Origin of the sequence: Mesorhizobium sp. M0408 (assembly GCF_040321495.1) — a bacterium.
Classification (GTDB): Bacteria; Pseudomonadota; Alphaproteobacteria; order Rhizobiales; family Rhizobiaceae; genus Mesorhizobium.
In genome coordinates this window covers 109,357-165,245 of sequence record NZ_JAMYRO010000007.1, presented here as the reverse complement: position 1 = coordinate 165,245, position 55,889 = coordinate 109,357, and the positions used below count along the sequence as shown (strand labels likewise).

The 55,889-nt window shown below is 62.5% G+C and carries 55 protein-coding genes, 1 tRNA gene and 1 pseudogene (2 of these 57 only partly in view); 36 read left to right on the top strand and 21 right to left on the bottom strand.

Annotated elements, in window-relative coordinates:
* From hslV to NKI67_RS10895, 5 genes are all read left to right on the top strand, one after another.
* Window positions 1-521, top strand: the 3' portion of a protein-coding gene (hslV, locus tag NKI67_RS10915) for an ATP-dependent protease subunit HslV (protein ID WP_023677530.1). Its footprint begins 31 nt before the window's first position; the window shows 521 of its 552 coding nt (coding positions 32-552); its start codon lies beyond the left edge, outside the window; its stop codon occupies window positions 519-521.
* Window positions 511-1,053: a GNAT family N-acetyltransferase gene (locus NKI67_RS10910; protein WP_023677529.1), complete on the top strand. Its 543-nt coding sequence runs from the start codon at window positions 511-513 to the stop codon at window positions 1,051-1,053. Before hslV ends, NKI67_RS10910 begins: the two co-directional genes overlap by 11 nt.
* A gap of 4 nt (window positions 1,054-1,057) precedes the next feature.
* Window positions 1,058-1,654 (top strand): DUF2585 domain-containing protein, encoded by a 597-nt coding sequence (locus NKI67_RS10905; protein WP_023677528.1) that lies wholly within the window; start codon window positions 1,058-1,060, stop codon window positions 1,652-1,654.
* Between the two features lie 4 nt (window positions 1,655-1,658).
* Window positions 1,659-2,972 (top strand): ATP-dependent protease ATPase subunit HslU, encoded by a 1,314-nt coding sequence (gene hslU / locus NKI67_RS10900; RefSeq protein ID WP_023677527.1) that lies wholly within the window; start codon window positions 1,659-1,661, stop codon window positions 2,970-2,972.
* A gap of 182 nt (window positions 2,973-3,154) precedes the next feature.
* Complete coding sequence (locus tag NKI67_RS10895) at window positions 3,155-4,114, top strand: DUF1402 family protein (protein WP_023677526.1); 960 nt, start codon at window positions 3,155-3,157, stop codon at window positions 4,112-4,114.
* Between the two features lie 34 nt (window positions 4,115-4,148).
* On the opposite strand, the gene NKI67_RS10890 is transcribed toward NKI67_RS10895, so the two are convergent.
* Genes NKI67_RS10890 through NKI67_RS10880 form a run of 3 tightly spaced genes read right to left on the bottom strand, consistent with a single transcriptional unit; the run spans window position 4,149 to window position 6,885 of the window.
* Window positions 4,149-5,378, bottom strand: coding sequence for an NAD(P)/FAD-dependent oxidoreductase (locus NKI67_RS10890; RefSeq protein WP_023677525.1), 1,230 nt, complete (start codon window positions 5,376-5,378; stop codon window positions 4,149-4,151).
* Window positions 5,379-5,380: 2 nt separating this feature from the next.
* The gene (locus NKI67_RS10885; protein ID WP_023677524.1) at window positions 5,381-5,695 is read right to left on the bottom strand and encodes a MocE family 2Fe-2S type ferredoxin; all 315 of its coding nucleotides are present in this window, start codon (window positions 5,693-5,695) and stop codon (window positions 5,381-5,383) included.
* 41 nt (window positions 5,696-5,736) lie between these two features.
* On the bottom strand, window positions 5,737-6,885 hold the full coding sequence (locus tag NKI67_RS10880) for a fatty acid desaturase family protein (RefSeq protein WP_023677523.1): 1,149 nt from the start codon (window positions 6,883-6,885) through the stop codon (window positions 5,737-5,739).
* Between the two features lie 116 nt (window positions 6,886-7,001).
* Between NKI67_RS10880 and NKI67_RS10875 the strand changes: the two genes are divergently transcribed.
* The 7 genes from NKI67_RS10875 to NKI67_RS10845 all read left to right on the top strand — a co-directional run bounded on the left by NKI67_RS10875 (window position 7,002) and on the right by NKI67_RS10845 (window position 14,699).
* Entirely contained in the window at window positions 7,002-8,033 is a 1,032-nt protein-coding gene (locus tag NKI67_RS10875; RefSeq protein WP_023677522.1) for a LacI family DNA-binding transcriptional regulator, read from the top strand.
* Between the two features lie 309 nt (window positions 8,034-8,342).
* Entirely contained in the window at window positions 8,343-9,284 is a 942-nt protein-coding gene (locus NKI67_RS10870; RefSeq protein ID WP_023677521.1) for a sugar ABC transporter substrate-binding protein, read from the top strand.
* 114 nt (window positions 9,285-9,398) lie between these two features.
* The gene (locus tag NKI67_RS10865) at window positions 9,399-10,475 is read left to right on the top strand and encodes an ABC transporter permease (RefSeq protein WP_023677520.1); all 1,077 of its coding nucleotides are present in this window, start codon (window positions 9,399-9,401) and stop codon (window positions 10,473-10,475) included.
* Between the two features lie 2 nt (window positions 10,476-10,477).
* On the top strand, window positions 10,478-11,245 hold the full coding sequence (locus NKI67_RS10860; protein WP_023677519.1) for an ATP-binding cassette domain-containing protein: 768 nt from the start codon (window positions 10,478-10,480) through the stop codon (window positions 11,243-11,245).
* Window positions 11,246-11,313: 68 nt separating this feature from the next.
* Window positions 11,314-12,315 carry an inositol 2-dehydrogenase gene (gene iolG / locus NKI67_RS10855; protein WP_023677518.1) on the top strand — a complete coding sequence of 334 codons (1,002 nt, stop codon included), beginning with the start codon at window positions 11,314-11,316 and terminating at the stop codon, window positions 12,313-12,315.
* Between the two features lie 23 nt (window positions 12,316-12,338).
* Window positions 12,339-13,133 carry an SDR family oxidoreductase gene (locus NKI67_RS10850; protein ID WP_023677517.1) on the top strand — a complete coding sequence of 265 codons (795 nt, stop codon included), beginning with the start codon at window positions 12,339-12,341 and terminating at the stop codon, window positions 13,131-13,133.
* A gap of 474 nt (window positions 13,134-13,607) precedes the next feature.
* Window positions 13,608-14,699: a 3-deoxy-7-phosphoheptulonate synthase gene (locus tag NKI67_RS10845; protein ID WP_023677516.1), complete on the top strand. Its 1,092-nt coding sequence runs from the start codon at window positions 13,608-13,610 to the stop codon at window positions 14,697-14,699.
* A 213-nt stretch (window positions 14,700-14,912) separates the two neighbouring features.
* On the opposite strand, the gene NKI67_RS10840 is transcribed toward NKI67_RS10845, so the two are convergent.
* The gene (locus NKI67_RS10840) at window positions 14,913-16,022 is read right to left on the bottom strand and encodes a Gfo/Idh/MocA family protein (protein ID WP_023677515.1); all 1,110 of its coding nucleotides are present in this window, start codon (window positions 16,020-16,022) and stop codon (window positions 14,913-14,915) included.
* A gap of 153 nt (window positions 16,023-16,175) precedes the next feature.
* Between NKI67_RS10840 and NKI67_RS10835 the strand changes: the two genes are divergently transcribed.
* Window positions 16,176-17,021, top strand: coding sequence for a MurR/RpiR family transcriptional regulator (locus NKI67_RS10835; protein WP_023677514.1), 846 nt, complete (start codon window positions 16,176-16,178; stop codon window positions 17,019-17,021).
* Here the strand turns inward: NKI67_RS10835 and NKI67_RS10830 are convergent.
* The gene (locus NKI67_RS10830) at window positions 17,018-17,908 is read right to left on the bottom strand and encodes an AraC family transcriptional regulator (protein ID WP_352645291.1); all 891 of its coding nucleotides are present in this window, start codon (window positions 17,906-17,908) and stop codon (window positions 17,018-17,020) included. The two genes, NKI67_RS10835 and NKI67_RS10830, sit on opposite strands and share 4 nt — an antisense overlap.
* 138 nt (window positions 17,909-18,046) lie before the next feature.
* Here NKI67_RS10830 and NKI67_RS10825 point away from each other — a divergent pair, with 138 nt between their 5' ends.
* From NKI67_RS10825 to phnN, 9 genes are all read left to right on the top strand, one after another.
* On the top strand, window positions 18,047-18,775 hold the full coding sequence (locus NKI67_RS10825; RefSeq protein ID WP_023677512.1) for an SDR family oxidoreductase: 729 nt from the start codon (window positions 18,047-18,049) through the stop codon (window positions 18,773-18,775).
* Between the two features lie 200 nt (window positions 18,776-18,975).
* Window positions 18,976-20,910, top strand: a complete 1,935-nt coding sequence (locus NKI67_RS10820) for a bifunctional 5-dehydro-2-deoxygluconokinase/5-dehydro-2-deoxyphosphogluconate aldolase (protein WP_023677511.1) — start codon at window positions 18,976-18,978, stop codon at window positions 20,908-20,910.
* A gap of 34 nt (window positions 20,911-20,944) precedes the next feature.
* A complete protein-coding gene (gene iolD, locus NKI67_RS10815; RefSeq protein ID WP_352568504.1) occupies window positions 20,945-22,789 on the top strand; it encodes a 3D-(3,5/4)-trihydroxycyclohexane-1,2-dione acylhydrolase (decyclizing) in 1,845 nt (614 codons plus the stop codon).
* 44 nt (window positions 22,790-22,833) lie between these two features.
* Window positions 22,834-23,751 carry a myo-inosose-2 dehydratase gene (gene iolE, locus NKI67_RS10810; RefSeq protein ID WP_023677509.1) on the top strand — a complete coding sequence of 306 codons (918 nt, stop codon included), beginning with the start codon at window positions 22,834-22,836 and terminating at the stop codon, window positions 23,749-23,751.
* 27 nt (window positions 23,752-23,778) lie between these two features.
* The gene (locus NKI67_RS10805; protein WP_023677508.1) at window positions 23,779-23,997 is read left to right on the top strand and encodes a hypothetical protein; all 219 of its coding nucleotides are present in this window, start codon (window positions 23,779-23,781) and stop codon (window positions 23,995-23,997) included.
* A 2-nt stretch (window positions 23,998-23,999) separates the two neighbouring features.
* Window positions 24,000-24,812, top strand: a complete 813-nt coding sequence (gene iolB / locus NKI67_RS10800) for a 5-deoxy-glucuronate isomerase (RefSeq protein ID WP_023677507.1) — start codon at window positions 24,000-24,002, stop codon at window positions 24,810-24,812.
* A gap of 154 nt (window positions 24,813-24,966) precedes the next feature.
* On the top strand, window positions 24,967-25,674 hold the full coding sequence (locus NKI67_RS10795; RefSeq protein WP_023677506.1) for a DUF1045 domain-containing protein: 708 nt from the start codon (window positions 24,967-24,969) through the stop codon (window positions 25,672-25,674).
* Between the two features lie 96 nt (window positions 25,675-25,770).
* Window positions 25,771-26,910, top strand: coding sequence for an alpha-D-ribose 1-methylphosphonate 5-triphosphate diphosphatase (locus NKI67_RS10790; protein WP_023677505.1), 1,140 nt, complete (start codon window positions 25,771-25,773; stop codon window positions 26,908-26,910).
* On the top strand, window positions 26,907-27,536 hold the full coding sequence (phnN, locus tag NKI67_RS10785) for a phosphonate metabolism protein/1,5-bisphosphokinase (PRPP-forming) PhnN (RefSeq protein WP_023677504.1): 630 nt from the start codon (window positions 26,907-26,909) through the stop codon (window positions 27,534-27,536). Before NKI67_RS10790 ends, phnN begins: the two co-directional genes overlap by 4 nt.
* Before the next feature lie 91 nt (window positions 27,537-27,627).
* Here the strand turns inward: phnN and NKI67_RS10780 are convergent, their stop codons facing one another.
* The 4 genes from NKI67_RS10780 to NKI67_RS10765 form a co-directional block, all read right to left on the bottom strand.
* Window positions 27,628-28,158 (bottom strand): DUF2231 domain-containing protein, encoded by a 531-nt coding sequence (locus NKI67_RS10780; RefSeq protein ID WP_023677503.1) that lies wholly within the window; start codon window positions 28,156-28,158, stop codon window positions 27,628-27,630.
* A gap of 154 nt (window positions 28,159-28,312) precedes the next feature.
* Window positions 28,313-29,308 (bottom strand): ABC transporter permease, encoded by a 996-nt coding sequence (locus tag NKI67_RS10775; RefSeq protein ID WP_023677502.1) that lies wholly within the window; start codon window positions 29,306-29,308, stop codon window positions 28,313-28,315.
* A gap of 23 nt (window positions 29,309-29,331) precedes the next feature.
* Window positions 29,332-30,876, bottom strand: a complete 1,545-nt coding sequence (locus NKI67_RS10770; RefSeq protein WP_023677501.1) for a sugar ABC transporter ATP-binding protein — start codon at window positions 30,874-30,876, stop codon at window positions 29,332-29,334.
* 114 nt (window positions 30,877-30,990) lie between these two features.
* Entirely contained in the window at window positions 30,991-31,953 is a 963-nt protein-coding gene (locus tag NKI67_RS10765; RefSeq protein WP_023677500.1) for a sugar-binding protein, read from the bottom strand.
* A 539-nt stretch (window positions 31,954-32,492) separates the two neighbouring features.
* On the opposite strand from NKI67_RS10765, the gene NKI67_RS10760 reads away from it, so the two are divergent.
* Together NKI67_RS10760 and NKI67_RS10755 are read left to right on the top strand one after the other, a co-directional pair.
* Window positions 32,493-33,515: a LacI family DNA-binding transcriptional regulator gene (locus tag NKI67_RS10760; RefSeq protein ID WP_023677499.1), complete on the top strand. Its 1,023-nt coding sequence runs from the start codon at window positions 32,493-32,495 to the stop codon at window positions 33,513-33,515.
* A 69-nt stretch (window positions 33,516-33,584) separates the two neighbouring features.
* Window positions 33,585-34,727 carry an alpha-hydroxy acid oxidase gene (locus NKI67_RS10755; RefSeq protein WP_023677498.1) on the top strand — a complete coding sequence of 381 codons (1,143 nt, stop codon included), beginning with the start codon at window positions 33,585-33,587 and terminating at the stop codon, window positions 34,725-34,727.
* A gap of 46 nt (window positions 34,728-34,773) precedes the next feature.
* Here the strand turns inward: NKI67_RS10755 and NKI67_RS10750 are convergent, their stop codons facing one another.
* From NKI67_RS10750 to NKI67_RS10740, 3 genes are all read right to left on the bottom strand, one after another.
* Window positions 34,774-35,088, bottom strand: a complete 315-nt coding sequence (locus NKI67_RS10750) for an antibiotic biosynthesis monooxygenase (RefSeq protein ID WP_023677497.1) — start codon at window positions 35,086-35,088, stop codon at window positions 34,774-34,776.
* A 638-nt stretch (window positions 35,089-35,726) separates the two neighbouring features.
* Window positions 35,727-35,803 (bottom strand) — tRNA-Arg (locus NKI67_RS10745).
* Window positions 35,804-36,128: 325 nt separating this feature from the next.
* Window positions 36,129-37,616 carry an ATP-binding protein gene (locus NKI67_RS10740; RefSeq protein ID WP_023677495.1) on the bottom strand — a complete coding sequence of 496 codons (1,488 nt, stop codon included), beginning with the start codon at window positions 37,614-37,616 and terminating at the stop codon, window positions 36,129-36,131.
* Between the two features lie 334 nt (window positions 37,617-37,950).
* On the opposite strand from NKI67_RS10740, the gene rpmH reads away from it, so the two are divergent.
* From rpmH to yihA, 5 genes are all read left to right on the top strand, one after another.
* Window positions 37,951-38,085, top strand: a complete 135-nt coding sequence (rpmH, locus tag NKI67_RS10735) for a 50S ribosomal protein L34 (RefSeq protein WP_008833937.1) — start codon at window positions 37,951-37,953, stop codon at window positions 38,083-38,085.
* Between the two features lie 23 nt (window positions 38,086-38,108).
* The gene (gene rnpA, locus NKI67_RS10730) at window positions 38,109-38,462 is read left to right on the top strand and encodes a ribonuclease P protein component (RefSeq protein ID WP_023677494.1); all 354 of its coding nucleotides are present in this window, start codon (window positions 38,109-38,111) and stop codon (window positions 38,460-38,462) included.
* 13 nt (window positions 38,463-38,475) lie between these two features.
* Window positions 38,476-40,299, top strand: a complete 1,824-nt coding sequence (yidC, locus tag NKI67_RS10725) for a membrane protein insertase YidC (RefSeq protein ID WP_023677493.1) — start codon at window positions 38,476-38,478, stop codon at window positions 40,297-40,299.
* Window positions 40,300-40,442: 143 nt separating this feature from the next.
* Window positions 40,443-41,081, top strand: a complete 639-nt coding sequence (locus NKI67_RS10720; RefSeq protein ID WP_352645287.1) for a CatB-related O-acetyltransferase — start codon at window positions 40,443-40,445, stop codon at window positions 41,079-41,081.
* Window positions 41,078-41,737: a ribosome biogenesis GTP-binding protein YihA/YsxC gene (yihA, locus tag NKI67_RS10715; protein WP_031211985.1), complete on the top strand. Its 660-nt coding sequence runs from the start codon at window positions 41,078-41,080 to the stop codon at window positions 41,735-41,737. Before NKI67_RS10720 ends, yihA begins: the two co-directional genes overlap by 4 nt.
* 21 nt (window positions 41,738-41,758) lie before the next feature.
* On the opposite strand, the gene NKI67_RS10710 is transcribed toward yihA, so the two are convergent.
* Window positions 41,759-42,508, bottom strand: coding sequence for a TetR/AcrR family transcriptional regulator (locus NKI67_RS10710; protein WP_023677490.1), 750 nt, complete (start codon window positions 42,506-42,508; stop codon window positions 41,759-41,761).
* 143 nt (window positions 42,509-42,651) lie between these two features.
* On the opposite strand from NKI67_RS10710, the gene NKI67_RS10705 reads away from it, so the two are divergent.
* Window positions 42,652-43,830 carry an HlyD family secretion protein gene (locus NKI67_RS10705; RefSeq protein WP_023677489.1) on the top strand — a complete coding sequence of 393 codons (1,179 nt, stop codon included), beginning with the start codon at window positions 42,652-42,654 and terminating at the stop codon, window positions 43,828-43,830.
* Between the two features lie 68 nt (window positions 43,831-43,898).
* A complete protein-coding gene (locus tag NKI67_RS10700) occupies window positions 43,899-45,452 on the top strand; it encodes a DHA2 family efflux MFS transporter permease subunit (protein ID WP_245274730.1) in 1,554 nt (517 codons plus the stop codon).
* A gap of 126 nt (window positions 45,453-45,578) precedes the next feature.
* Here the strand turns inward: NKI67_RS10700 and msrB are convergent, their stop codons facing one another.
* The 4 genes from msrB to NKI67_RS10680 form a co-directional block, all read right to left on the bottom strand.
* Window positions 45,579-46,079 carry a peptide-methionine (R)-S-oxide reductase MsrB gene (msrB, locus tag NKI67_RS10695; RefSeq protein WP_352645285.1) on the bottom strand — a complete coding sequence of 167 codons (501 nt, stop codon included), beginning with the start codon at window positions 46,077-46,079 and terminating at the stop codon, window positions 45,579-45,581.
* Window positions 46,080-46,253: 174 nt separating this feature from the next.
* A complete protein-coding gene (locus NKI67_RS10690; protein ID WP_023677486.1) occupies window positions 46,254-46,811 on the bottom strand; it encodes a fasciclin domain-containing protein in 558 nt (185 codons plus the stop codon).
* Window positions 46,812-47,015: 204 nt separating this feature from the next.
* The gene (locus NKI67_RS10685) at window positions 47,016-47,720 is read right to left on the bottom strand and encodes an anti-sigma factor (RefSeq protein WP_023677485.1); all 705 of its coding nucleotides are present in this window, start codon (window positions 47,718-47,720) and stop codon (window positions 47,016-47,018) included.
* Window positions 47,717-48,256, bottom strand: coding sequence for a sigma-70 family RNA polymerase sigma factor (locus NKI67_RS10680; RefSeq protein ID WP_023677484.1), 540 nt, complete (start codon window positions 48,254-48,256; stop codon window positions 47,717-47,719). The genes NKI67_RS10685 and NKI67_RS10680 overlap by 4 nt, the downstream gene beginning before the upstream one ends.
* Window positions 48,257-48,382: 126 nt before the next feature.
* On the opposite strand from NKI67_RS10680, the gene NKI67_RS10675 reads away from it, so the two are divergent.
* On the top strand, window positions 48,383-49,879 hold the full coding sequence (locus tag NKI67_RS10675) for an amidase (RefSeq protein WP_023677483.1): 1,497 nt from the start codon (window positions 48,383-48,385) through the stop codon (window positions 49,877-49,879).
* A 96-nt stretch (window positions 49,880-49,975) separates the two neighbouring features.
* Window positions 49,976-50,869 (top strand): acetylglutamate kinase, encoded by an 894-nt coding sequence (gene argB / locus NKI67_RS10670; protein ID WP_023677482.1) that lies wholly within the window; start codon window positions 49,976-49,978, stop codon window positions 50,867-50,869.
* Window positions 50,870-50,888: 19 nt separating this feature from the next.
* On the opposite strand, the pseudogene bchE reads toward argB, so the two are convergent.
* Window positions 50,889-52,426 (bottom strand): annotated as a pseudogene (bchE, locus tag NKI67_RS10665) (magnesium-protoporphyrin IX monomethyl ester anaerobic oxidative cyclase).
* A gap of 102 nt (window positions 52,427-52,528) precedes the next feature.
* A complete protein-coding gene (locus NKI67_RS10660) occupies window positions 52,529-53,005 on the bottom strand; it encodes an Lrp/AsnC family transcriptional regulator (protein WP_023677481.1) in 477 nt (158 codons plus the stop codon).
* Between the two features lie 140 nt (window positions 53,006-53,145).
* On the opposite strand from NKI67_RS10660, the gene phhA reads away from it, so the two are divergent.
* Window positions 53,146-53,979: a phenylalanine 4-monooxygenase gene (gene phhA, locus NKI67_RS10655; RefSeq protein WP_023677480.1), complete on the top strand. Its 834-nt coding sequence runs from the start codon at window positions 53,146-53,148 to the stop codon at window positions 53,977-53,979.
* Here phhA and NKI67_RS10650 read toward each other — a convergent pair.
* Window positions 53,974-54,474, bottom strand: coding sequence for a MarR family winged helix-turn-helix transcriptional regulator (locus tag NKI67_RS10650; RefSeq protein WP_023677479.1), 501 nt, complete (start codon window positions 54,472-54,474; stop codon window positions 53,974-53,976). The genes phhA and NKI67_RS10650 overlap by 6 nt on opposite strands.
* A 93-nt stretch (window positions 54,475-54,567) precedes the next feature.
* On the opposite strand from NKI67_RS10650, the gene NKI67_RS10645 reads away from it, so the two are divergent.
* The gene (locus tag NKI67_RS10645) at window positions 54,568-54,735 is read left to right on the top strand and encodes a hypothetical protein (protein WP_023677478.1); all 168 of its coding nucleotides are present in this window, start codon (window positions 54,568-54,570) and stop codon (window positions 54,733-54,735) included.
* Between the two features lie 49 nt (window positions 54,736-54,784).
* Here the strand turns inward: NKI67_RS10645 and NKI67_RS10640 are convergent, their stop codons facing one another.
* Window positions 54,785-55,546 (bottom strand): GGDEF domain-containing protein, encoded by a 762-nt coding sequence (locus NKI67_RS10640; RefSeq protein ID WP_023677477.1) that lies wholly within the window; start codon window positions 55,544-55,546, stop codon window positions 54,785-54,787.
* Between the two features lie 161 nt (window positions 55,547-55,707).
* On the opposite strand from NKI67_RS10640, the gene NKI67_RS10635 reads away from it, so the two are divergent.
* On the top strand, window positions 55,708-55,889 hold the start of the coding sequence (locus NKI67_RS10635; protein ID WP_023677476.1) for a pyrimidine 5'-nucleotidase. Its footprint extends 526 nt past the window's final position; the window shows 182 of its 708 coding nt (coding positions 1-182); its start codon is at window positions 55,708-55,710; its stop codon lies beyond the right edge, outside the window.

Sequence of the window (55,889 nt, the reverse complement as noted above, 5' to 3'; positions counted from 1 at the left end):
CCATCCTGACCGTGCGCAAGGGCGGCAAGGTGGTGATCGCCGGCGACGGCCAGGTCAGCCTCGGCCAGACGATCATGAAAGGCAACGCCAAGAAGGTGCGCCGCATCGGCAAGGGCGGCAACGTCATTGCCGGTTTCGCCGGCGCCACCGCCGATGCCTTCACTCTGCTCGAGCGGCTTGAAGCCAAGCTCGAACAATATCCCGACCAGCTGACACGCGCCTGCGTCGAGCTTGCCAAGGACTGGCGCACCGACCGCTATTTGCGGCGGCTGGAAGCGATGATGCTGGTGGCCGACAAGTCGGTGTCGCTGGCGCTGACCGGCACCGGCGACGTGCTGGAGCCCGAATTTGGCGTCATGGCCATCGGCTCGGGCGGCAATTACGCGCTGGCAGCGGCACGCGCGCTGGTGGACAGCGACAAGGGCGCAGAGGAGATCGCCCGCAAGGCGATGCAGATCGCGTCAGACATTTGCGTCTACACCAACAACAACTTCGTCGTCGAAACCCTCGATGCCGCCTGAGCGGAGCCTCCGCTATGGTTTTCGGCCGGTGACCCAGAGGGACCTGCCGATGATCGCCGGCTGGCTTGCCGAGCCGCATGTCGCCAAATGGTGGAACGACCCAGAGACCGAGATTGCGGAGATCCGCGAGCATATCGACAGCATTTCGGTCGAGCCGCTGATTATCGAGCTCGACGGAAAGCCCATCGGCTATTTGCAGGGCTACGATCCGCATCTGGAGGACGGCCATCCCTATAGCGACCAGCCGTTCGGCACGCTCGGCATCGATCTGTCGATCGGCGTGCCGGAGCTTGTCGGGGTCGGCCACGGCTCGGCGATCGTCCGGCAGTTCGTCGAGCAGCTTTTCGAGGAAGGTACGCCGCGCGTCATCATCGACCCGGACCCCGCCAATGCACGGGCTATCCGTGCCTATGAAAAGGCCGGTTTCACGGCTATCGATCGCAGGAAGTCGGAATATGGCGATGCCGTGCTGATGGCGATTGATGCCCCAGAGGGTGATGCCGGACAGGGTGACGCAGAAGAGGGGCAATAGCAGCATGAGCGTATCCAGCGACAAAACCGTCTCGGCCTACTACGACAGTTGGCGAATGGGGCTTCTGCTGGTTCTCGGCCTGGTCATCTTCCAGGCCGGGGTTCTTTACGGCATGGGGCGGACGCCGATCTGTACCTGCGGCTATGTCAAGCTGTGGCACGGCATCGTGCAAAGCTCGGAGAATTCCCAGCATATTTCCGACTGGTACAGCTTCTCGCACATCATTCACGGTTTCCTGTTCTATGCGCTGGCGTGGTTCCTTTTCCCGCGCTCGCCGATCGGGCTCAGGCTGGCCTTTGCGGTGGTTATAGAGGGCGGCTGGGAGCTGCTCGAGAACAGCCCTTTCATCATCGATCGCTATCGCGCCGGCACGATCTCGCTCGACTATTATGGCGACAGCATCATCAATTCGGTGTCGGACACGCTGGCCATGGTGCTGGGGTTTGTCATGGCGCGAAGGCTTCCTATATGGGTGGTCGTAACCCTCGCCCTCATCTTCGAATTCGGTGTCGGCTATCTCATCCGGGACAATCTGACACTCAACGTGATCATGCTGCTGCATCCGTTCGAGTCCATTCGGCAGTGGCAAAGTGGAATTTAGTGACATGAGCACCTTCTCTCCTCGCGAAATCGTTTCGGAACTCGACCGCTTCATCATCGGCCAGAAAGACGCCAAGCGTGCCGTGGCGATTGCCTTGCGCAACCGCTGGCGCCGCCAGCAGCTCGAGGGCCAGATGCGCGAAGAGGTGATGCCGAAGAATATCCTGATGATCGGCCCGACCGGCGTCGGCAAGACCGAGATTTCGCGCCGCCTGGCACGCCTTGCCGGTGCGCCTTTCGTTAAGGTCGAAGCCACCAAGTTCACCGAGGTCGGTTATGTCGGCCGCGATGTCGAGCAGATCATCCGCGACCTGGTCGAGATCGCCATCGGGCTGGTTCGCGAGAAGATGCGCGAGGACGTCAAGGCGCGTGCCCACATCAACGCCGAGGAACGGGTGCTCGAAGCGCTTGTCGGCAAGACGGCGAGCCCGGCCACCCGTGACAGTTTCCGCAAGAAGCTGCGCGACGGCGAGCTCGACGACAAGGAGATTGAGATCGAAGTGGCCGATACCGGCAATGGCGGCATGCCCGGCTTCGAGATCCCCGGCATGCCGGGCGCCAATATCGGCGTGCTCAACATCAACGACATGCTGTCGAAGGCAATGGGCGGCCAGAAGACCAAGATGCGCAAGACGACCGTCAAGGAGTCCTACGGGCTGTTGATCAGCGACGAGTCCGACAAGCTGCTCGACCAGGACGAGGTGGTGCGCAGGGCACTCGAATCGACCGAGAACGACGGCATTGTCTTCCTTGACGAGATCGACAAGATCGCCTCGCGCGAAGGCGGCATCGGTGCCGGTGTTTCGCGTGAAGGTGTGCAGCGCGACCTGCTGCCGCTGGTCGAAGGCACCACGGTTGCGACCAAATACGGACCGGTGAAGACCGACCACATCCTGTTCATCGCCTCGGGTGCGTTCCACGTCGCCAAGCCCTCCGATCTGCTGCCGGAATTGCAGGGCCGCCTGCCGATCCGCGTCGAGCTGCGGGCGCTGGAGAAGGGCGATTTCGTCCGCATCCTCACCGAGACCGAAGCCAGCCTGATCAAGCAGTATATTGCGCTGATGAAGACCGAAGGCGTCGATCTGGTCTTCACCGACGACGCCATCGATTCGTTGGCCGGCATCGCCGTGGACCTCAACGCCAGCGTCGAGAATATTGGCGCCAGGCGGCTGCAGACGGTGATGGAACGGGTGCTGGACGATATCTCCTATGACGCGCCGGACCGCAACGGCACCTCGGTGACCATCGATGCCGCCTATGTCGAGAAGCATGTCGGCGACCTCTCCAGAAACACGGACTTGTCGCGTTTCATCCTGTAGGAGACGCTTCATTCTCGCAGAGGGTCGGGGAATTGCTCCCGGCCTCCCCAATTTGGCCCAGCATTCCCGATGTGTGGCCAAATGGAAGCATCCGGCAAGCTTTCGTCCCGTCGGGTGCAGGCGTCTCTCGACTCCCGGTGGAGCATTACCTAGTTTGCCGGCGACTATTTGGGCGGCGGCGCATGAAAAAACTGATCCTCGTCATTTTGGGGCTGACGCTGGCGGCAGCCATGTTCGCCGCGCAAGCGGCAACGATGGTGCCGCCGGGCAACCGCAACACCGAGCAGCCCGACATACCGGGCGCTTCGAGCCGGCGCACCCAGGCGACCAACACTACCTTCCAGGCGAAATACCGCAAAGTCTTTGCGCTGCTCCAGAACGATGCCGAGCTGCGCGGCAAGATCAAGCAGGCAGCCGCGGCCTATGGCATCGACCCAATGCATATCGTCGGCGCCATCGTCGGCGAGCACACCTACAATGTCGATGCCTACGACCGGCTGCAGACCTACTACGTCAAGGCGATTTCGTATCTGTCGAGCAAGCTCTCCTTTGCCTATGATGGCGAGGACATCTCCGATTTCGTGCAGCGGCCGCAATTTGCGAAATGCGCAGGGAAGTCCGACAGCTACGATCTGTGGGAGTGCCGCGAACAGGTGTGGAACCGGTCGTTCCGCGGCAAGACCGTCGACGGCGAGAGCTTTCCCAACGACCGCTTAGGCGCCACTTTCTTCCAGCCTTATTATGCCGGCCAGACTTTTGGCCTTGGCCAGCTCAATCCGCTGACGGCGCTGCAAATGAGCGACCTCGTGCACAAGGTTTCCGGCCTGCCGGAACTCGACGTCGGCGATCCCAACGCGGTCTACAAGACCATCATGGATCCTGACCTGACACTGCCTTATGTCGCAGCAACAATCCGGAAATCGATCGACGCCTATAGAAGCATTGCCGGCTTCGACATCTCAGGCAATCCCGGCATCACGTCGACGCTCTACAATGTCGGCAACCCCGAACAGCGCGCCTATGCGCTGAAGGCCGAGAACGACAAGCGCCGCGCTGCGGGCGAGCCGGAAAAACTGCCCGAGGAAAATTACTATGGCTGGCTGGTCAACGACAAGCTGCCGGAGCTGAAGGCGCTGTTCTAGCCGAACGCGCTCGGCCAATTATCCACGCGGCGGATCAAGCCGCCAGCAGCGACTTTAACTTGATGGTCTGCGAGCCTAGCGCTTCCGGCGCCGGCCTTGCCTGCTTCGCAATCAGCATCTCGGCCAGCCTTATGTCGCGGGCGACCGCGTTGCCGGGGCCGATGCCGCTTGCCGCAACCAGCCTGCCGTCCTCGGCGAGGTGGAACAGGATGAAGGCGCCGTCGCCGAGGTCGCGGCGCACGATGCTGCGGCCTTCGTCCGACAGGCCGGCGATCTGCAAGGTCAGGCCGTACTGATCCGACCAGAACCACGGCACCGCCGCATGGGACTCGCCGGCGCCAAGCATATTCCTGGCGGCAAGCGCGCCCTGCTCCTGTGCATTGCGCCAGGCTTCCAGCCGCACGCGCCGGCCGCCATAGACGGCGAGCGGAAACGAACAGCAATCGCCGGCGGCAAAGATATCCCGGTCGCTGGTGCGAAGCTCGGCGTCGACGGCGATACCATTGTCGACGGTCAGCCCCGCCTCCGCGGCAAGTCCGGTCACCGGCACGGCGCCGATGCCGATCACGGCAAGATCGGCGACAATGTCGTGTCCACCGGCGAGCGCGATGCGCACTTCGGCGCCATCATCGGCAATGGCGGCGATGCCCTCGCCGCACAGGATTTTCACGCCTTCGGCTTCATGCGCCTGATGGATGACCTCAGCGATCTCGGCCGGCACGCCGCGCATCAAGATGCGCGGCTGCGCCTCGATAACTGTGACCGCCGCACCCAGTCTGCGTGCCGCCGCGGCAAGCTCAAGCCCGATGAAGCCGCCGCCAATGATGGCGATGCGATTTCCGGCGCTGAGATGGGCGCGAATGGCCAGCGCGTCGTTGAAGGTCCGGAGGTAGACGCAGCGCCCGCCAAGGCCCGGCATCGGCAGCTTGCGCGGCACCGAACCGGTCGCCAGCAGGAGCTTGTCGTAGGCCAGGACGGAACCGTCCGAGAGGCGCACGACATGCGCCTCTCGGACGATCGCCACCGCCTGGACCGAATGGATATGCCTGATCGATCTTTCGGCCAGGACCGCCTCACTGGCGATCGCCTTGAGCAGGGGCGCGTCGGCGACCATCGCGTCTTTCGACAGCGGCGGCCGCTCATAGGGAAGATGCGGCTCGTCGCCGACCAGCGTCACCGGGCCATCATAGCCGAGCTCGCGCAGCGCAAGGGCGGCGCGCCCGCCGCATTCGCCGGCGCCAATGATGACCATTCCCTTCGTCATCATCAACCAATCCGGACAAGGACTTTGCCGGCGTCGACTTTGACCGGATAAGTTCTTAGATCGACGCAGACCGGCGCGCCCCTGGCAGCCCCTGTCTTGTAGTTGAAGCGGCCATTGTGCTTCGGGCACTCGATGATGTCGTCCATGACCAGCCCGTCGGCCAGATGCACCTTCTCATGCGTGCAAAGCCCGTCGGTGGCGAAATACTCGTCGTCGGGGCTGCGATAGATGGCAAAGGTGCGGCCGCCATGGTCGAAGCGCATCACGTCCTCTTCGTCGATGTCCTCGGCGTCACAGGCCTCGACCCAGTCGCTCATCTACGGCTCCCCCAATACTTGGCACCCTCGGCATGGGCTTGTCATTCGGCAGCCACCGCAGCGGTAGCGTTGTCGTTGTGGAAGTCCTCGCGATAGGGCCTCGCCGTCGGCGGCAGTTCGCGCTTGATGAAATAATCCTCATTGCGCAGCTGGCGCAGGAAAGCCGGTATCATCTCGCGGTAGCCCGCCAGGATGGACGATGTCGGCGCCGGCAGATCGTGCTTGATCAGTTCGTGCAGCCTGGGCAGCGCGTGATAGGGCACCATGGGAAACATGTGATGCTCGACATGGTAGTTCATGTTCCAGTAGATGAAGCGGCTTATCGGGTTCATGTAAACGGTGCGGCTGTTGAGCCGGTGATCGGTGACGTTTTCAGCCAGGCCGCCATGCTGCAGCAGGCCGACCATGACATGGTGCCACGCGCCGTAAAGCCTGGGCAGCCCGACAAGCATCAGCGGCAGGAACGAGCCGGTATAGAGCGCCAGCGCAATGGTCGCGGCATAGATTGTCGTCCAGATGCGGGCAATGCGAATTGCCTTCGGCTGCTCCTGGTCGGGAATGAAGGTTCTTTCGGCCGGACTGACGATACCGGCTGCATTGCGCAGCATGTCGCTCATCGCGTGCCAGGCGTCGAGAATGCCGACGAAGTTGAGCACCACGCGCAGCAGATCGGGCGGACGCATCACCGATATCTCCGGATCGCGGCCGACCATGATGGTATCGGTATGGTGGCGCGTATGGCTCCAGCGCCAGGTCACGGGATTGCGCATGATCATGAAGCAGGCGATCTGATAGACCACATCGTTCATCCACTGCGTCCTGAAGGCGGTGCCGTGGCCGCATTCGTGCCAGCGTGAATCGGTGGAGGAACCGTAGAGGACGCCATAGACGAAGAAGAACGGCACGCACCACCAGCTGCCCCAGAACCAGGCGGCGCCGGCGCCGCTGAGGATCATGGTGCCGAGCCAGATGATGGTATCGCGGATCGCCGGGCCGTCGGAGCGCTGCATCAGCTCCTTCATCTCCTTGCGCGGCACGTCGGTGTGATACCACTCGGCCGCCGCCAGCCCGCTCTCGACGGCAAGCTTCGCGTCGCGGCCGATCAGGCTGTAGTCGCGTCGGGACGCCGCTGCGGAGCTCGTATTCCCGGTTCGGAGTCCAATATCCACCATGGCGGAGGCCTCGATCATATTCGGTCAGCGTTCAAAATAACGCCGAGCCCTGATAGGCTCAATATCACAAAGATAGTTTCTATCATTTTCCATCAGAATGGTGTAAAAGGGCCAAACAGTGGAATGAGGCAGCGATGGCGAAACGGCCGACGATCACCGACCTGGCGCGCATTTCGGGGGTCAGCGTTGCCACCGTCGACCGGGTGCTGAACAACCGCTTGCCGGTGCGCGAAGAAACCGCGCGCCGCGTCTATGAGGCCGCGACCAGCATCGGCTATCACGCAGCCGGATTGATCAAGCAGCGGATGCGCCATGAATTGCCCGAATACCGGCTCGGGTTCCTGCTGTTGAGACGGGAGGACGTCTTCTACAGTGAATTTGCCCGCGAGCTTGAACTGGCGGTATCGCAGTCGCCGCGCTTTCGCGGCGTGGCCACCATCGACTTCGCCGCTTCGCTGGCGCCGGACGAGATCGTCGAGCGGATGCGCAAGCTGGCCGCCAAATCCAGGGCCGTCGCCCTGGTCGGGCCTGATCACCCGACGCTGACGGTCGCCGTCGAGGCTCTCAAAGCCAATGGCGTACCGGTGTTCTCCCTGCTTTCCGACTTTGCGTCCGGTATTCGCGAGGGCTATGTTGGCCTGGACAATCGCAAGGTCGGCCGCACCGCTGCCTGGATGATCTCGAAGGCCGCGAAGAGACCTGGCAAGGTTGCCCTCTTCGTCGGCAGCCATCGCTTCCATGGCCATGAGCTTCGCGAGATCGGTTTTCGCTCCTTCTTTCGCGAGCAGGCGCCGGAATTCACTCTCCTCGAGACGTTGGTCAATCTGGAAGCGAACCAGATCACGCATGATGCAATGATCGAGCTTCTGGCCCGCCACCCTGATCTCGCCGGTTGCTATGTCGCCGGTGGCGGCATGGAAGGCGCGATCTCGGCGCTGAGGGAGGCAAAGCCGGCTGAGATGCCGGCGGTCGTCTGCAACGAGATCACGCCCGACTCCCGCGCGGCGCTGGCAGATAATTTCCTGACCATGGTGATCTCGACGCCACTGGCGGCGCTTTGCCGCGAGCTTGTCGGGCTGATGGCGCATGCCATCGAGACCGGCGCTGCGAATGCGCCGGGCCAGACCTTTCTGCCCTTCGACATTTATCTGCCGGAAAACATCTGACGTCGCGGTCATCGGCGGCAGACATGATGTAATCTATCAGAACGCTTTCAGGCCTGGCTTGCGTTAGCGTCCGTCTAAAAGCGCTCGAAATGCCGAAAATCCATTCCTCATGGCGAAATCTCGCTTGACGCCCAAGCGAAATGGAATAAATATTTCACCAACTGAGAATTTTGGTTCTTTCGTTCCGGAAGATCTGTTTCAGGCAAATGCCTCCGGAACTAAAAATGGCAATCGGGAGAGAATTCCCTGCGAGATCGGGGATTCCGGGTAGATCGGTGCAGCCGGACACCAATGTGGAGGAGAAATAAAATGAAAAAACTGCTTTTGGGCGTCGCGTTCACGGCGCTGATGAGTTCGTCCGCCTTTGCTGCCAAGATCGGCGTGTCGATGGCGTTGTTCGACGACAATTTTCTCACCGTGCTGCGCAACGGCATGATTGAACAGGCCAAGGGCATGGACGGCGTCGAGCTGCAGGTGGAGGATGCGCAGAACGACGTCGCCAAGCAACTCGACCAGATCAAGAACTTCGCCGCCTCAGGCGTCGACGCCATCATCGTCAACCCGGTCGACACCTCGGCGACTCAGGCGATGTCGGACGCAGCCGCCGCTGCCAAGATTCCACTGGTCTATGTCAATCGCGAGCCGGTCAACGTCGACACGCTGCCCGAAAACCAGGCCTTCGTCGCCTCGAACGAAGCCGATTCCGGCACGCTCGAGACCAAGGAGGTCTGCCGCCTGTTCAAGGAGGCCGGCAAGACTGAAGCCAACGTCTATGTGATCATGGGCGAGCTGTCGAATCAGGCAGCGGTGCAGCGCACCAAGGACATTGACGACGTGATCGCCACGCCGGAGTGCAGCTTCATCAAGATCATCGACAAGCAGACGTCGAACTGGAAGCGCGAAGAAGCGCAGAACCTGATGACCAACTGGCTGTCGACCGGCAAGCCGTTCGACGGCGTCATCGCCAATAATGACGAAAGCGCCATCGGCGCCATCCAGGCGATGAAGGCCGCCAACATCGACATGAAGTCGGTTGTCGTCGGCGGGGTCGACGCTACCCAGGATGCGCTTGCCGCGATGCAGGCGGGCGACCTCGATGCGACGGTGTTCCAGGACGCGGCCGGCCAGGGTGCCGGCGCGCTTGACGCAGCGCTCAAGCTGGCGAAGGGCGAGAAGGTCGAGCACAAGGTCTACATCCCGTTCCAGCTGGTCACGCCGGCAAATATCGACAAGTTCCTGAAGAAGAACTGAGGCGGACCTGTCCGATACGGAGCGGCGCGCCAAAGTAAGACAGCGCCGCTCCGCTTTTTCCCTCTCGGCCTGAACAGCGCCGAGTGGAGACCGTGGCTGACGGAGGAAGCACGATTGGCACAGACATCTCACGGCGTCGGCGGGCTCAGCTATGATGCGAAACGGCGCGCATGGCCGGCCGAATTCAACGTCTTCCTGGCGCTCGTCATCCTGGTCGGCGCTTTCGAGCTGATCGGCCGGGTTTTCCTGGGCGACAGCTTCCTGTTCAACACCCGCGACAATATCGATGCGATCTTCAACGAAGCGCGCCTGCAGATCATCATCCTGCAGGTGTCGATAGTCGGCATCATTGCCATCGGCGTGACGCAGGTGATCATTACCGGCGGCATCGACCTGTCCTCAGGTTCGATCGTCGGCGCCACGGCGATGATAGCCATGAGCTTCGCCCAGGTGGCGACCGTCAATGGCAACCCGAACCCGAAGGCGATGTTCATCGCCCAGGGCTGGACCGACCTGCCGGTGATCGTGCCCGTGCTGGTCGCGATCGGCTGCGGCCTGCTTGCCGGCCTGGTCAACGGCGCTTTGATCGCCTACACGCGCATCCCGCCGTTCATCGCCACGCTCGGCATGATGGTCACCGCGCGCGGCATCGCCAAATGGTGGTCAAAGGGGCAGCCGATCTCGTTTCCGACCGAGAGTTTCGCCGTCATCGGCAAGGGGCTGATGCCGGTCATCATTTTCATATCGCTCGCAGTGCTGTTCCAGCTGATCCTGAGTTACACCAAATATGGCAAGCACTGCTATGCAATCGGCTCCAATGAGGACGCCGCGCGCATGTCCGGCATCAACATCGCCAACCACAAGATCCTCGTCTACGTCATTGCCGGCGTCCTCGCCGCGCTCGCCGCCGTGGTGCTGAGCTCCAAGAATCTCACCGCCCAGGCCGGCATGGGTGTAATGTACGAGCTCGACGCGATCGCCATGGCGGTTATCGGCGGCGTCTCGCTGTCGGGCGGCCGCGGTTCGATTATCGGGACAGTGATCGGCTCGCTGATCTTCGGCGTCATCATCTCCGGCTTCACCTTTCTGCGCCTCGACGCCTATTATCAGGAGATGGTCAAAGGCGTGATCATCGTCGGCGCAGTCGTTCTCGACCAGTGGCGCCAACGCCTGCGGGCAATGAGGGCTTGATCATGTCGGACATCGTCCTGAAAACCGAAAACCTGACCAAGTATTATGGCGGCGTCCATGCGCTGGAGGGTGCCGACTTCGAGCTGCGCAAGGGCGAGCATGTCGCCATCATGGGCGACAATGGCGCCGGCAAATCGACCTTCGTACGCCAGATCACCGGCGTCGAGCAGCGCACCAGCGGCAGGATGTGGTTCGACGGCAAGGAAGTGAATTTTGCCGGCCCCATCGAAGCCCGCGAGGCGGGCATCGAGACGGTGTTCCAGAACCTGGCGCTCGCCGACGACCTCGACGTGCCGTCGAACCTGTTCCTCGGCCGCGAGCGGGTGCTTTTCAATCTCGGGCCCTTCTCGATCCTCGATCGCAAGTTCATGCGCAAGGCGACCGAGGCAGCCTTGGTCCGGACAGCGGTCAAGATCCCCAATCTTTCCAACACCATCCGTCATATGTCGGGCGGCCAGCGCCAGTGCGTAGCAATTGCCAGAACCGCGACCTTTGCTTCCAAGCTCATCATCATGGATGAGCCGACGGCGGCACTCGGCGTGCAGGAGACGATGCAGGTCGAAAACATCATCCGCACGCTGAAGGAGAATGGCGAACCGCTGATCCTGATCTCTCACAACATGCGCCAGGTGTTCGACCTGGTCGACCGCATCGTCGTTTTCCGGCGCGGCCGCATCGTCGCCAATTTGCGCAAGCAGGACACCGACGGCAACGATATCGTCTCCTACATCACCGGCGCCAAGACCGGGCAGGCGGAACTTGCGGCGTAACGGCCAACGCCGAGCCACAGGCGCTAACACGCCCTCCCTTCCGAACCATTCTCAAAGGAAAACTCTTCATGCCTCTTCGCTTTGCTCTTCTCGGTGCCGGCCGTATCGGCAAGGTCCATGCTCGCGCCGTCGGTTCCAATCCTGAGGCCAGGCTGGTCGCAGTTGCCGACGCCTTCGAGAAGGCGGCGACCGATCTGGCCTCTGCCTATGGCGCCGAAGTGCGCAGCATCGATGCCATCGAGAAGGCCGGCGATATCGATGCGGTCGTCATCTGCACGCCGACCGATACCCATGCCGATCTGATCGAACGCTTCGCCAAAGCGGGTAAAGCGATTTTCTGCGAAAAGCCGATCGACCTCGACGCCGCCCGGGTGGAACGTTGCCTGGCCGTCGTCGACAAGGCCGGCGCCACCCTGATGGTCGGCTTCAACCGCCGCTTCGATCCGCATTTTGCCGCCGTGCGCAAGGCGATCGACGACGGCGCCATCGGCACTGTCGAAATGGTGACAATCACCTCGCGCGATCCCGGCCCGCCGCCGCTCGACTATATCGGCCGCTCGGGCGGCATCTTCCGCGACATGACCATTCATGATTTCGACATGGCGCGCTTCCTGCTCGGCGAGGAGCCGGTGGCGGTCAGCGCGCATGCTTCGGTGCTGGTCGACAAGAAGATCGGCGAGGCCGGCGACTTCGACAGCGTCAGCGTCATCCTCGAAACTGCCTCCGGCAAGCAATGCGTTATCTCCAACTCACGCCGCGCCACCTACGGCTACGACCAGCGCATCGAGGTGCATGGCTCGAAAGGCATGATTGCGGCCGAGAACCAGCGGCCGGTGTCGATCGAACTGGCCAATGAGAAAGGCTATACGCGGCCGCCGCTGCACGATTTCTTCATGACCCGTTATCTCGACGCCTATGCTAACGAGATCGCTGCCTTCATTGCGGCAGCGACGTCAGGCAAGAAGGCGACGCCGAGCGGCAAGGACGGGCTGGTGGCGCTCAGGCTGGCGGATGCGGCGCTGAAATCGGCCAAGGAAGGCAAGACCATCCGCCTCGACAAAACAATCTGACTATCAAGCACAGGAGCAAGGCGATGAACGGTTCAGCCGGTCGCAATTCCGAAACACGCGCCATCGTCACCGGCGGCGCACAAGGCATCGGCTTTGCCGTCGCCGAAGCGCTGGCCGATGAGGGCTGCCGGGCGCTGGCGCTGATCGGCCGCTCGCAGGAGAAGGGCGACAAGGCTGTCGCCATCCTCAAGGGGGCAGGCGTCGATGCCATCTTCATCAGCGCCGACGTCTCAAAAGTGGCCGACTGCAAGCGTGCGGTCGAAACGGCGATTGGCCATTTTGGTACCGTCAACGCGCTGGTCAACGCCGCTGCCACCTCGGCTCGCGGCTCGCTGGTCGAGACCTCCGAGGATCTGTTCGACCAGATATTCCAGACCAATGTGCGCGGCCCGTTTTTCCTGATGCAGGGCGTGGTGGCGCATTTGCTGGCGCGCCAGGTACCGGGCTCGATCGTCAACGTGCTGTCGATGTCGGCGCATTGCGGCCAGTCGTTCCTGGCGCCCTATTCGTCGAGCAAGGGAGCGCTGGCGACACTCACCAAGAATGTCGCCAATGCCTATCGCGGCAATCGCATCCGCTGCAATGCGGTGCTGCCCGGCTGGATGGACACCGAGGGCGAGGCGATCGTGCAGAAGAAATGGCACGACGCGCCGGAGGACTGGTTGGAGAAGGCCGAAGCCGCGCAGCCGATGGGCCAATTGGTGAAGCCGGCGCAGCTTGCCCGGTTGATCAGCTATATGATCAGCCCGCAGTCCGGCGTCATGACCGGGTCGCTGGTCGACTACGATCAGAGCATCGCCGGGGCGTCACCGGAATAACGCCGGCAAGTCTAGCGGAACGCCGCCCATCACTTCGTCATCCACGGGCAGAGCAAGGAGCGCAGCGACGCGGCGCAGACCCGAGGATCCATGCCGTGACATCTAGGCGTCGCTACAATGCAGAATTTAGTTCCGCAGCACTCCTTGGCCAAGGCAACGGCATGGATCCCAGGGTCTCCGCGACGGAGCTCCGCTCCTGCTTCGCCCTGGGATGACGAAGTTCGGGGGGCTTCAGCCAATCGCGAATGGGCTGGAGTAAACCTCCTCCTCACCAGGCACGTGACAAGCGCATCCGCATCGACTATATCAGCCCTCATGATCAACCTGACCGCCACATATTGGTACTTTATGAGCTCGCTGGCGGCGGGAGGATTGCGCTCGATCTGAAGATTGCAGCAATAACATCCGAACAGCCGCCAGACCTGGCGGCTTTTTTGTTTCAGCCGGCAGGTCTCCCAATCAGGAGCAGAAGCCGTGTTGACGACCACAGACGATCTTCGGGTCAAGGAAATCAGAGAACTGAGCACACCCGACGAGGTGATGCGGGAAATACCGCGCACGCTGACGGCGACGCGCACCGTTGCCGCATCACGCAATGCCATCCACGCCGTGCTGACCGGCGCCGACGATCGGCTGGTGGTCGTCGTCGGCCCCTGTTCGATCCACGACCCGGCCGCCGCCGTAGACTATGCCAGCCGTTTGGCATCGCTGCGTGAAAGCCTGTCGGACCGGCTGGAGATCGTGATGCGGGTTTATTTCGAGAAACCGCGCACGACGGTCGGCTGGAAGGGCCTGATCAACGATCCCGACCTCGACGGCAGCTTCAACATCGACAAGGGGTTGCGGATGGCCCGCAACGTGCTCTCCGCCGTCAACAATCTCGGCCTTCCGGCGGCCACCGAATTCCTCGACATGGCCACCCCGCAATATATTGCCGACCTCGTCGCCTGGGGCGCGATCGGCGCACGCACGACAGAGAGCCAGATCCATCGCGAGCTGGCGTCAGGCCTGTCCTGCCCGGTCGGCTTCAAGAACGGCACCGACGGCAATCTGCGGATTGCCGCCGAAGCGGTGAAGTCCGCCGCCCAGCCGCATCATTTCATGGCGGTGACAAAGGGCGGGCGCAGCGCCATCGCGACGACCACCGGCAACGAGGACTGCCATGTCATCCTGCGCGGCGGTATTGTGCCGAATTATGACGCGGCAAGCATTGCTGCTGCCTGCGCTGAGCTCGGCCGGATCGGCGTGGCGCCGCGGCTGATGATCGATGTCAGCCACGCCAACAGCAGCAAGAAGCCGGAAAACCAGCCGCTGGTGGCGGCTGACATGGCGGGCCAGATCGCGGCGGGCGACGAGCGCATCGTCGGCATCATGATCGAGAGCAACCTCGTCGCCGGCCGGCAGGACGTCGTGCCCGGCAAGCCGCTCGTCTATGGCCAGAGCATCACCGACGGCTGTATCGACTGGGAAACCACCGAAACGGTGCTGCACGGCCTTGCCGACGCCGTCGAGCAGCGCCGGTCGGCGAGACGTGCCATGATCGCCGATCGCCCGGGAGCCGCGTGAGCACTTCTCCTTCTCCCCTTGTGGGAGAAGGTGGATCGGCGCGCAGCGCCGAGCCGGATGAGGGGTGCTGGAAGAAACTCGGCGCAAAAATATTGAGGGATTTTAAGCGGTTATTTCTTCGCTGTAGCGATCCGTCCAACACCCCTCATCCGACCGAGCTTCGCTCGGCCACCTTCTCCCACAAGGGGAGAAGGGGAGACCAGCGCGGGCTTACTACCGCACCGCAATCCAGCGCTGTTCCGCGAACGAGCGCGCCATCGCGTGCACCGTGCGCTCGATCTCCAGGCCTTCGTCGAAATCGATGATCCGCGCCGGCTTGCCGGCAAGCCGCGTCAACAGCTCCCGGCATTCGATGATCTTGAGATCATTAAAGCCAAGGCCGTGACCGGGCGCCGGCAGGAAGGCGTCATAAGGCTTATGATGCGGCGCCACCAGGATGGTGCGGTAGCCTTGCTCGGTCGGCCGGTCGGCCGTCAGATAGAGTTGGAACTCATTCATCCGCTCCTGGTCGTACAGGATCGAGCCCTTCGAGCCAAAAATCTGGATGGCGATCCGGCCTTTGCGGCCCCAAGCCGAACGGTTGACCAGCAGCGTGCCGGCGATGCCGTTTTCGAGATGCATCAGGATGCTGGCGATGTCGTAGGTCTCGACCGCGCGGCGCCCGCCCGAGGCGACGCGGCGGTCGGCATAGGGTTTGGCCATGTCGCACATGACGCGGGCAACGCGGCCGAACAGTACGGCGATGAGCGACAGCGGGTGCACGGCGAAATCGTCGAGCGCGCCGTAGCCGGACGCCGCCTCGTGCTTCCAGAAGAACAGCGCCTCCGGATCGGCCATGAAGTCCTCGTCCATCTCGATACGCAGATGGTTGACCTCGCCGATGATCTTCTCGTCGAGCAGCGCGCCGATATGGCGGATCGCTGGGTTCTGAATATAGTTATAGCCGAGCGCGGCCACCTTGCCGGACTTTTGGGCCGCCGCAGCCATTGCTTGCGCCTCGGCGAAGCTCGGCGCCATCGGTTTTTCACACCACAGATGCTTGCCGGCTTCGAGGATGGCGATGGCCATTTCCGGGTGGAACTGGTTCGGCGTGGTCAGCGAGATGACATCGACTTCCGGGTCGTCGACGACAGCGCGCCAATCGCCGGAGGCCTTGGCGAAGCCGAATTCGCTGGCACGGCGTTTGGCAAGATCCTCGTTGACCTCGCCCAGATGGACCAGCCTTGGCTTGGCCACTTCGGGAAAGACGGTGCCGACCGCGTTCCAGGCAATGGCGTGGCACTTGCCCATGAAACCCGTGCCGATAAGACCTACCCCGACCATCCGCTTGCCTCCCTGTGTGCAAAATTTGTGTGGATGAATTAGTCCATTTTGTCTGCAGATGGAACGCTTGTCTCATTTTTTATGGTGTTCTTGCACAGGCCCGCTATGATGGGGCACAGAGGGAACCAGACGATGAGCCTGGGCGGAGCGACGATGGACGAACGGGTGCCGCGCGATTTCGAGACGCTGCGGGCGACGATCCTGGAGCGGCGCCACAGCCTGCCGAAACGTATCGCCCAGATCGCCGCCTATGCGCTCGACAACCCAGACGATATCGCCTTCGGCACCGCTGCCAGCATCGCCGCTTCCGCCGGTGTCCAGCCTTCGACCCTGATCCGCTTTGCCCAGCAGCTTGGTTTTGATGGTTTCACCAGCCTGCAGTTGGTGTTTCGCGAGCGCCTGCGCGAGCGCAACTCATCCTATGATGAAAGGCTGGCGGCATTGCGCGCCAAGGCCGAGGAAGGCGCCGGCCACCGCGCGATTTTCGACGGTTTTGTTGCCGCAGCCAGTACCTCGCTCAACGACATTTCGCGCACGCTGAATGAAGACCATTTCGAAGATGCGATCACCGTGTTGGCCAAGGCCGAAACCATTTACGTGCTGGCCAAGCGGCGCTCCTACCCGGTCGCCTCCTATATCGCCTATGCATTGGGCAAGCTCAAGATCCGCAACCAGCTGATCGAATCGGCCGCCGGCCTCAATGCAGAGATGATCGGCTTTGCCTCTCCAAGGGACGCCGTGATCGCCATCAGCTTTTCGCCCTATGCCCCGGCCACCATCGAGGAGGCGCGCGTCATTTCGGAGCAAGGCGTGCCGATCGTGGCGATTACCGACAGCTCCTTTTCGCCACTCGCCCAATTCGCCAGGGTCTGGTTCGAGGTCGCCGAGGCCGATTTCGCCGGCTTCCGCTCGCTGTCGGCGACGATGGCTTTGGCTATGGCGCTGACCGTCGCGGTCGGCGAGAAGCGGCGCGATACTGGCAAGAAGCGCAAGCCTTAGATCACCTCTATTGCGGTTTCGCCTTCTGCCGAAAGCCGCGCTGCGTCGCGGGCAGGCGGCGACCCGAACTGGCGGGCATACTCCCGGCTGAACTGGGAAGCACTCTCATAGCCGACGGCGAAGGCGACACGTGCGACGTTGCCCGGCTGGGCAATCAGCAGATGGCGGGCTTCCAGCAAGCGGATTTGCTTTTGATACTGGATTGGGCTCATGGCCGTCGCCGCCTTGAAGTGACGATAAAACGCAGCACTGCTCATACGGGCAATCTCGGCCAGATCGCCGACCCGGACCGGCTGATGGGGATGCGAACGGATCCAGGCGATCGCCCGGCCAATCCGGGACAGATGGCCATCGGCGCGCGCAAGTTCACGAAGCTTTCCGCCTTGGGAGCCTTGCAGGAGCCGAAACAGCATCTCTCGCTCGATCATGGTCGCGAGCACGGAAATCTCCGCTGGCCGGTCAAGCAGCCGCATCATTCGACGCAACGCGTCGAGCAGATCGTCATCAGCGGGAGAGGTGGAGAAACTGTCGCCACTGAGGGCCGGCGCGTGCTCGACGAGGAGCGCGGCGACGGCCTGCAGGTCAAGGGTCAAGCCAATGGCCAGGTAAGGACGCGCTGCGCTCGCTTCGATTATCTGGCTGATGGTGGGCGTCTCGACAGTATAGATGAAATAGCTGGCCGGATTGTAACGAAGAGCTCGGTCGCCGATCAGAACCGTCTTCGCGCCCTGCAGTACGAATAAGATCCCCGACCCCCACACCCCTGACAATGGCGGCGTGGCGACTTCGCTGCGGCCGATCGAAACGCGGGGAACCGCCGTTCTTGTTCGTCGCCCGCGCGCATGGCGGCCGGCGATCTCGATCAACTCCTGCAGCGCCTTGCTCATTGCGCCAGCATCGCGCATTCGCACCGGCGGCGCAACAGCGTGAGAGGATTAGGCAAGAGCCGGAGAATTTCCGGCGCGCAACGCCCGCTGCCTCGCACCATTTGTGGGTCTTCCACAAGAAAAATGGAGACACCGATTATGAGAACATCGAAAAGCGCGCTGGTGACCGGCGCCAACAAGGGTATAGGCCATGAAATCGCCCGGCGACTGGCGACCATGGGCTTCAAGGTCTGGCTCGGCGCCAGGAGCGCCGAACGCGGCATGGCGGCGGCGCAGGCATTGCGCGCCGAAGGCCTCGACGTGGAGTGGCTTGAGCTGGACGTCACGCGGGATGACAGGGTGAAGGCGGCAGCCGAGGCATTCAGGCAGGCCAGCCCCTGCCTCGACGTGCTGGTGAACAACGCCGGCGTCGCCATCAATTACGACCTGCCGCCGAGCCAGCAGCGGATCGCCGACATCCAGGCCACCTACGACGTCAATGTCTTCGGCCCGATCCGCGTGACCCAGGCATTCCTGCCGCTGCTGCTAGCAGCACCTGCTGCCCGGATCGTGATGGTGAGCAGCTCCACCGGGTCCATCGGCCGGGCGCTCGATCCCGCCACTGCGAACCACGCCGTTAACATGATGGGCTACGGCAGCTCCAAGACAGCCTTGAATGCCATCACGGTGGCGTTCGCCAGGGAGCTCGCGCCCCAAGGCATCAAGGTCAACGCCGCGGCGCCCGGCTACACTGCCACCGATCTCAACGGGTATAAAGGTCACCGCACGGTGCAGCAGGCGGCCGAGATCGTCATTCACCTGGCGACCTTGGACGCCGATGGCCCGACCGCCGGGTTCTTCAACGATGATGGCCCGCTTCCTTGGTAAATCAGCTGGTTTCAGCGGTAGATACTTGACGTTCGTCTGACTTCAAAGTTTCTGAACGCGCGAGCCTTGCACAGCACTTTTCAGCTTTGGGAATGCTCGTTCCATATTGACTATGGATTGGAATTATTATTTCATATTGCTGGCGCCACGCTGCCGCTCGCGCGTGTTACCCAAGACAACAAAGCCGATGGGAGGTTCGAATGGGCGAAGCCGTGGAAGCGAAATATTCGCCGCTCGACATTATCACGATCGGCCGCGCTTCCGTCGATCTCTACGGCCAGCAGATCGGCTCGCGCCTCGAGGACATTACTTCCTTTGCCAAGTCGGTCGGCGGCTGTCCGGCCAATATCGCGGTCGGTACTGCCAGGCTCGGCCTGCGCTCGGCGCTGCTCACCCGCGTCGGCAATGAGCAGATGGGCCGCTTCATCCGCGAGCAGCTGACCCGCGAGGGCGTTTCGGTCCAAGGCCTCAAGACCGATCCGGAGCGGCTGACCGCCCTGGTGCTGCTGTCGGTCGAGGATGAAGGCGTCTCGCCGATGATCTTCTATCGCAGCGATTGCGCCGACATGGCGCTTTCGAAAGACGATATCGATGAGGCGTTTATCGCTTCGGCACGCGCGGTCGTCGTCACCGGCACGCATTTTTCACGGCCCAACAGCGACGCCGCCCAGCGCAAGGCGATCCGTGTCATGAAAGCCAAGGGCGGCAAGGTGGTGTTCGACATCGACTACCGCCCCAACCTCTGGGGTCTCGCCGGCCACGCCGAAGGCTTCGAGCGCTATGTGAAATCCGACCGCGTCTCGGCGCAGTTGAAGACGGTGCTGCCCGATTGCGATCTCATCGTCGGCACCGAAGAGGAAATCATGATCGCCTCGGGCGCAGACGATTGCCTGAGCGCGCTGAAAACCATCCGCTCGCTGTCGGCGGCAACCATCGTGCTGAAACGCGGCGCCATGGGCTGCATCGTCTATGACGGGCCGATCAGCGACGACCTCGAGGACGGTATCGTCGGCAAGGGATTTCCAATCGAGGTCTACAATGTGCTCGGCGCCGGCGACGCCTTCATGTCGGGCTTCCTGCGCGGCTGGCTCGGCGAGGAAAGCCTGGCGACGGCGGCGACCTGGGCCAATGCCTGCGGCGCCTTTGCCGTGTCGCGGCTGCTCTGCGCACCGGAATACCCGACTTTCGAGGAATTGCAGTTCTTCCTGAAAAACGGCAGCAAGCATCTGGCGCTGCGCAAGGACGAGGCGATCAATCACATCCATTGGGCGACCACGCGCCGGCGCGACATCCCCTCGCTGATGGCGTTCGCCTGCGACCACCGCGTCCAGCTGGAGGATGTCGCGGCAAAAGCCGGCGCCGATCCGTCGCGAATCCCAGCTTTCAAGGTGCTGACGGTCAAGGCTGCGGCCAAGGTTGCGGCTGGCCGCGCCGGCTACGGCATGCTGCTCGACGAAAAATACGGACGCGAGGCGATGTTCGAATTCGCCCACCATTCCTTCGCCTGGCTCGGCCGGCCGGTCGAGTTGCCGGGTTCGCGGCCGCTTCGCTTCGAGTTCTCGCAAGACATAGGTTCGCAACTGACCGAATGGCCGGTCGACCACTGCATCAAGTGCCTGTGCTTCTATCATCCCGACGATCCCGCGGCGCTGAAGAGCGAACAGCAGCAGAAACTGCGCGCTTTGTTCGAGGCCGCGCGGAAAGTGGGCAGAGAACTTCTGGTCGAGATCATCGCCGGCAAGCACGGCAGGCTCGACGACATGACCATCCCGCGCGCGCTCGAGGAACTCTACGCACTCGGCATCAAGCCCGATTGGTGGAAGCTCGAACCGCAGGCATCGGCCGGCGCATGGGCAAAGATCGAGGCGGTGATCCTGAAGAACGATCCGTGGTGCCGCGGGATTGTGCTGCTTGGCCTCGAAGCGCCGCAGGACGAATTGGAAGCGGCCTTTGCTGCCACCGCCAAGGCGTCTATCGTCAAGGGCTTTGCCGTCGGCCGCACCATCTTCATCAACGCGGCCGAACAATGGCTTGCCAGCAAGATGTCAGACGATGAAGCGGTTGCCGACATGGCATCTCGCTTCGAGAGACTGACCGAGGCATGGCTTGCGGCGCGCGGCCGCAAAGCGGCATAAGAAGGCGCGGCATAAGGACTGCGGAGGAACCGACATGACCAAGACAATCCGCCTGACGATGGCGCAGGCGCTGACCCGCTTTCTTGCTCGACAGATGACCGAGATGGACGGGAGGAAAGTGCCGATCTTCGGCGGCGTCTGGGCGATCTTCGGCCACGGCAATGTCGCCGGCGTCGGCGAGGCGCTCTACCAGGTTCGCGACGAACTGCCGACCTTCCGTGCCCATAACGAGCAGGCAATGGCGCATGCGGCGATCGCCTACGCCAAGGCCAATTTCCGCCGTCGCTTCATGGCCGCGACCAGTTCGATCGGCCCCGGCGCGCTCAACATGGTGACCGCTGCGGCACTTGCGCATGTAAACAGGTTGCCTGTCCTGTTTCTGCCCGGCGACGTCTTCGCCAATCGCATTCCCGATCCCGTCCTGCAGCAGGCCGAGGATTTTTCCGACGGCACGGCGACGGTCAATGACTGCCTCCGCCCGGTGTCGCGCTATTTCGACCGCATCACGCGGCCGGAGCAGATCATGCCGGCGCTCAACCGCGCCATGCAGGTGCTGACCGATCCCGCCGAATGCGGCCCGGTGACGCTGGCGCTGTGCCAGGACGTGCAGGCCGAGGCCTATGACTACCCCGAGAGTTTCTTTGCCGAGCGACTCTGGACGCCGCGACGGCAGCGCCCGGACCGCAACGAACTGGCGGCCGCAGTCGCGGTACTCAAAGCGGCGAAAAAGCCGCTGGTGATCGCGGGCGGCGGCGTACTCTATTCGCAGGCATCCGAGGAGTTGGCAAAACTGGTGCAAGGCGCCGGCGTTCCAGTTTGTGAGACGCAAGGCGGCAAATCCTCGCTCCCGGACGATCATCCGTTGAACATGGGCGCGGTCGGCGTTACCGGCACTTCGGCGGCCAACAGGCTGGCCGAAGAGGCCGACGTCGTGCTTGCCGTCGGCACCAGACTGCAGGATTTCACCACCGGCTCCTGGGCATTGTTCAAGCATGCCGGCAGGACCATCATCGGGCTCAACGTGCAGCCTTTTGACGCCGGAAAGCACCAGGCGCTGCCGCTGGTCGCCGATGCGGCGGAAGGGCTCGCCGAACTCGCTGCGGCGCTGAAAGGCTGGAAAGCCCCTTCAGGCTGGACCGACAATGCGATCACGGGCAAGAAGAACTGGCAAGCGGATGCCGACAAGGTGACGGCGTCGACCAATGCCGCCTATCCGTCCGACGCGCAAGTGATCGGCGCAGTACAGCGCGCCATGGGCTCCGGCGTGGTACTGCTTCATGCCGCCGGCGGCTTGCCCGGCGAATTGCACAAGCTATGGCAGGCGGGCGCGCCCGGCTCCTATCACGCAGAATACGGCTTCTCGACAATGGGCTACGAAATCGCCGGCGGGCTTGGCGTCAAGATGGCCAAGCCGGACGAAGAGGTCGTGGTGATGATCGGCGACGGCTCTTACCTGATGCTCAATTCCGAGATCGCGACCTCGGTGATGCTCGGCCTCAAGCTGACCATCGTGCTGCTCGACAACCGCGGCTATGGCTGCATCAACCGGTTGCAGATGGCGACCGGCGGCGCCAACTTCAACAATCTGCTGAAGGACGCCCGTCACGAAACCTTGCCCGAGATCGACTTCGCCGCGCATGCTGCGAGCATGGGTGCGATTGCCGAAAAAGTGCCATCGATCGCCGGGCTGGAAACGGCGCTGGCGCAAGCGAAGAAGAACACGCGAACGACCGTGCTGGTCATCGACACCGACCCGCTGGTTTCGACCGAGGCCGGTGGAAGCTGGTGGGATGTCGCAGTGCCGGAAGTCTCGGCACGGCCGCAAGTGAATGCGGCGCGCAAGAAATACGAGGAAGCGCTGAGCGGGCGGGTTCTTTAGCCATCCGCGAACGCGCCTCGAATGTCTGAAACTGGAGTGACGACTTGAAAGCCAAACTGGGCATGTCCCCCATTGCATGGTGGAACGACGATCTTGCCGAACTCAGCGATGATGTGTCGCTGGAGGAGTGCCTGCGCCAGTCGCGCTCGGCTGGCTTCACCGGCATGGAAATGGGCCGCCGCTTTCCCAACGATCCGGAGATCATGCTGCCGATCCTGAGAGAGGCCGACGTGACGCTTTGCGGCGGTTGGTTCTCCGGGACGCTGGTCAATGAGGATATATCGGGGAATAAGGATCGCATCCAGCCGATGATCGACCTGTTCAAGGCGGTGAATGCGCCCTGCATCGTCTATGGTGAAGTCGGCCGCTCCATCCAGGGCGACCGCTCCAAGCCGCTCGCCACCAAGCCGAGGCTTTCGGACGATGAGATGAAAGCCTACGCCCGGCGGCTCACGCAGTTCGGCGAATGGTGTGCAGAGCAAGGCATGCCGCTCTCCTACCATCATCATATGGCGGCAGTAGTTGAGACCGAGCCGGAGCTCGACGCTTTCATGCGCTATTCGGGCGAAGGCATTCCGCTGCTGCTCGACGCCGGTCACCTGGCCTTTGCCGGCGGCGATGTGCTGCGCGCGATAAACAACCACCACCGGCGCATCAACCACGTGCATGTGAAGGACGTACGCATGGAGGTGATCCAAAAGCTGGATCGCAACAAGCAATCGTTCCTCGACGCGGTGGCACTTGGCGCCTTCACCGTGCCGGGAGATGGCTCGCTGGATTTTGGCGCCATCGTCCAGAGGCTCGCCGACCATGGCTATGAAGGCTGGTTCGTGGTCGAGGCCGAGCAGGATCCGAAGAAGAACCCGCCGCTCAAGATGGCGCAGGTCGGCTACAAGGAATTGATGCGGGCTATGACGGCGGCCGGCTATACGGTGGAGACACAGGGCTTTCCCAATGCTTGAGAGTTCGCAAGGAAAGGTGTTGATCCGATGAAAGACTCCGAGCACCCGTTTTTCCGGCCGCTGTGGCGGCGCGTCGCCGTTGTCGCGGTCTGCCTGGTCTGGTCGGTGATCGAATTCGCCACCGGCACGCCGTTCTGGGGCGTGATCGCGCTCGGCTTCGCCGGCTATGCCGTCTGGCAGTTTTTCTACCTCTACAAGCCGGCTGACGAGGACGAGCCATCGGCAGACGCCAAACCGAAGGAATGACCATGTCGAAACTGCTCGTCAAAGCCAATAAGGGCCACGGCCGCATCGCCCATGTGACGCCGCAAAGCGCCGGCTGGACCTATGTCGGCTTCGATCTGCATCGGCTCAGGCCCGGCGAGAGCGCTTCCGGGCAAACCGCGGATCGTGAGGTCTGCCTGGTGTTCGTCACCGGCAAGGGCAAGGCCAAGGCCGGCGGCAAGGATCTCGGCTTGCTCGGCGAACGCATGTCGCCGTTCGAGGGCAAGCCGTGGTCGGTCTATGTGCCGCAGGGGTCGGAGTGGTCGGTGAGCGCCGATACCGATCTCGAACTTGCCGTCTGTTCGGCGCCAGGACTGGGCGGCGGTCTGCCGGTCCGTGTCATCGGGCCCGACGATCTCGGCCAGGAGGTTCGCGGCAAAGGCACCAACACGCGCTATGTCACCAACATCCTGCCGGAGGGCAAGCCGGCCGATTCCTTGCTGGTGGTGGAGGTCATCACACCCGGCGGCCACACATCGAGCTATCCGCCGCACAAGCACGACCAGGACAATCTGCCGGCTGAATCCTATCTCGAGGAGACCTATTACCACCGTCTCAACCCGCCACAGGGCTTTGCTTTCCAGCGCGTCTACACCGATGCCGACGAGAACGGTGCTCGTTCGCTCGACGAGGCGATGGCGATCGAGGATGGCGACGTCGTGCTGGTCCCCAAGGGTTATCACCCCTGCGCAGCCTGCCACGGCTATGATCTCTATTATCTCAACGTCATGGCCGGACCGAAGCGGACGTGGAAATTCCACAACGCGCCCGAGCACGAATGGCTGATGAAGGCCTAACAGGTTTTTCGCTTCGCCTTCATCCGCTGGTCCAAGGCGAAAAAATCGTCGGCTAATGACCCGCCTGGACAACTTTGTTATCAGAAGCAATCACCAGCTTCGTCATTTCGTCATGCAAATCGCCTATGGGCAGCGGGGCTGACGAGGAACTTCGATGCGCTACGCGATCTATTTCACCCCCCGACAAGACGAACCGCTGGCACGGATCGCCGCCAACTGGCTCGGCCGCGACCCATTCGGTGCCGCCACAAAGCCGGTCGAGGCTGCGGGCGAGTTGTCGGCGGCAGAAGTTGCCTTCCATACCGCCTCGGCGCGCCGCTATGGCTTTCATGCGACACTGAAGGCGCCCTTCAGACTGGCCTCCACCGAGACGGAAACCTCGCTTCGTGCAGCACTCGACGATTTTGCCGAGGCGACGCCGGTGGTTACGATCCCGCGCCTCGTCGTCAGCCAGATCGACGGCTTCTTCGCGCTGTTGCCGGAAGCACCGCTGCCGGCGCTCAACCGCTTCGCCGACGACGTGGTGCGCGACTTCGACCGCTTCCGCGCGCCGTTGACGGAAGCCGAGATCGAACGGCGCAGCCCCGATTCGCTGAAGCCCGACGAGTTCCGCAATCTCTGCCAGTGGGGCTATCCCTATGTCTTCGAGACGTTTCGCTTCCATATGACGCTGTCCGGCCGGGTGTCGTCACAGGAAAGCCCTCGTCTTCGCCTAGCAATCGACAGCCTGTTTGCGGACGTGCTGCAACGGCCGGTGGCGGTGGACGCGCTGACGCTGTTTGTGGAAACTGAACCGGGCGCACCGTTCATGGTGCTGTCCCATCACGCGCTCGGGCGCCGCCCGGCCAGAAGAACTGCCTGACCAGAAGAACTGCCTAAATGACTATTTGTTCTAACCGCATTTGTACGACGCCAATTGGTTCCAGTTGGCTGCAAAATCCTGCAAGGACTGCTTGAAATGACCGCCGAGACTGTTCTTGACAACGCCCGGATCGTGCTCGCCGACCAGATCGTCGAAGGGTCGATCGTGCTGCGCGACGGCATGATCGCCGCCATCGATGCCGGACCCGGCCGCAGCGGCGAGGACATGGGCGGCGACTTCATCATCCCTGGCCTGGTCGAGCTCCACACCGATCATCTCGAAGGCCATTACGCGCCGCGGCCGAAAGTGCGCTGGAACCCGATCGCAGCTGTGCTCGCGCATGACGCGCAGGTGGCGACCGCCGGCATCACCACCGTGCTCGACGCTTTGCGTGTCGGCATGGACGAGGATGCCGACCTGACGGCCGCCGACATACGCAAGCTGGCCGACGCGATCGAGGACAGCGTGCAGCAGGACCGGCTCAGGGCCGACCATTTCCTCCATCTGCGTTGCGAGGTTTCGGCGCCGGACTGCCTCACGGCCTTCGCCAATTTCGACGGCGACGAGCGGGTCAGGCTGGCGTCGCTGATGGACCATGCGCCCGGACAGCGGCAATTCGTCGATCTCGAAACCTATGCCTATTATTACCAGCGCAAGCTGAAGCTGACCGATCGCGATTTCCAGAAATTCTGCGAAAAGCGGATGGCGGAATCGGCGAAGAACTCGAGCCCGAATCGCAGCTTCATCGCCGCTGCCTGCCAAGAGCGCGGCATCGTGCTCGCCAGCCATGACGACGCGACCGTCGGCCATGTCGACGAAGCGATCGAGCAAGGCGTCCGTGTCGCCGAGTTCCCAACCACCGAGGAGGCGGCTCGGGCTTCGAAAAAGGCAGGGCTCGGCGTTTTGATGGGCGCGCCGAATGTCATGCGCGGCGCTTCGCATTCGGGCAATGTCTCGGCCCGCACGCTGGCCGGCGATGGCCTGCTCGATATCCTGTCGTCGGACTACATTCCCTTCAGTCTGATCCAGTCAGCCTTCTTCCTCGGCGACGTGGTCGAGGGCATTTCCTTGCCACAGGCGGTGGCGATGGTCTCGAAGAACCCGGCCGAGGCGGTCGGCCTCACCGATCGCGGTGTCATCGAGCCCGGCCGGCGCGCCGATCTGGTTCGCGTGCGCGTCGACGACCATGTCCCGGTCGTCCGCACGGTCTGGCGGCAGGGACGCCGAGTCGCATGATGGTGTCGGCATCGGTCGAGCGTGAATTGTCCGCTACGGGATTTCCGATCCGCGACGGTGTCTTCGTCGCCGTCGTCGGGCCGAGCGGTGCCGGCAAGGACACGGTGATCGGCTATGCGCGCGCCGTGTTTGCCGACGAGAGCCGGCTGGAGTTCGTGCGCCGGGTGATCACCCGGCCGAGCGATGCGGCCACCGAGGATCACGACACGCTCGCCGACGTTGCCTTCGTCGAGGCCGAAGCGGATGGCGCCTTCGCGATTTCCTGGGAGGCGCATGGCCTGCGCTATGGCATCCCGGCCGAAGTCGATTGGTCGGTCTCAAACGGCCGTGTCGCGATCGCCAACGTCTCGCGCGCGATCATCCCGGCGCTGCGGGAACGCTACGCCAATCTGGCTGTCGTCGAAATCACGGCTACACCGGATATCCTGGCCGAGCGGCTGGCATTGCGCGGTCGCGAATCGCGCGGCGAAGTGCTGGCACGGCTGGCGCGCAGCGCCAATGTGGCGCTGTCCGGACCGGGTGTCACCTCGATCGACAATAGCGGCCCTCGTGAAGCGGCCGGCGAGCGCTTCGCCGAGATGCTGCGCAAGGCCATGGCCTTCTCCGACATGTCGGGCCTTATCTAAAATAGCGCCCACCCGATGCATTCGGTATGGGCGCTACTTGTCTAACCGATATCTTTTTGGAAACCGGTATCCACTTTTCTGGATTATGGCCTCATGCGGCGTGCCGGTCCCGACCAGCATGACGAGTATCCGTGGCAGTGGTTGTCGAAGGCTTCGCTGGCGCATCCGCTGGTGTATCCAGAACTGCAACGTGATGCCGATAGACCATCTCCCAGCCCTTCCAGCCGGTGAACAGCAGTATGCAGACCACTATGAACGACAAGAGCGCGCCCCATGGTCGGACCGCCGCTTCGGCGCCTTGAGCATAGCGAAGGTAGAAATTGATCAGTGCCACAACGACTGCGGTCAAGTTGCCCAGCATGTGGTACCAGGCGTCGGACAAGGCGCGAATGCGCGGCTCGTTGAGGAAGTCGATAAAACCGGCTGTCGCAGCGATAAGGGCCATTACTATGGCTGCCCCGATCAGCCACATCGATGCTCGTGCCCAGAAGGCATCGGCAGTCCCCCAGAAAACCAGGTCGGTGACAAACGCACCGACAAGAAACGCGACAGGAAAAGGTATCAGCATCGGGTGGAGGGGGTGAGTTCCTACTTTGGCGGTACTAACTGGATTCGTGGGCATGGAACGCCTCCGCGTAGCAAAGCTTAAATAAACGCTCAGATACGGGTTTTCGTTCCAAATAGAGACCGACCTGAACTGCTGTCGCGAAGCTCCGGTTGACTCTTTCACGCCACCTGCCATGGCAGTCGGCGTATTTCATCCAGCTATTTTTGCGTCACTCAGCGGCAGCACCCGCCACGCCCTTGCGTGTGGCTTCCAGCATCCGCCGCCGCGCCCTGAACACGCCCCATTGCTGGTCAACCAGCACGCCGATGAGGATCACCCCGCCCATGACGGCGAAGTTGAGCGAGGACGGGATGCCGAGCAGGTTGACGAGGTTCTGCAGCTCCTGCAGCAGCACCGTGCCGAGCAGGACGCCGATCAGCGAGCCTTCGCCGCCACGCAGCGAGAAGCCGCCGAGCACCGCGGCCGCGATGGCATAGAGCTCGTAGAACTGGCCGTGGCTCGCCGGCGAGATCGAGCGTGTGTACATGGCGAAATAGATAGCTGACAGCGCCGTCAGCACGCCGCAGATGACATAGGCGGCCATGACGATGCGGCCGGTGCGGATGCCGGAATATTTTGCCGCTTCCTCGTTCTTGCCGATGGCATAGAGATAGCGCCCGAACACCGACCGGTGCAGCACCACCCACATGACGACGGCGATGACGATCAGCGCGATGAAGCTGTTCGGCACGCCCCAGGACCGCCCCGCCGTCAGGAACTCGAGTTCCGGGAAGTTCTGTCCGAAGGCAAAGCCGGCGGTGCCGTCGGCGGTGTAGAAGCGCGCCACGCCGCGATAGATCAACAGGCCGCACAAAGTCACCACGAAAGGCTGCAATTTGAGCCGGGTGATCAGCCAGCCATGCGCCAGCCCGATGATGCCGCCGAGCACCAGGATCAGCGGCAGGGCGACCGGCCAGGCCATGCCGCGCGTGGCGATGAAGTCGATAAACAGCACGCCGAGCAGCGCAACCACCGAGCCGACCGACAATTCGATGCCACCGGTGATGATGACGAAGGCTTGGCCAATCGACAGGATGCCGAACAACCCGATCAGGTTCGAGGTGTTGGCGAGATTGATCGGCAGCAGGAAGCGCGGGTTGATGATCGCCACCACCGCACCGACCACCAGGATCAGGATCAGCAGGCCGAGATCTTTCTTGCTCATCGTCTTCTCCCAGTGCCTGCGAACTACTTCGGCTGCTTGCCGACCGCCAGCAGCAGCACGTTTTCCTGGCTGAACCGGTCCTTATCGAGAATGCCCGAGATCTGGCCTTCATGCATGACGGCAATGCGGTCGGAAACGCCGATCACCTCCTCCATGTCGCTGGAGATCATCAGCACGGCGACGCCGGCATCGGCCAGCGCCCGCATCAGTCCGTAGATCTCGGCCTTGGCGCCGATGTCGATACCGCGGGTCGGTTCGTCGAGAATCATCACCTTCGGCTTCATCGCCAGCCATTTGGCCAGCACGACCTTTTGCTGGTTGCCGCCCGACAGCGTACCGGTACGCGTCTGCACGGAGGGCGCCCTGATGCCGAGATCGGTCTTCTGCTTCTCGGCGGTGGCGGCCTCGGCGCTGGCCGAGACCAGCGAGCGCCGCGAATGTGCCGGCAGATTGGGCAGCGAGATGTTCTGGGCGATCGAAAGGTCGAGCAGGATGCCGGTCAGCTTGCGATCCTCGGGGACGAGGAAAATACCGTTGGCCACTGCGTCCGCGGCCGAACCAAGAACCAGATCTTTTCCGTCAAGCTGGAACGAGCCGCCAAAGCTCTTGTCGATGCCAAACAGGACGCGCGCCAGCTCCGTCCGACCGGAGCCGACGAGACCGGCGAGGCCGAGGATCTCGCCATGCCTGACATCGAGGTCGACGGGCCGGTCGGGATAGGCAGCGGTGCGAATGGCCTTGACCGACAGCGCGACAGAGCCCGGCGGGCGCGCCGATTCTGCGGCCTTCTCCCTCTCCTTCAGCATGCGGCCGATCATCAGCTTGACCATCTGGTCGTGATTGATGGCGCTCTTCGGCAAGGTTCCGGCGAGCATGCCGTCCCTGAGCACGACGACGCGGTCGGCGACGCGCTCGACCTCGTGCAGGCGGTGCGAGATGAAAATGACGCTGATGCCGTCTGCCTTCAGCGCCTTGATGACACCGAGCAGCTTGTCGGTTTCTGCGATCGGCAGGCTCGATGTCGGTTCGTCGAGGATGACCAGCCGCGCCTCGATCGACAGCGCCTTGGCGATCTCGACCATTTGCTGCTGGGCCAGCGACAGCGCCGACACCGGCGTATCGGCCGAGAAATTGGCGCCCACGCGTTTGAGCAGCGGCGCCGCCAGCGCTCGCAGCCTGGCGCGGTCGACCAGCCTGAACGGGCCGGCGCGCAGCGGTTCGCGGCCGAAGAAAATATTGGCGGCGACGTCGAGGTTCTCGAACAGGTTGAGTTCCTGGTGGACGAAGGCGATGCCCGAACCGATGCTGGCTTCGACGGTCAGACTGTCATGGGCGACGCCATCGACGGTGATGGTGCCGGTGTCCGGCCGGGTCACGCCGCCGAGGATCTTCATCAGCGTCGATTTGCCGGCGCCGTTTTCGCCGACCAGGCCGATGACCTCGCCGGGCCTGACCTCGATCGAGAACCCGTCCAGCGCGACAACGCCGGGATAAGTCTTGCGCACGCCGTCGAGGCTCAGGAACGGAGCGGCCGTGGATGCAACGATGGATGGGTCGGAATAATTCATCACGCCTGACAGCAGCCGGTGAGCCGTTTTGGCCTCAGACTGACGGGCCTTGCGAGGCGCGTCAATAGAATCGCCGGCTCAGGGCGAACCCTTGAGCCGGCGCAACTTATTCGCTCAATTTCCCGACATCGCCTTGAGGTTGGCGGCGTAGGCGTCGACATCGTCCTTGCCGATGATCTTGGTCGGCACGATGATCAGGCCATCGGCGGGAACGCCCGACTTGTCGCCCTCGAGATAGGCAGCCATCAGCTTCATGCCCTGATAGGCCCATTCGAAGGGTTGCTGCACGACGGTGGCGGCGACGGTACCTTCCTTGACGCCGCCCAGCGTGATCGGATCGTCGTCGAAGCCGACGACGGTGATCTGGCCGAGCTTGCCGGCATCGCGCAGCGCTTCATAGATGCGCGGCGTGTTGTAGGAGTAGAAGCCGACCATGCAGGTGACGTCGGGGCTGGCGACCAGCGCGTCCTCGACGTTCTTCTTGGCGCGGGCCTGGTCGATGTCGTCGCCACGCACGTCGACCAATTCGATCTTGGTGCCGGCGAGGCCGTCCTTCATGCCCTGGATGCGTTCCTTGGCATTGTCGGCGCCGAGCAGGCCAACGAAGCCGAGGCACTTGCCGCCGTCGGGCATTGCCTTCTTGGCGATCTCTGCCGCCTGCTTGCCGGCATCGACATTGGAAGAGCCGATATAGGCGACACGCTTGGTCTGCGGTGCGTCGCTGTCAGTGGTGAACAACGCCGTTTCCGAGGCGATCTTGTTCAGCCCGTCGGTCGACGTCTTGGGATCGACGGCCGAGACCATGATCGCCTTCACACCGGCCGTCACCAGATCGTCCATCAGGCGCTGCTGGATGGCGACCGAGGACTGCTCCGGATATTTGAGTTCGAGATTGTAATTGGGCAGTTCGCCTTGAGCCTTCTTGACGCCGGCTTCGGCAGCCTTCCAGAAATCGGAAGCGCCGTTGACGACGAAGGCCAGTGTCGGCTTGTCGTCGGCCCGCGCAATTGCGCTGACGGACAGGCCGAGCAGCAGGGCCGCAGCGGCGACGGACGCATTTCGTATCGCAGATTTCATATTCAACCTCCCATTTGACTCAGTAATTTCGCTGATGATGAACGTGCCGGCGCGGCTTGGACGCCCTCCTCCTCAGGGTTTCGGCAGCGAAGAACGACGCCATTCCAGCCGCGATCGTCGACTTTAGAGACTCATTCGTCGTTCGTAAATAGTCCGATTTGTCTGACATTTCCTCGAAACGGCAGGCGAGCTCCGGCTGACGGGAACCGTCCGACACCAGGCTGGCTCGCGTTCCGAACACGCGCGGTCCGATGTCGTCCGGGCATGATGGATTGACGTTATAGGGATGCCAGATATTAGTAAAGAGTATTAGTTGATCGGGATACTCGCCACAAACGAGAGAGGCCTCCCCAGTCACAACCGTTTTGGATTGGCGACTAAAATCACCTGAGAGGGCGCTTATATCTATTAGTAGCGCTTCGCGTTATAAATGCGAGATTTGAGGGACGAATGACATGAACGAACCACTGCGCGATCCCATCCTTGAGGGTACCAGGCGGCGCAAGCCGTCCGGGAAAAACCCCAAGGGCCGCGTCACCATGACCGACATCGCCAGGGCCGCCGGCTGTTCGCAGGCGACGGTCTCGTTCGTCCTCAACAACACGCCAGGCATCAGGCTGTCGCAGCAAACCCGAGAGCGAGTGATTGAGACCGCACGAACGCTGGGCTATTCGCCGCCCGTGTTTTCTGCCTTGCGGGCCCCAGTTGCCGCATTCGACGGGCTGGATGGCGTGATCGGCTTTGCCGTCGACCAGTTGGCGACCAGCCCGGAGGCGGTCGTCGCCATTGAAGGGGCGCGGCAAGCCTCGTGGAACGCCGGCAATGTGCTGCTGGTGGCGCAAACCATGGGCGACGAGGTGATGGAGCCCCGGGCCATCGCGGCACTGACCAAGCGGGGCATTTCGGCGCTGATCTACATGACCATTTTCACCCGCGAGATCGTCGCGCCGGACTATCTCTACGGCCTCGACATTCCGGTCATCCTGCTCAACTGCTACACCGCCGACTATGCCTTCCCCGCCGTGGTGCCGAGCGAGATCGCCGGCGGCCAGAGCTCCACCCGCCACTTGATCGGCCATGGCCACCGGCGCATCGCCACCGTCACCGGCGAGCCCTGGATGCAAGCGGCGCAGGACCGGCTGAAGGGCTACCGCCGGGCGCTGGCGACGGCCGACATTCCGTTCGACCCGGCGCTGGTCGTCGAAGGCGATTGGTCGGCGAGCGCCGGCTATGCCGCGACCGTCAAGCTCTTGGCGCTGAAGGACCGGCCGACCGCGATCTTCTGCCAGAACGACCGCACCGCGATCGGCTGCTACGAGGCGCTAAAGGAGGCCGGCCTGCACATCCCCCGGGATATTTCGGTGATCGGTTATGACGACGAGGAGATCGCGCGGCATCTGTTCCCGCCGCTGACGACGTCGATCCTGCCGCATATGGCGATGGGACAATGGGCGATCGAGCAGCTCGAAGTCCCCGCTGCTCCCGGTCGTGGCCGCTATCCCATCACCAAGCTCGAATGCCCGCTGGTGGAGCGGGAGTCGGTTGGCGCTCTGGCGGGCTGAGGCGAGAGCGCCGGCGATCGACAATGGCACAGGCTTGACATCGGGCCCGGCATATACCCGATTGATTTCATGAGATTGCAAAGCTGCTACAATTTTCAGGACTTCCGCCGGCTGGCAAAACAGCGCCTGCCAGGTCCGATCTTCGATTATATCGATGGCGGCGCGGACGACGAGACGACGCTGCGGCGCAACACGGCGGCGTTCGAGGACTGCGATCTCGTCCCCAACGTCCTTGCCGGCGTCGGACAGGTCGACATGTCGGTCACCGTCATGGGCCAGAAGCTGGCGATGCCGGTCTATTGTTCGCCGACGGCTCTCCAGCGACTGTTTCACCATAGCGGCGAGCGCGCCGTCGCCGCGGCGGCGGAGAAGTTCGGCACGATGTTCGGCGTCTCGTCGCTCGGCACGGTCAGCCTGGAGGAAGTCCGCAAGCACAGGACGCCGCAGGTCTATCAGTTCTATTTCCACAGGGATCGCGGCCTGAACCGCGCCATGATGGAGCGCGCCAAGACGTCCGGCGTCGACGTGATGATGCTGACGGTCGACAGCGTCACCGGCGGAAACCGCGAGCGTGACCTGCGGACCGGCTTTTCCATCCCCTTTCGGCTTACGCTCGGCGGCATGATGCAGTTCGCGATCAAGCCGAGATGGGCTATCGACTATTTGACGCACGAAAAGTTCAGCCTGCCGCAGTTGGACGGCCATATCGATCTCGGCGGCGGAGCGCTTTCCATCAGCCGCTATTTCACCGAGATCCTCGAGCCGTCGCTGGATTGGAAGGACGTCGAAGACATGGTCCGCTTCTGGAACGGCCAGTTTTGCCTGAAGGGGATCATGAGCGTCGCCGATGCCAGAAAAGCCGTCGACATCGGCTGCACCGGTATCGTTCTGTCAAATCATGGCGGCAGGCAGCTGGACGGCTCGCGCAGCCCCTTCGACCAGTTGTCGGAGATCGTCGACGCAGTGGGCAACAAGATAGACGTGATCATCGACAGCGGCGTCCAGCGCGGCACGCATGTGCTGAAGGCCCTGTCGTTGGGCGCCAAGGCCGTCGGCGTCGGGCGCTACTATCTCTTCCCGCTGGCAGCCGCCGGACAGGCCGGCGTCGAACGGGCGCTCGGCCTGATGCGAACCGAGATCGAACGCGACATGCGGCTGATGGGATGCAGGTCGGTGGCAGAGCTTTCCAGGGGGAATGTGCGGTTTAGGTAATAGAGCCGGGAAGTGGCGCAGAGCATAAGCTTTTCGAAGTGCGAAACTATACCGACCTGCCGCTGCTCCTGCCGTCCGTTTCGAAGACAGCCTCGCCGGAAACAGCATCCGTATATCCGCCCTCAAGCTGCTGCAACGTATGCCGGAACCGATCAAGATTGCCCAGCATTTTGGGCCTGGCAGCGACCATGTGCTGAAAAGTGTCCCACTCTCCAATCGAGAAGAAGGCGCCATCTCCCGATTTGATGAGAGCCATTTTTCGCAATCCCTCGAAATTGCGCGCAGCGCTGCTGAACAGTTCGATGAATTCATCTTCACTACCCGGCTTGACCCGGAAGCGGACGCTGTTGAATGCCGTCATGTACGTTCCCCCGTGAAAGAACTCGAATATGCGAGGCCCTAACGCACCTCGAACCCTTCGAACAGGTGTACAGGAAAATCGGAAGGTTGGCTTCAGTCACCTCTGGCCGAAAGCCCCGTTTCTGGCGCTATTTTGCCAGGAAGAGGACGACGCTCGATCGCAATCGGTACGCCCTTCCGACCGGCAATGAAACGCGCTGTTAACGCCGTTCGCGGGTGACAGGATGTTGGCCGCAGTTCGAAGGTATAATCTGCGTCTCGCTGTCAGTTGCGGAGGCGAAAATGAATTTGCTTCGGATTGCGCTCTTGTGCACGGCCATGATCGAACTTGGAATGCCGGCCGTTCGCGCTGAGGATCGGCCTGTGCCGCAGAACAATAAAGCCGCAACAACGCAGCCGCCCGTTCATTGTGAAGGCCAAAATTGTCTCCCGCCGGCGAAAGATCCCGTGCAGGAATGCACTGGCCAGGATTGCACGCCAGGCCCGCCGACTGAACCGGGCCTGGAGATTAAGCAGGCCGACTGAGCAGCATTAGCTGACGATCTCCTTTTTGGCATGGATGGCGCTCAGCCCTCGCGACTTTCAGGCCACCGGTGGTAGATTCTGTTACCTATGTTCCCGGGGTAGGCATGAGTTTAATGGCGCGCCCGAAGAGATTCGAACTCCTGACCCCCAGATTCGTAGTCTGGTGCTCTATCCAGCTGAGCTACGGGCGCGCAACAGGCCATGCTTTGCATAGCCCCGCGATCCGATCCTGGCGACCGGCCGCGAATGTGAGCTGTTCCCTAGCGACTGAATTTGCGAAAAGCAAGCCGATCCTGGCCAAAAGTTTTGCCGTCATGTTTTGCCGTCATGCGCCGGCCGGCGAAGGCAAGATCGCGTCACGCGGCGGCCGAGCCGATAGGTCGTCGTCTTGGATCAGTCATTTGCCAATCGGAACGGCCCGTAACGAAACACGCCGTTGCACGGCGGCCGAGCCGATGGCTCGTAGTCTCGGACCAAGCATTTGCGAATTGAAACGGTCCGTAAACAAACGGTTCGTTACGCCGGGCGGCGCAGACCGTTGCGGGCTTGGTCGAGCCGGACCGGCTGGTCGGGAATGGTGACCGCGAATGTGGTGCGGCCGCCGATGCTTTCGACCAGCTCCACCGTGCCGCCATGGGCGCGGATCAATTCATGGGCGATCGCCAGGCCAAGGCCGGTGCCGCCGCTGCGGGCCGAGCCGCGAAATGCCGCGAACAGGTTTTCTCTCGCCTTTGGCGGCAGGCCGGGGCCGGTGTCGGTGACGACGATGCGGCTGACGCTGCCGATGCGCTCGGCCGATATGGTCAAGCGGCGCACCACGGCGCTCTCGGTGTCGGCCGCCATCGCCTGCACGGCGTTGCGGCTAAGATTGGTGAGCACGCGGAACAGCTGGTCGGAATCGGCGTCGACCTCAAGCACCGGATCGACGGCGTTGACGAATTCGATGCCGCATTCGATGTCGAGCAGGCCCTGGACGTCCTCGACCAGCTGGCGCAGCCGCAGCCTGCGGCGCGACGGCGGCGGCTCCTGGGTGCGGCCATAGGCCAGCACGCCCTCCGAGTAGGACACCGCACGGTCGAGCGCGCGCAGCAGTTTTGGTGCGAAGGCCTGCACGGTCGGGTCCTTGACCTGGCGCAGGCGGTCCGACATCAGTTGCGCCGAGGCGAGGATGTTGCGCATGTCGTGGTTGATCTTCGACACGGCCAGGCCGAGATCGGCCAGGTGCTTCTGCTCGGTCAGCATCTTCTGCAGCCGCTCCTGCATCTGCGACAGCTCGCGTTCGGCGACGCCGATCTCGTCGGCCCGGGCGGCGGGGTGAATGATGCGACCGGGATCGTCGGGCGCCTCGGAAAAGGACAGCATCGAGCGTGTCATCGTCCTGATCGGGCCGATCATGATCAGGTCTATCGCGGCGTAGACCAGCATGGCGGTGAACAGCGAGATCAGCAGCGAGACGAAGGCGACGTTGCGCGAATAGATCAGCATGGCATTGCGCAGGCGGTGGTCGGGCATGATCAGCTCGAATTCTTTGTCGCTGTCGCCGACCGGCCCGAAAACGCGCAGCATCCGCTTGCCGCCGAAAAACAGCGTGTCCAGCGCGCCGGTCATACCCTTGATCATGCCGACATTGGCGATATCGATATGCTCGTCGACCTGCGGCGGCATTTCGGCCACGACCAGAAGCCGCGAGACGCCGCCGTCGCGCACGGCGATCGCCTTGGCGCCGATCGCCATCAGTACGTCGTTCTGGGCGGCACGCGACAGCGAGGCAGGTTCGCCCTGCACCAGGACGATGGAAACCGCGGCGGCGGTGCTCAGCCTCTCCTTCAGCCAACTCAGCCTGTAGCTGGCGATCCAGGGCACGAAGATGAGGATTTCGGCCAAGAGCACGAAGACGATGGTGAGCAGCAGCAACTTGGTCGACAGGCCGCGCGCCAGCGGCACCCTGCGGGTGGCCGCCTTCGCCTGGGCGATGCTTTCGTCGGTTGCTGGGACTTCACTCATGCTCGTCGTCACGGCTGCCTGTCATCACGGCTGCTTGTCTTAGGGACTGCTCGTCTTCACGATCGCTTGATCGGGTGAGATTAGGCGATTGCGGCTTTTTTGCCAAATTCATCCTTGGTCGAAGCCGGACAAAGGGCCGCAAGACTTCGATGCCGGTCCGACAATGCCGGCCCGACACGCTGGATTGACTTCCAAAACCCTTCTTTCTATAAGCCCGCTCACGCTCGGGCCATTCGTCCCGGCGCGGTTTCGATCGCGCCAAAACCGGCCCGGCAAAGCTCCTGTTACAAAGTGACAGAATCAAGAAGGGCCGCACCCCGCGGTATTTAAACAAATGAAGCGTACTTACCAGCCGTCCAAACTCGTTCGCAAACGCAGGCACGGTTTCCGCGCCCGCATGGCCACCAAAGGTGGCCGCGGCGTCGTCGCAGCCCGCCGCAACCGCGGCCGCAAGCGTCTCAGCGCCTGAGCACCAAGCGAGAGACAAGATCGTTGCCCGCAACCGGCAAGCCAACGGGTCCCCATCCCAAGCGGCTTCTGAAGCGCGCGGAATTCCTGGCCGTCCGCCGTGGCGAAAAGCGCCGCGGGCGGCTTTTCCTCGTCGAGGTCCTGGGCCGCGGCGACAGCGAGGCGCCGCGCGTCGGCTATACGGTCACCAGGAAGGTCGGCAACGCCGTCGTTCGCAACCGCATCCGGCGGCGGCTGAGAGAGGCCGTGCGCACGCATGCCGCGGATGACATGGTGCCCGGCAATGATTATGTCATCGTCGGGCGCGAAGACGTGCTTACGACTCCGTTCGGCCAGTTGAAGGCCGAACTCTCCCGCAGATTGCGTGGAACACGATAGGCCAAGGGCTTCGATGGAAAACAACCGCAACTTCTTCATCACCATCGCACTGTCGGTGCTGATCCTGGCGCTTTGGCAATATTTCTATGTGATGCCGCGCAGCGAGATGCAGCGCGAAGCCGCCCGCATCGAAGAGCAGCGCGTGGCGGAGCAGAAGAAGGCCGCCCAAGGCACCAGCCCGGGCGCCACCGAAACACCGGTGCAGCCCGGCGCCATTCCGAGCGCGCCTGGCGGCGACGCTGTGACGCCCGCCGGCCGCGACCAGGCGATTGCCTCGACCAGCCGCGTCAAGATCGACACGCCGAGCCTCGAAGGCTCGATCAACCTCACCGGTGCGCGCCTCGACGACCTCCGGCTCAAGCATTACAGGGAGACGGTCGACAAGACTTCGCCCGAGATCGCGTTGCTCAACCCGGCGTCCCTGCCGAACGGCTATTTCGCCGAGATCGGCTTTTCCGGCACGCCGGATGTGGGCAGGCTGCCCGGCCCCGACACGGTCTGGCAGACCGACGGCAATGCGACGCTGACGCCGGCGACGCCAGTGACGCTCACCTTCACCAACGACAAGGGCCTGACCTTCAAGCGCACCTTCTCTGTCGACAGCCAATATATGTTCACCGTGTCCGACACGGTCCAGAATGGGGGCTCGGCACCCGCGACGTTGTCGAACTATGGCCGCGTTACCCGTTTCGACAAGCCGGCTATCGCCAGCACTTATGTGCTGCACGAAGGCCTGATCGGTGTTACCGGCAGCGAAGGCCTGCAAGAGTACAAATACTCCAAGGTCGAATCGGACAAGGAATACAAGCCAGGCAAGTCGACCGACGGCTGGCTAGGCATCACCGATAAATATTGGGCGGTGACCCTGGTGCCGCCTGCCGGCCGCGAATTTCAGCCCAAATTCTCTTATTTCGAGTTCAAGAGCGGGCCCCACCCGCACAGCTACCAGTCCGATTTCCTGTCCGATCCGGTCACGATCGCTCCCGGGCAATCGACGACCGTGGAATCGGAGATATTCGCCGGCGCCAAGGAAGTTTCGACGATCAACGCCTATGAAAAGGACCGTCATATCCGCCAGTTCGACCTTCTGATCGACTGGGGCTGGTTCTATTTCATCACCAAGCCGATGTTCTGGCTGATCGACACGCTTTACAAATTCTTCGGCAATTTCGGTCTGGCGATCCTCGCCACCACCGTCATCATCAAGGCGCTGTTCTTCCCGCTCGCCAACAAGTCCTATGCGTCGATGGCTAACATGAAGAAGGTGCAGCCCAAGATGCTCGAGATCCGCGAGAAATACGCGGACGACAAGATGAAGCAGCAGCAGGCGATGATGGAGCTCTACAAGACCGAGAAGATCAATCCGCTCGCCGGCTGCTGGCCGGTGGCATTGCAGATCCCGGTGTTCTTCTCGCTCTACAAGGTGCTCTACATCACCATCGAGATGCGGCACGCGCCGTTCTTCGGCTGGATCCAGGATCTGGCGGCGCCGGACCCGACATCGATTTTCAACCTGTTCGGGCTGATCCCCGTTACCTTGCCGCACATGCTGATGATCGGCGTCTGGCCGCTGATCATGGGCGTGACGATGTTCCTGCAGATGCGCATGAACCCGACGCCGCCGGACCCGACGCAGGCGGCGATCTTCACGTGGATGCCCGTGATCTTCACCTTCATGATGGCGGGTTTTCCGGCCGGCCTCGTCATCTACTGGGCCTGGAACAACACGCTGTCGATCCTGCAGCAGGGCGTGATCATGAAGCGGCAAGGCGCCAAGATCGAATTGTGGGACAATCTGGTCGCGCTGTTCCGCAAGAAACCGTCGCCGGCGGAATAGCCGGCGCTCCGATAGTGCGAAACCAGAAAGCCCCGGCTCGTCCGGGGCTTTTTGCACAAGCTGCCCGCCTGGATTAAGCGATTGGTACTGCCGGACGGATCGCGCTATTTTGACCTGGCTGGCAGTTGCCGACGGAGCTCGATATGACCGGACCCAATCCATCGATCAAGCATCCGATCCCGTTGCACACGCGCGTCGGCTTTCTGAAGCCGCTGGTGACGGCGCCGAATATCGAGATCGGCGACTTCACCTATTATGACGACCCTGACGGACCCGACAAATTCGCCGAAAAATGCGTGCTGCATCATTATCCGTTCATCGGCGACAGGCTGATCATCGGCAAGTTCTGCGCCATTGCCGAAGGCGCGCGCTTCATCATGAACGGCGCCAATCACGCCATGTCCGGCTTTTCGACCTATCCGTTCAACATCTTTGGTCACGGCTGGGAGGAAGGCTTCGACCCGGCGACATGGTCGAAGGAGGTGCGTGGCGACACAATCGTCGGCAACGACGTCTGGATCGGCATGGAAGCGGTGATGCTGCCGGGCGTGAAAATCGGCGACGGCGCTATCGTCGCGGCAAAGTCGGTGGTGACGCACGATGTGCCAGCCTATGCGATTGTCGCCGGTAATCCGGCCAAGGTGGTGAAGATGCGCTTCGACGACAGGACCATCCGGCGGCTGCTGGCGCTAGCGTGGTGGCGCTGGCCGGTGGAAAAGATCAGCCGCAATCTCGATGCCATTCGTGGCAGCAACATTTTTCTTCTGGAGGCAGCGGTTTGAACGCGTTGAACAAGACCACGATCGGCATCGAATTGTTCACGCGAGCCTGGATCTTCATCCGCGGCGTGCCGGCGATGAAATTCCTGCCGCCGGAGGGTCCACCCGAGATCGCCTTTGCCGGCCGCTCCAATGTCGGCAAATCGTCGCTGATCAACGCGCTGGTCAACCAAAAGGGGCTGGCGCGCACCTCCAACACGCCGGGCCGCACACAAGAGCTCAACTATTTCGTGCCTGGCGGATTTTCGGGAGAAGGCGCCGATCTGCCGCCGATGGCGCTGGTCGACATGCCAGGCTATGGCTACGCCACGGCACCGAAGGAAAAGGTCGACGAGTGGACGAAGCTCGTGTTCGACTATCTCAAGGGCCGGGTGACGCTGAAGCGCGTCTACGTGCTGATCGATGCCCGCCATGGCATCAAGGCCAAGGACGACGAGGTGCTGTCGCTGCTCGACAAGGCGGCGGTGTCGTATCAGATCGTGCTGACCAAGACCGACAAGATCAAGGCGGCGGGGGTACCGCGGCTGATCGAGGAAACGCTCCAGAAGATCAAGAAACGCCCGGCGGCATTTCCCTTCGTGCTCGCCACGTCGTCGGAAAAGAGCGAGGGCCTCGAGGGATTGCGTGCGGCGATCGTGCTCGCCGCCAATGGCGGATAGGCCACCGACCCTGGCAGCCTGTCAGGCGGGGCTGGAGACCCGTTCCTGCTCTGCAAGCTGTTCGGTGCCGTAGGCCTTCAGGAACACATCGACGCCCGACCTGACGATGTGTTCGATCTCGGCCGCACTTGGCGCCTTGGTGCGATAGGCGAAAATGCACTGGCGGAAAAGACCGGCCAGGCACAGCTCGGTGAACTGATAGGCGGCAAGCTCGACGTCGTCGATCTTCAGCAGGCCGCGTTCGATAGCCATGTTGAGGAAAACGACGACCCTGTCATGGCCACGCTTCGGGCCGCGTTCGTAGAACCGGGCACCAAGCTCCGGGATGCGTTCCGACGCGCCGATCACCGTCCGCTGCGCTAGGATGACCCTCGCCGAAGTGATCTTCATGGACAGCACGATGCCGAACTTCACCAGCGTCTGGCGAAGGTCGCCAATCTGGTCGAGCACTTCGTACATGTTCTTGAAAATCGTGCCGCGCTCTTCCTCGATCAGCGCTTCGAACAGCTCTTCCTTGTTGGCGAAGTAGACATAGATGGTGCCCTTGGACACGCCGGCCTCGCGCGTAATGTCGTTCATCGACGCGGCTTCGAAGCCCTTATCGATGAAGACACGGCGCGCACCCTCGATGATCTGGCTGCGCTTGACCGGGTCTTGCCCCGCGGCCGGGCGGCCGCGCGGCAGACTGTCCAGCAGATCGCACTGGTCCTTGCCGGCGCTGGGCAATGGGCCTGAATCAGGCAAAGGAGCGGCCTTGGGGGCTTCGGCCATAATGTCACACCTCGTAAAATAATTCGAACCATCCGGTTCGATTGCTCTTGATATGGGCCTCTTTAAGCGCTAAGTCAATATCGAGATCGAACCGAACGGTTCAGTCTGACGAAATTCAGCGCCAGTTAATTTAGAGAGATATCATGTCCTCGAACGCGCCCACCAGTGCCGAAGTCCGCCCCTTCCCCAGTGCCAAGGTCCAGCCTGCGATCGAAGCGCCGGAAACCCCTCTCAAGCCCGCCGACGTCACCCCGCTGGCTCCCGCCAAGAAGAAGCGGTCGATGCGCTCGATGTTGCTGCCCATCATCGGCCTGGCCCTGCTGGGCGCCGGCGCCTGGTATGGCTATGATTACTGGACCGACGGGCGCTTCATGATCACGACCGACGATGCCTATGTCCAGGCCGACACGGCGTTCATCTCGCCAAAAATCTCGGGTTATGTCGATCAGGTCAAAGTGACCGAGAACCAGCAGGTGAAGGCCGGCGACCCGCTGCTGATCGTCGATGACGGCGACTACAAGATAGCCGTTGCCCAGGCCGAGGCGCAGATCGCCACGTTGAGCAAGACGCTCGACCGCATCGATGCCCAGACCGAGGCGGCGCGCGCCTCGCTCAAGCAGGCGCAGGCGCAGAAGACCGCCGACCAGGCCGCGGCCGATAATGCGAAGCGAGCTCAGGTTCGTGCCGCCCAGTTGCTCAAGACCCGCGTCGGTACCCAGGCCCAGTTGGACGATGCCCAGACGGCGGTCGAGCAAGCCAATGCCGCACTAGCCGGCGCCGACGCGCAGATCGCGGCGGCTCAGGCCAATATCGGCGTGCTTCAGGCGCAGCGGGCGGAATCGGCAAGCACGCTGGCCTCGCTGCAGCTTGCCCACGACAAGGCGGTGCGGGATCTGTCCTTCACCGTGCTGCGCGCACCCTATGACGGCGTGGTCGGCAACCGCTCGGTCGAGCAGGGCGACCTGATCAGCCCCGGACAGAAGCTCGCCGTCATCGTGCCAATGGACAAGCTCTACATCGTCGCCAACTTCAAGGAGACCCAGCTTGCCCGGCTGGTGCCTGGTGAAAAGGTCAGAGTGTCGGTCGACGCGATCGACGGTCAGGACATCGAGGGTACCGTGTCGTCGCTGGCCCCGGCTTCGGGAGCAGTGTTCTCGCTGCTGCCGCCGGAGAACGCCACAGGCAATTTCACCAAGGTGGTGCAGCGCGTTCCGGTTCGCATCGACGTGCCCGCGGATGTGCTGAAGACGGGCAAGCTGCGCGCCGGCCTGAGCGTCGTCGTCGCCGTCGACAGCCGCACGGCGCCTTCGGCATCGAAGTAAAGCGGAACCGGGAGCAAAGGGTCATGGCGACCGCAACCCTAACTGCAGGATCGGCGCCGACGCCAGCCATGCCGGTGCCGGTTGACCACATCTCGACACGCCGCGTCATCGCCTTCCTGGCAATGGTGTTCGGCATGTTCATGGCCATCCTGGACATCCAGATCGTCTCGGCCTCGCTGGCCGAGATCCAGGCGGGCCTGAGCGCCAGTTCGGACGAGATTCCTTGGGTGCAGACGGCGTATCTGATTGCCGAGGTGGTGATGATCCCGCTGTCGGGCTTCCTCAGCCGGATGCTGTCGACGCGGGTGCTGTTCACAATCTCGGCGGCAGGTTTCACCGCGGCCAGCGCGCTGGCGGCGACCGCAACCAATATCGACCAGATGATCGTCTACCGCGCCGTGCAGGGCTTCATCGGGGGCGGCATGATCCCGAGCGTCTTTGCAGCCGCCTTCACCATCTTCCCGCCGTCGCGTCGCGCCATCGTCTCGCCGATGATCGGCCTGGTAGCGACGCTGGCGCCAACCATCGGCCCGACCGTCGGCGGCTATATCAGCCATGCCATGTCCTGGCACTGGCTGTTCCTGGTCAACGTCGTGCCCGGCATTCTGGTGACGACGGCCGCCTGGTCGCTGATCGACTTCGACAAACCCAATCTCAAGCTGTTCAGCAAGTTCGACTGGTGGGGGCTTGCCGGCATGGCCGCCTTCCTCGGCTGCATGGAATATGTGCTGGAGGAAGGTCCCAACAACGACTGGCTGCAGGATCAGGCGGTGTTCATCTGCGCCGTCATCATGACCTTCGGCGCGGTGCTGTTCTTCTGGCGCGTGTTCACCGCCGAGGAGCCGATTGTCGATCTGAGGGCTTTCAGCAATATCAATTTTGCCTTCGGCTCGCTGTTCTCCTTCGTCGTCGGCATCGGCCTCTACGGTCTGACCTATCTTTATCCGGTGTTCCTGGGGCGGATCCGCGGCTACGATTCGATGATGATCGGCGAGGCGCTGTTCGTCAGCGGCCTGGCCATGTTCTTCACTGCGCCGATCTCCGGCATCCTGTCGAACAAGATGGACCCGCGCATCATGATGATGATCGGCTTCTTCGGCTTCGCCACGGGGACCTGGTGGATGACGCATCTCACCGCCGACTGGGATTTCTATGAACTGCTGATCCCGCAGATCCTGCGCGGCTGCTCTATGATGCTTTGCATGGTGCCGATCAACAACATTGCGCTCGGAACCTTGCCGCCGGAGCGGCTGAAGAATGCGTCTGGCCTGTTCAACCTGACCCGCAATCTCGGCGGCGCCGTCGGCCTGGCAGTCATCAACACCGTGCTGATCGACCGCAATGCCTTCCACTACGCCAGGCTCTCCGAGCACGTGCAATGGGGAAGTGCCGCTGCGCAGCAGAAGCTGCAGAACATGACGCTCAACTTCGAGCAGACCGCCGGGCTCGACGCCTCCAAGGCGGCCATCTCCAAACTGTCAGGCATGGTCCAGCAGCAGGCGTCGCTGCTGTCGTTCATGGACGTATTCTTCATGCTGACGGTTTTGTTCGCGACGCTTGGGCTCTTCACCCTGGTGATCCGCAAGCCAGCCGCTCAGGGCGGCGGTGGCGGAGGCCATTGAGGCGCGCTGGATCCCCCGCCTAGCGCCCTCGCGCATGACCCCGAAAAGCGATTTTCGGGGTCATGCGCAAAATCAACCATTACGAAGTCCTCTCGCGCTCCGACAAAGTCAGGGTCGCAGCCGTCCTCACGCCGTCGCCGGCTTGAAGGTCAAGGCAACGCCATTGATGCAGTGTCGCAACCCGGTCGGCGGCGGACCGTCGTCGAATAGGTGGCCGAGATGGCCGCCGCAGCGGCGACAATGGACCTCCGTGCGGGTCATGCCCAAAGACCTGTCCACGGTCTTGCCGACGGAATTCGGGATTTCCTGCCAGAAGCTCGGCCAGCCAGTGCCGGAATCGAACTTGGTCTCTGACGAATAGACCGGCAGGCCGCAGCCGGCGCAAGCGAAGATGCCTTTGCGGTGCTCGTTGAGCAGCGGACTGGTGCCCGGGTATTCCGTGCCCTCCTTGCGCAGCACATTGAAGGCCGCGTCGGACAGGATGGCGCGCCACTCGGCTTCGGTCTTGGTAACCTCGAAAGTCTCAGCCGCGCGTGCATCCTGGGCTCCGCCCATGCGCAGCGCGGTGGCGCCTGCGACAACGCCAATGGCTGCCGCACCACTCAAAAGAAGCTCGCGACGGTTCATGGCCATTCCTCCTGTCATTGCTTGTGCCAAATTCGACCGCCACACGGAAATCAAAAGCCGGTGACGATCGCTGTCCTCAAAGCGGGACTCCGCGCCTATCCACATCTTGCGTGAACGGCGCGGAGTGTGCGCAGGGAGGCCCTTAGTGATATCTTCGCCGGCAGCGTGCGTTTGTTACATCTTCGGCAGGAGAACCTTGTCGACGACGTGGATGACGCCGTTGGACTGCTCGACATCGGCGATGGTCACATTGGCGACGTTGCCGTTCTCGTCGGTCACGGTGACCTTGCCGCCGTCGGCCTTGAGCGACAGTTCGCAACCACCGACCGTCTTGACCTTGTGGGTGCCGCCGTCGTTCTTGACCATCTTGGCGACGTCGGCGGCCATCGCTTTGGCGCCGATGACATGGCAAGTCAGGATCTTGACGAGCTTGTCCTTGTTTTCAGGCCTGAGCAGCGTCTCCACCGTGCCGGCTGGAAGTGCCGCAAAGGCCTCGTTGGTCGGCGCGAACACAGTGAAGGGGCCAGCGCTTTGCAGCGTATCGACCAGGCCGCCTGCCTTGACGGCAGCGACCAGCGTCGTGTGGTCCTTCGAGTTGACAGCATTTTCGACGATGTTTTTCTGGGCATACATGGCGGCGCCGCCGACCATCGGATTTTGAGCATAGGCAATGGTGGCGAGCGCGGATATGGCGACCGTGCCGGCAAGCAAAAGGGTGGCGAATTTACGCATGATTTCAATCTCCTCGGGTTATCGTTCCCCTCATTTGGGAACGCAAGGAGATACGCGATAGAAATGCTGGAGTTTCGTCCTCTCCGCAAAAAAATATTTGTCGCTGCAATTTGCCCGGCGCGGATCGACAGCCGCCAACAAGCTTTGCAGGCGTTTCAATCGCGGGAGATAGATTTCAGGTCTGCTTCCGGAGATGAGAAGCGGTCAGATGCTCTTCAGATCGCCCGCTGCGACCACCGGTCCAGTCGGCTGGCCGGTCGGTGAACCGCCGGCAGGCTCAACGCTGACCGCAAGCACGGCGCCTTTCGCCAATTTCTCCTGGACGGCGGGCGGGATGGCCAAATGCGCGGTCGCACCGGCCGGGATGACGCCCATCGACACCGGCGCCTTCTTGCCTTCGATCATCCACAGCTCGAAGTCCTTGCCGGCGGCCCGCTCGCCGGAAACGTGGGAAAGACCGACCTCGTGACGGGCGGCATCGTAGACGACGAGATATTTGACGTCGCTGCCTTCGGCCGCCAGCGAGGCGACAAGCCGCGCCTGCGGCGGTTCGGTGGACGGGCGGAAGTAAGGCACGGCGATGTAGATCGCCAGTGCCGCAATGGCGGCGGCGGCAAGACCGCGCCAGAAGCCAAGGCTCGACCACAGGCCGGCGCGCGGCTCTGCAGCGAACAGCCGGCGGTCCAATGCTTCCTTGACCCTGATCGGAGGCTCTGTCTCCGGATAGGCGGCGGCCATCGGCGAAAGATGCGCCTCCCAGGCATCGACAAGGCGCGCGAAGGCGGCGTCCGCATCGATGCGGCGCGACGCGATCTCGCGTTCATCGGCGGCCAGAACGCCAAGAACGTATTCGGCGGCGAACAGGTCGTCGCCCCCACGTTCCGGTCCATTGTCGTCAGCCAGCGTCATCTTTCCAGGCATTCTCTCAGTTTCAACAGGCTGCGGCGCAGCCAGGTCCGCATCGTGTTCAGCGGTACGCCATAGCGCTCCGCCAGTTCGGCATAGCTTTTGCCATCCAGATAGGCGCCCCGGACGGCCGCCGCCCGGTCCTTCTCCAATTCCTTGAGACAATGGTAGATGCGTTCGGACTCACCGCCCGCCACGGCCATGGCCTCCGGCCCCGGCGCCGGATCGGCCACGTCGAGCGCGGCATCGATATAGGCGGCAGGCTCTCGCCGCGCCCTGATCCGATCGATCGCATGATTGCGCGCAATGGCCACCAGCCAAGAGATCGGGCTCAGATCCGAAACGGCGAAACGGTCCGCCTTCGTCCATATCTTGACGAAGACCTCTTGAAGCGCCTCTTCTGCATCTCCCCGATCCTTCAATACACGAAGGCAGACGCCGAAAAGTTTCGCGCTGGTCTGCCGGTAGAGCAGATCGAACGCAGCCCGGTCCTTCATCGAAGTCCGGACAATCAGGTTGCTGATGTCCTGCGGCGTCATCCGCCGCCAAATTAGGCGATTGCAATGTATTTGCAACGACTGAAATGGTCTTGCGCACCGGCAGCGCCAGCGTCGATTGCCAATGAAATCGCCGCCCGCTAGCTTGCAATGAGCGGGAGGGCGACCATGTCGATCGAGCGGGTTCTGTGGGAGCATGACGCAACCGGCCAGGTCGCACTCGTGCACAAGGGAGACATTACACCGCAAGATCTCGTCGATGCGGCGATCGCCCGGGCCGAGGCCACCCACCCGGAGATCAACGCCATCGCCGAACCGCTCTATGAGGCGGCGCGGGCGCGGGCGAAAACCGTCGATCGCAAGCTGCCGTTTGCCGGAGTGCCCTTTGCGCTGAAGGATCTTGGCATCGCTATGAAGGGCGTGCCGACGCATGGCGGCAGCCGCATCCCGGCCTTCACCCCCGATTTCAGCTCGGTGATGACGGAGCGCTATCTGGCCGCCGGCCTGATTCCGATCGCCACCAGCACCGCACCCGAACACGGGCTGAGGCTGGTGACCGAATCGGCGGCTTTCGGCATCACCCGCAACCCATGGGACACCGCGCATACGACCGGCGGTTCCTCAGGCGGTGCGGCTGCGCTGGTCGCGGCCGGCGTCGTGCCGGTGGCACATGCCTCGGATGGCGGCGGCTCGATCAGGGTGCCTGCGGCTTGTACCGGGCTGATCGGGCTGAAAACCTCGCGCGGCCGCGTACCCTTGACGCCGCTCGTCACCGAAAGCTGGTACGGCTTCGTCGTCGACCATGCGCTGGCCCGCTCGGTGCGCGATACGGCCCTGCTGCTCGACCTGACCCACGGGCCCGACCCGCTGTCGCCCTACGCGGCACCCTCGCCGAACGGCAGTTTCACTGCGGCCGCCGGGCGCGATCCGGGCAAGCTCAAGCTCGCCTTCTATCGAAAATCGCCGCTCGGCCTGCCGATATCGGAAGAGACGTTGAAAGCTCTGGATGCGGCGATCGGGCTGGCGCGCGAAGGCGGACACAGCGTCGAGGAGATCGACCTGCCCTATATCGATCGCGATTTCATCGCCGATTTCGCCAGAACCGTCGCTGCGGCGGTGGCCGGCACGATGCGTGGCGAGGCCTTGCGCGTCGGCCGCTCCATCTCAGGCGACATCGAACGCGCCACGCGCGTGATGAGCCGGTTCGGTGAAATTCTCTCGGCCGGCGAAATCTATGCCGGCCTGCAGCGGCTGCACGCAACCTCGCGCCGGCTTATCACCGAAACCGCGCACTATGATGCAGTGCTGATGCCTGTCATCGCGCACCCGCCGCTCGCCTGCGGCACCATGGACCCGAAAGGCGCCGACGAATTCATCGAGAATGTTCTGGACAGACTGCGCCTCGCCGGCCTGCTGAAGTTCAAGCCGCTATTCGGCCAGCTGATGGACAAGAGCCTGTGGTTCACCCACTGGCCGGCGATCCAGAACGTCAGCGGGCAACCGTCGATCACGCTTCCGGTTTACGTCACCGATGCCGGCCTGCCGCTCGGCGTCCAGGCCGCCGGCCGCCCCGGCGACGAGGAAACGCTTTTGTCGTTCGCCGCGCAGATGGAAAGGATCTCGGGCTGGCTGGGCCGACGGGCGCCGCTGCAGCGGCCGGCATAGGCGGTGATTTGATCGATCGTGACAGCAAAGCCGTTTGCCCCCTCGTCCAATTCTCGCTAAGACGCCGCCGTTCATGCCAAGCTGGGAACCACGCCGATGACGGATGTCGCCGCCACCGCCGAAATGCAGGCCGCGCTGCTTTCAAGGGCGCTGCCCTATATGCAGCGCTACGAGAACAAGACGGTCGTGGTGAAATATGGCGGCCACGCGATGGGCGACATCGCGCTCGGCAAGGCTTTCGCCCGCGACATCGCACTTTTGAAACAATCCGGCGTCAACCCGATCGTCGTGCATGGCGGCGGGCCGCAGATCGGCGCCATGCTCAGCAAGATGGGCATCGAATCCAAATTCGAGGGCGGCTTGCGCGTCACCGACCAGAAGACCGTCGAGATTGTCGAGATGGTGCTGGCCGGGTCGATCAACAAGGAGATCGTCGCGCTGATCAATGCCGAGGGCGAGTGGGCGATCGGGCTGTGCGGCAAGGACGGCAACATGGTGTTTGCCGAAAAGGCGCGCAAGACCATGATCGATCCGGATTCCAACATCGAGCGGGTGCTCGACCTGGGCTTCGTTGGTGAGCCTGTCGAGGTCGACCGCACATTGCTCGACCTCCTGGCGCGGTCCGAAATGATCCCGGTGCTGGCGCCGGTGGCGCCCGGCCGCGACGGCCATACCTACAACATCAACGCCGACACTTTTGCCGGCGCCATCGCCGGCGCCTGCCAGGCGACGCGCCTGCTGTTCCTTACCGACGTGCCCGGCGTGCTCGACAAGGACAAGAAGCTGATCGACGAGTTGACCGTGGCCGAGGCCAAGGCCCTGATCAAGGACGGCACTGTCTCGGGCGGCATGATCCCCAAAGTCGAGACCTGCATCGAGGCAATCGAGCGCGGCGTCGCAGGCGTCGTCATCCTCAACGGCAAGACGCCGCATGCGGTGCTGCTCGAGCTGTTCACCGAACACGGCGCCGGCACGCTGATCGTGCCGTGAGGCCGGGTGTCTGAGGGGCTCAGGCGTTTGGCGAAATAGCGGTCACGGACTGACGCGACAGGCGTTCGACAACCATCGATTCCTCTTCCTCGTCTTGCGGCGCGCCCCAGAATTCGGCGAGCGTCGGGCCATTTTTCAGGCGGCGGTCGCGGACCAGAAAGCCCCAGACTTCGCGGAACCAGACGCGGCGGCCCATTTTGGTGTACCAGCGCATCGAATGCCGTTGCTCCGGATCCTTGTGGAACAGGATGCGCGCCAGCGCCTTGGGCCGCGACTGCACGGCCAGTTCGATCAGCTTGATGGCGAAGAACAACATCCACGGCTTGAGGCGCGTCATCCGCAGCACCTGGTGCTTGTAGTCCCACAGGCGGGCGTCCAGTTGGATCACCTTGCGGTCCCTGGCAATCCTGAAGAACGGCGTCCAGCGGTGCGGCGTTACATAGAGCGCCTGGATCTGGTCGGGGTCATAAGCGATCAGCTGGCGGAAGCCGCGCCAGAGGTCGCGCAAACTTTCGTCCTCGAAACCGGCCACCCAGGTCGCCATCGACAAGATGCCATTGAGGCGCAGCAGCCGTATCGCCTCGCGGTCGGATGAGGTGCTGCCGCCCTTGCGGATCAATGCAAGCGTCTGCTCGTCGGTATTTTCCATGCCAAGCAGCCAGCGGATGACGCCGGCCTGGCGATAGAGATGCAGGCTGTCGGCGTCGCGGACGATGTCGTCGGCGCGGGTGGAGCCGACGATCAGCACCGGCACATTCTCGGCGATCATCGCATCGAGAAAGGCGCGCCAGGCTTTTTTGGACGACGTCGGGTTCTCGTCGGCAAGGTTGATCAGCTCGACGCCATGCTCGCGGTGTAGCCAGGCAATCTCCCGCGCGAACTTCCCGGGGTCGCGGTGCCGCCAGCGCGTCCAGAAGCCGCGCTGGCCGCAATAGTTGCACAGATGCGGACAGCCTCGCGAGAACTGCATGACCACCGCACGCTTGTCTCCCCAATAGCTATAGCGGCTGAAGTCGATCAGTTCCCAGCCGATGCGGTAATCGTCGAAATTGGCGTCGTCCTTGCCGGCCGGGTGGCAAAAGGACGGCGCGAATCGTCAGGAAAAGCGATCCCCGCCACGTCCGACAGCGGCTTGCGTTTCTCAAGCGCTTCGACCAGCGCGACGATTGTCGCCTCGCCCTCGCCGCGCACGATGAAGTCGAAGGCATGCGTTTCGGCCAGTATGTCGCGCCAGTGATAGGTCGGAAACACGCCGCCATAAATCAGGATTGTCGCTGGCTCGATGTCCTTGACCATGCCGGCGATCAGCAGGGCTGTCGGATGTGCAGAGGTCGAGCCGGAATGGCCGATCAGAATGCAGTCGGGATGGTCGCTCAAGGCGTCCCGGACCAGCGTGGCAAGCGCCATCGGCCCGAATTCGGCGTCCACAAGCCGTAGTTGATGTCCCGCGTCGATCAGCGGACCGCCCAGTGCCAGCAAGCCGAGCGGCGGCAGATGGTCGTCCGGCACACGGCTGCCGATGGCGGTATGCGGCGGGTTGATCAAGACGATTTTCATGGCGGGCCTTATGCAATGGCGGTCCGCATGTCGTAGTCGGCGATCTAGCTCTGGAGATTGGCTCGCTTCAGCAGTTTGTGTGCAGCTTTTCCGCAGAAATGCCTATCGTCTGAGATGTGCAAGCGGGACATGGCCAGGCCCCTTGATGTTCTGCAGCACAAGCTGCGTGTGTACGTCGCGCACGCCTTCGAGCCGCATCAGCCGGTGCATGACGAAGGCATTGAGCTCGTCGACCGACGGCACCATGACATGCAGCAGGAAATCGTAGTCTCCAGTCATCGTCCAGCACGACGACACCTCGTCCATGCGTTGCACGGCGGCGATAAAGGTTTCGGGCGAGCCGTCGCTGTGGGTTACGAGGCGCACCTGGATGAACACTTCGACCATCAGCCCGACGGCGCGGCGGCTGAGCACCGCAGCAAAGCCCTTTATGATGCCCGCTTGCTGAAGGGCCTCGAAGCGCCGCGCGCAAGGTGTCGTCGACAGCCCAATCTCCTGCGCCAATTCGGAGACCGGCTTGCGCCCGTCGCGTTGCAGGATGTCGAGCATCTTGATCTCGAATTCATCAAACTGAGGCATTTTCACTCTCCCAAAGCTCGACCGTGGAGTCTTTTACCTCCAACCCCGCATTTGAGCCACCATCAAAGCTGATTTGCCTCGCGCCATCCCGCTAGAATTTCCGGCAATCCGCTGATCATGATTTCCAGGGAGAGCAAGCCATGACAATGAACGTTGCCGACTATGCCCGCGAATGCGCTGCGCGAGGCCTTCGCGGCGATTATTCGGTCTGCCGTGCCGATTTCACCGTGGCGCAGGGCTACAATTATAGCGACCAAGAACAGGCGGTGTGGCGCACGCTGTGCGACCGCCAGACGAAGCTGACCAGGAAGCTCGCCCACCATTCCTATCTCGATGGCGTTGCGGCGCTCGGCCTTCTCGACAAGATCCCGGATTTCGGTGCGGTCAGCGAGAAGCTGCGCAAGCTCACCGGCTGGGAGATCGTCGCCGTGCCGGGGCTCATCCCCGCCCAGCCGTTCTTCGACCACCTCGCCAACCGCCGCTTCCCGGTCACCAACTGGCTGCGAACCCAAAAGGAGCTCGACTACATCGTCGAGCCCGACATGTTCCACGATTTCTTCGGTCACGTGCCGATCCTGACGCAGCCGGTCTTTGCCGACTTCATGCAGATGTATGGCAAAAAGGCCGACAGCGTGATTGCGCTCGGCGGCGACGAGATGATCACCAGGCTTTACTGGTACACCGTCGAATACGGGCTGATACGCGAGCCGGGCCAGCCGCTGAAGGCTTTCGGTGCCGGGCTGATGTCATCCTTCACCGAGCTTCAGTTCGCGGTCGAAGGCGGCGAGGCGCACCATGTCCCCTTCGACCTGGAAACCGTAATGCGCACCGGCTACGAGATCGATAAGTTCCAGCGCGCCTATTTCGTGCTGCCGTCGTTCGACGCCCTGCGCGATGCTTTCGAGACCGCCGATCTTGCGGCGATCGTGGCGCGCCGCAAAGGCGAGCCAGCGCTCGACCCGGCGAGCCTATAGGCTGTCGGCTGTTTCCAACGCCTCGGCCTTCAGCCGGGCCAGTTGGTCGCGCTGAAGGTCGAGGGACGCCGTGACGAAGCGCAGGATCGTGGCGAGCTCAGTGTCGCTGAATGTGGCGATCACCTTTTCCCCCTCCTGCGCGATCGCGCCATAATAGCGCGTCGATAGTTCTCGCGTGAGTTCCGTCGCCTCTATGACCACCTTGCGCCTGTCCTCAAGGCTGCGCGTTCGTGTCAGCAGGCCGCGCGCCTCCAGCCGGTCGATCAGCGCGGTGACCGCGGCCGGCGTCAATCCTGTTGCGGCCGCGACCTCGCCAGCCGATCGCGGGCCGCCATAGAGCAGCGCCAGGCAATGGCGTTCCGCCATACTCAGCCCAAGCCTATCGCCCACTGCCTCGTCATAAGCCTGCGTCGCGTCCTGCCAGCCCATAATGGCAAGGCTGATGGCGGTCTTCATGTCGGCCCGATTCATGCTTGACGAATTTATTTCGACCATCTAACTATCAATCTGCCTAACATTACGTCCATTATAGTAATATGCTGCATCAGGCGCAAGGCAAGGCCTGTCGCAGCCTGCAAGGAGTGAAACATGAATCAGACCCCGACGCGCGGCCCACTCACACCGGCCGAGGAGTTCAAATATGCCAAGCTGGCGATGGAGTGGTATGGCTGGGGCTCTCCCATTGGCCTTGGCATCGCTCTGGTGGCGCTGGCGGCGGCCGCCCTGCTGTTCCGCATCGCCATCTTCGGATTTTGACAGTCTGGCAGCGGCGCGGTTGAATGCAGCAGAAGGCTTAGGGCCGAGCTCAGGCGGCTTCGGAAATATCGCGGTCGATGATCGACAGATTGCGGCCGCGATGCTTGGCCTCGTAGAGCCGCTGGTCGGCGGCGCGCATTAGCTCCGACACTGCGGCGTCTCTGCCGCAGGTGATGCCGCCAATACTGACTGTCAGCGGAACCGTTCGTTCGTCGACGGGCCGGAAACGGATACGCTCGACTTCACGGCGGATGCGCTCGGCGATGCGCCTGGCCTCGTGTTCGGTGGCACCAATCAGAAGGGCGCAGAATTCCTCGCCGCCGATGCGGCCAAGCACGTCGCCGCTGCGCACGCCACGCTCTATCGCGTTTGCGATCAGGAGCAGCGCATCGTCGCCGATCAGATGGCCGTAGCTGTCGTTGATGGTCTTGAAATGGTCGGCATCGACGATCAGCAATGCCCCGCGATCGGATTTGCGCCGAGAGCCGTCGAGAGCGGCAAAGAAACTTTCGCGGTTGAGCATGCCGGTCATGTCGTCGCGGCTCGCCTTTTCCGCCAAGCGCCTGTGCGCGGCGGCGAGTTGGGCATGGGCGCGGGCGAGCTCGCGATGCGCGGTCTGCAACCTTTCGCCCTGCCAGAACGTATAGGCGCCGACGCTCCAGGCAAGCGCGAGCGGGCACACGGTGGATGTCAGCCAAATGGTGCGATTGATCGGAAACCCCATTGCCGGCACGACGATCAGCGTCAGCAAAAGCGAGACCGCGACGGAGGCGAAAGCGATGGCGGCAGACTTTAGAAATATGCGATTCATCGCTTGCTCCCACTGGTCCGCCTTGGTTCCAGCAAAGCGCTGAATGTCACCTTTCGGCGATGCTTAAGATTTTAATCATGGCGCCATTTTTACTACCCAGGGCGCGCATAGGTTGTGGATAAACCTCCTGTTAGAAAGATCGTTTCGTGCCATAAGGACGTATGACCACACTTCCCGACCCCGCCCGCTTTGCCCATGTCACCGACTGGGTGTTCGATCTCGACAACACGCTTTATCCGCACCATTCGAATCTGTTCTCGCAGATCGATGTGAAGATGACCGCCTACGTCGGAGAATTGCTGACGCTGCCGCGCGAGGAAGCACGCAAGCTGCAAAAGGAGCT

Coding starts and splice junctions, on each gene's coding strand:
- NKI67_RS10895 (WP_023677526.1), top strand. CDS start 3,155: ATGAAAAAACTGATCCTCGTCATTTTGGGGCTGACGCTGGCGGCAGCC.
- phhA (WP_023677480.1), top strand. CDS start 53,146: ATGACAATGAACGTTGCCGACTATGCCCGCGAATGCGCTGCGCGAGGC.
- NKI67_RS10770 (WP_023677501.1), bottom strand. CDS start 30,876: ATGAATTATTCCGACCCATCCATCGTTGCATCCACGGCCGCTCCGTTC.
- NKI67_RS10820 (WP_023677511.1), top strand. CDS start 18,976: ATGGGCGAAGCCGTGGAAGCGAAATATTCGCCGCTCGACATTATCACG.
- NKI67_RS10825 (WP_023677512.1), top strand. CDS start 18,047: ATGAGAACATCGAAAAGCGCGCTGGTGACCGGCGCCAACAAGGGTATA.
- NKI67_RS10875 (WP_023677522.1), top strand. CDS start 7,002: ATGGCGAAACGGCCGACGATCACCGACCTGGCGCGCATTTCGGGGGTC.
- NKI67_RS10805 (WP_023677508.1), top strand. CDS start 23,779: ATGAAAGACTCCGAGCACCCGTTTTTCCGGCCGCTGTGGCGGCGCGTC.
- argB (WP_023677482.1), top strand. CDS start 49,976: ATGACGGATGTCGCCGCCACCGCCGAAATGCAGGCCGCGCTGCTTTCA.
- NKI67_RS10890 (WP_023677525.1), bottom strand. CDS start 5,378: ATGACGAAGGGAATGGTCATCATTGGCGCCGGCGAATGCGGCGGGCGC.
- NKI67_RS10860 (WP_023677519.1), top strand. CDS start 10,478: ATGTCGGACATCGTCCTGAAAACCGAAAACCTGACCAAGTATTATGGC.
- NKI67_RS10905 (WP_023677528.1), top strand. CDS start 1,058: ATGAGCGTATCCAGCGACAAAACCGTCTCGGCCTACTACGACAGTTGG.
- msrB (WP_352645285.1), bottom strand. CDS start 46,079: ATGAACCGTCGCGAGCTTCTTTTGAGTGGTGCGGCAGCCATTGGCGTT.
- NKI67_RS10790 (WP_023677505.1), top strand. CDS start 25,771: ATGACCGCCGAGACTGTTCTTGACAACGCCCGGATCGTGCTCGCCGAC.
- NKI67_RS10645 (WP_023677478.1), top strand. CDS start 54,568: ATGAATCAGACCCCGACGCGCGGCCCACTCACACCGGCCGAGGAGTTC.
- NKI67_RS10685 (WP_023677485.1), bottom strand. CDS start 47,720: ATGACGCTGGCTGACGACAATGGACCGGAACGTGGGGGCGACGACCTG.
- NKI67_RS10755 (WP_023677498.1), top strand. CDS start 33,585: ATGAGATTGCAAAGCTGCTACAATTTTCAGGACTTCCGCCGGCTGGCA.
- NKI67_RS10700 (WP_245274730.1), top strand. CDS start 43,899: ATGCCGGTGCCGGTTGACCACATCTCGACACGCCGCGTCATCGCCTTC.
- NKI67_RS10690 (WP_023677486.1), bottom strand. CDS start 46,811: ATGCGTAAATTCGCCACCCTTTTGCTTGCCGGCACGGTCGCCATATCC.
- NKI67_RS10710 (WP_023677490.1), bottom strand. CDS start 42,508: ATGGCCGAAGCCCCCAAGGCCGCTCCTTTGCCTGATTCAGGCCCATTG.
- phnN (WP_023677504.1), top strand. CDS start 26,907: ATGATGGTGTCGGCATCGGTCGAGCGTGAATTGTCCGCTACGGGATTT.
- hslU (WP_023677527.1), top strand. CDS start 1,659: ATGAGCACCTTCTCTCCTCGCGAAATCGTTTCGGAACTCGACCGCTTC.
- NKI67_RS10680 (WP_023677484.1), bottom strand. CDS start 48,256: ATGACGCCGCAGGACATCAGCAACCTGATTGTCCGGACTTCGATGAAG.
- NKI67_RS10830 (WP_352645291.1), bottom strand. CDS start 17,908: ATGAGCAAGGCGCTGCAGGAGTTGATCGAGATCGCCGGCCGCCATGCG.
- yidC (WP_023677493.1), top strand. CDS start 38,476: ATGGAAAACAACCGCAACTTCTTCATCACCATCGCACTGTCGGTGCTG.
- NKI67_RS10880 (WP_023677523.1), bottom strand. CDS start 6,885: ATGATCGAGGCCTCCGCCATGGTGGATATTGGACTCCGAACCGGGAAT.
- iolD (WP_352568504.1), top strand. CDS start 20,945: ATGACCAAGACAATCCGCCTGACGATGGCGCAGGCGCTGACCCGCTTT.
- iolB (WP_023677507.1), top strand. CDS start 24,000: ATGTCGAAACTGCTCGTCAAAGCCAATAAGGGCCACGGCCGCATCGCC.
- rpmH (WP_008833937.1), top strand. CDS start 37,951: ATGAAGCGTACTTACCAGCCGTCCAAACTCGTTCGCAAACGCAGGCAC.
- NKI67_RS10675 (WP_023677483.1), top strand. CDS start 48,383: ATGTCGATCGAGCGGGTTCTGTGGGAGCATGACGCAACCGGCCAGGTC.
- NKI67_RS10850 (WP_023677517.1), top strand. CDS start 12,339: ATGAACGGTTCAGCCGGTCGCAATTCCGAAACACGCGCCATCGTCACC.
- NKI67_RS10740 (WP_023677495.1), bottom strand. CDS start 37,616: ATGAGTGAAGTCCCAGCAACCGACGAAAGCATCGCCCAGGCGAAGGCG.
- NKI67_RS10870 (WP_023677521.1), top strand. CDS start 8,343: ATGAAAAAACTGCTTTTGGGCGTCGCGTTCACGGCGCTGATGAGTTCG.
- NKI67_RS10650 (WP_023677479.1), bottom strand. CDS start 54,474: ATGGTCGAAATAAATTCGTCAAGCATGAATCGGGCCGACATGAAGACC.
- NKI67_RS10760 (WP_023677499.1), top strand. CDS start 32,493: ATGACCGACATCGCCAGGGCCGCCGGCTGTTCGCAGGCGACGGTCTCG.
- NKI67_RS10910 (WP_023677529.1), top strand. CDS start 511: ATGCCGCCTGAGCGGAGCCTCCGCTATGGTTTTCGGCCGGTGACCCAG.
- NKI67_RS10705 (WP_023677489.1), top strand. CDS start 42,652: ATGTCCTCGAACGCGCCCACCAGTGCCGAAGTCCGCCCCTTCCCCAGT.
- NKI67_RS10835 (WP_023677514.1), top strand. CDS start 16,176: ATGGACGAACGGGTGCCGCGCGATTTCGAGACGCTGCGGGCGACGATC.
- NKI67_RS10780 (WP_023677503.1), bottom strand. CDS start 28,158: ATGCCCACGAATCCAGTTAGTACCGCCAAAGTAGGAACTCACCCCCTC.
- NKI67_RS10795 (WP_023677506.1), top strand. CDS start 24,967: ATGCGCTACGCGATCTATTTCACCCCCCGACAAGACGAACCGCTGGCA.
- NKI67_RS10640 (WP_023677477.1), bottom strand. CDS start 55,546: ATGAATCGCATATTTCTAAAGTCTGCCGCCATCGCTTTCGCCTCCGTC.
- NKI67_RS10765 (WP_023677500.1), bottom strand. CDS start 31,953: ATGAAATCTGCGATACGAAATGCGTCCGTCGCCGCTGCGGCCCTGCTG.
- iolG (WP_023677518.1), top strand. CDS start 11,314: ATGCCTCTTCGCTTTGCTCTTCTCGGTGCCGGCCGTATCGGCAAGGTC.
- NKI67_RS10840 (WP_023677515.1), bottom strand. CDS start 16,022: ATGGTCGGGGTAGGTCTTATCGGCACGGGTTTCATGGGCAAGTGCCAC.
- NKI67_RS10750 (WP_023677497.1), bottom strand. CDS start 35,088: ATGACGGCATTCAACAGCGTCCGCTTCCGGGTCAAGCCGGGTAGTGAA.
- NKI67_RS10720 (WP_352645287.1), top strand. CDS start 40,443: ATGACCGGACCCAATCCATCGATCAAGCATCCGATCCCGTTGCACACG.
- NKI67_RS10775 (WP_023677502.1), bottom strand. CDS start 29,308: ATGAGCAAGAAAGATCTCGGCCTGCTGATCCTGATCCTGGTGGTCGGT.
- NKI67_RS10660 (WP_023677481.1), bottom strand. CDS start 53,005: ATGCCTCAGTTTGATGAATTCGAGATCAAGATGCTCGACATCCTGCAA.
- NKI67_RS10885 (WP_023677524.1), bottom strand. CDS start 5,695: ATGAGCGACTGGGTCGAGGCCTGTGACGCCGAGGACATCGACGAAGAG.